Origin of the sequence: Acidovorax sp. K2F (assembly GCF_025246485.1) — a bacterium.
Lineage (GTDB): Bacteria > Pseudomonadota > Gammaproteobacteria > Burkholderiales > Burkholderiaceae_C > Acidovorax > Acidovorax delafieldii.
Genome location: NZ_JAOBSQ010000041.1, coordinates 1 through 54,240, shown reverse-complemented (window position 1 = coordinate 54,240; position 54,240 = coordinate 1). Strand labels below are relative to the sequence as shown.

56 protein-coding genes and 1 tRNA gene (1 of these 57 only partly in view) are annotated in these 54,240 nt (G+C 65.8%); 29 read left to right on the top strand and 28 right to left on the bottom strand.

Annotation, left to right across the window (positions count from 1 at the left end):
• Positions 1–854, bottom strand: partial view of a GGDEF domain-containing protein gene (locus N4G42_RS15855; protein ID WP_233584229.1) — the 5' portion only. The gene continues 280 nt to the left of window position 1, outside the view; the window shows 854 of its 1,134 coding nt (coding positions 1–854); it begins with the start codon at positions 852–854; the stop codon falls past the left edge of the window.
• Between the two features lie 249 nt (positions 855–1,103).
• On the opposite strand from N4G42_RS15855, the gene N4G42_RS15850 reads away from it, so the two are divergent.
• From N4G42_RS15850 to N4G42_RS15825, 6 genes are all read left to right on the top strand, one after another.
• Positions 1,104–2,198, top strand: coding sequence for an ABC transporter ATP-binding protein (locus N4G42_RS15850; protein WP_099730639.1), 1,095 nt, complete (start codon positions 1,104–1,106; stop codon positions 2,196–2,198).
• A 62-nt stretch (positions 2,199–2,260) separates the two neighbouring features.
• Positions 2,261–3,553 carry a PotD/PotF family extracellular solute-binding protein gene (locus N4G42_RS15845; RefSeq protein WP_260667865.1) on the top strand — a complete coding sequence of 431 codons (1,293 nt, stop codon included), beginning with the start codon at positions 2,261–2,263 and terminating at the stop codon, positions 3,551–3,553.
• 176 nt (positions 3,554–3,729) lie between these two features.
• The gene (locus N4G42_RS15840; protein WP_260667864.1) at positions 3,730–4,644 is read left to right on the top strand and encodes an ABC transporter permease; all 915 of its coding nucleotides are present in this window, start codon (positions 3,730–3,732) and stop codon (positions 4,642–4,644) included.
• A 1-nt stretch (position 4,645) separates the two neighbouring features.
• A complete protein-coding gene (locus N4G42_RS15835; protein ID WP_260667863.1) occupies positions 4,646–5,533 on the top strand; it encodes an ABC transporter permease in 888 nt (295 codons plus the stop codon).
• 13 nt (positions 5,534–5,546) lie between these two features.
• Positions 5,547–6,311 (top strand): GntR family transcriptional regulator, encoded by a 765-nt coding sequence (locus N4G42_RS15830; RefSeq protein ID WP_260667862.1) that lies wholly within the window; start codon positions 5,547–5,549, stop codon positions 6,309–6,311.
• A 22-nt stretch (positions 6,312–6,333) separates the two neighbouring features.
• Complete coding sequence (locus N4G42_RS15825; protein WP_260667861.1) at positions 6,334–7,080, top strand: aspartate/glutamate racemase family protein; 747 nt, start codon at positions 6,334–6,336, stop codon at positions 7,078–7,080.
• Positions 7,081–7,217: 137 nt separating this feature from the next.
• Here the strand turns inward: N4G42_RS15825 and nth are convergent, their stop codons facing one another.
• Both nth and N4G42_RS15815 read right to left on the bottom strand, forming a co-directional pair.
• The gene (gene nth / locus N4G42_RS15820; protein ID WP_056065129.1) at positions 7,218–7,856 is read right to left on the bottom strand and encodes an endonuclease III; all 639 of its coding nucleotides are present in this window, start codon (positions 7,854–7,856) and stop codon (positions 7,218–7,220) included.
• 2 nt (positions 7,857–7,858) lie between these two features.
• A complete protein-coding gene (locus N4G42_RS15815) occupies positions 7,859–8,824 on the bottom strand; it encodes a LysR family transcriptional regulator (protein ID WP_056747174.1) in 966 nt (321 codons plus the stop codon).
• A gap of 124 nt (positions 8,825–8,948) precedes the next feature.
• Between N4G42_RS15815 and N4G42_RS15810 the strand changes: the two genes are divergently transcribed.
• Both N4G42_RS15810 and N4G42_RS15805 read left to right on the top strand, forming a co-directional pair.
• Positions 8,949–10,421, top strand: coding sequence for an amidase (locus N4G42_RS15810; protein ID WP_260667860.1), 1,473 nt, complete (start codon positions 8,949–8,951; stop codon positions 10,419–10,421).
• 98 nt (positions 10,422–10,519) lie between these two features.
• Positions 10,520–11,497 (top strand): Bug family tripartite tricarboxylate transporter substrate binding protein, encoded by a 978-nt coding sequence (locus N4G42_RS15805; RefSeq protein WP_260667859.1) that lies wholly within the window; start codon positions 10,520–10,522, stop codon positions 11,495–11,497.
• A gap of 51 nt (positions 11,498–11,548) precedes the next feature.
• Here N4G42_RS15805 and N4G42_RS15800 read toward each other — a convergent pair whose 3' ends face one another.
• Positions 11,549–12,028 carry a GyrI-like domain-containing protein gene (locus tag N4G42_RS15800; RefSeq protein ID WP_260667858.1) on the bottom strand — a complete coding sequence of 160 codons (480 nt, stop codon included), beginning with the start codon at positions 12,026–12,028 and terminating at the stop codon, positions 11,549–11,551.
• Positions 12,029–12,153: 125 nt separating this feature from the next.
• Here N4G42_RS15800 and N4G42_RS15795 point away from each other — a divergent pair, with 125 nt between their 5' ends.
• Together N4G42_RS15795 and N4G42_RS15790 are read left to right on the top strand one after the other, a co-directional pair.
• Positions 12,154–13,344 carry a PLP-dependent aminotransferase family protein gene (locus N4G42_RS15795; RefSeq protein ID WP_056747178.1) on the top strand — a complete coding sequence of 397 codons (1,191 nt, stop codon included), beginning with the start codon at positions 12,154–12,156 and terminating at the stop codon, positions 13,342–13,344.
• A 7-nt stretch (positions 13,345–13,351) separates the two neighbouring features.
• Entirely contained in the window at positions 13,352–13,579 is a 228-nt protein-coding gene (locus N4G42_RS15790; protein WP_008906148.1) for a SlyX family protein, read from the top strand.
• Between the two features lie 24 nt (positions 13,580–13,603).
• Here N4G42_RS15790 and N4G42_RS15785 read toward each other — a convergent pair whose 3' ends face one another.
• Positions 13,604–14,236, bottom strand: a complete 633-nt coding sequence (locus tag N4G42_RS15785) for a TetR/AcrR family transcriptional regulator (protein WP_260667857.1) — start codon at positions 14,234–14,236, stop codon at positions 13,604–13,606.
• A gap of 109 nt (positions 14,237–14,345) precedes the next feature.
• On the opposite strand from N4G42_RS15785, the gene N4G42_RS15780 reads away from it, so the two are divergent.
• Positions 14,346–16,409 (top strand): NADPH-dependent 2,4-dienoyl-CoA reductase, encoded by a 2,064-nt coding sequence (locus N4G42_RS15780; RefSeq protein ID WP_260667931.1) that lies wholly within the window; start codon positions 14,346–14,348, stop codon positions 16,407–16,409.
• Between the two features lie 169 nt (positions 16,410–16,578).
• Here the strand turns inward: N4G42_RS15780 and N4G42_RS15775 are convergent, their stop codons facing one another.
• The 3 genes from N4G42_RS15775 to pstS form a co-directional block, all read right to left on the bottom strand.
• Positions 16,579–17,247: a 3'-5' exonuclease gene (locus N4G42_RS15775; protein ID WP_395453912.1), complete on the bottom strand. Its 669-nt coding sequence runs from the start codon at positions 17,245–17,247 to the stop codon at positions 16,579–16,581.
• Positions 17,248–17,267: 20 nt separating this feature from the next.
• Positions 17,268–18,839, bottom strand: a complete 1,572-nt coding sequence (locus N4G42_RS15770; protein ID WP_260667855.1) for a CYTH and CHAD domain-containing protein — start codon at positions 18,837–18,839, stop codon at positions 17,268–17,270.
• A 112-nt stretch (positions 18,840–18,951) separates the two neighbouring features.
• On the bottom strand, positions 18,952–20,019 hold the full coding sequence (gene pstS, locus N4G42_RS15765; RefSeq protein WP_260667854.1) for a phosphate ABC transporter substrate-binding protein PstS: 1,068 nt from the start codon (positions 20,017–20,019) through the stop codon (positions 18,952–18,954).
• Between the two features lie 326 nt (positions 20,020–20,345).
• On the opposite strand from pstS, the gene N4G42_RS15760 reads away from it, so the two are divergent.
• Positions 20,346–21,995 (top strand): methyl-accepting chemotaxis protein, encoded by a 1,650-nt coding sequence (locus N4G42_RS15760; RefSeq protein WP_260667853.1) that lies wholly within the window; start codon positions 20,346–20,348, stop codon positions 21,993–21,995.
• Between the two features lie 85 nt (positions 21,996–22,080).
• Positions 22,081–22,284 (top strand): hypothetical protein, encoded by a 204-nt coding sequence (locus tag N4G42_RS15755; protein WP_056747226.1) that lies wholly within the window; start codon positions 22,081–22,083, stop codon positions 22,282–22,284.
• Between the two features lie 60 nt (positions 22,285–22,344).
• Here N4G42_RS15755 and N4G42_RS15750 read toward each other — a convergent pair whose 3' ends face one another.
• Positions 22,345–23,607, bottom strand: coding sequence for a sensor domain-containing diguanylate cyclase (locus tag N4G42_RS15750; RefSeq protein WP_260667852.1), 1,263 nt, complete (start codon positions 23,605–23,607; stop codon positions 22,345–22,347).
• 89 nt (positions 23,608–23,696) lie between these two features.
• Between N4G42_RS15750 and N4G42_RS15745 the strand changes: the two genes are divergently transcribed.
• A complete protein-coding gene (locus N4G42_RS15745; protein ID WP_260667851.1) occupies positions 23,697–24,044 on the top strand; it encodes a DUF6172 family protein in 348 nt (115 codons plus the stop codon).
• 59 nt (positions 24,045–24,103) lie between these two features.
• On the opposite strand, the gene N4G42_RS15740 is transcribed toward N4G42_RS15745, so the two are convergent.
• Positions 24,104–25,381: a DEAD/DEAH box helicase gene (locus N4G42_RS15740; protein ID WP_260667850.1), complete on the bottom strand. Its 1,278-nt coding sequence runs from the start codon at positions 25,379–25,381 to the stop codon at positions 24,104–24,106.
• A gap of 239 nt (positions 25,382–25,620) precedes the next feature.
• Between N4G42_RS15740 and N4G42_RS15735 the strand changes: the two genes are divergently transcribed.
• The 3 genes from N4G42_RS15735 to N4G42_RS15725 are packed head-to-tail and all read left to right on the top strand — an operon-like array spanning position 25,621 to position 26,676.
• Positions 25,621–26,091, top strand: a complete 471-nt coding sequence (locus tag N4G42_RS15735; RefSeq protein WP_056064262.1) for a DUF2721 domain-containing protein — start codon at positions 25,621–25,623, stop codon at positions 26,089–26,091.
• A complete protein-coding gene (locus tag N4G42_RS15730; protein WP_260667849.1) occupies positions 26,088–26,450 on the top strand; it encodes a translation initiation factor Sui1 in 363 nt (120 codons plus the stop codon). The genes N4G42_RS15735 and N4G42_RS15730 overlap by 4 nt, the downstream gene beginning before the upstream one ends.
• Positions 26,451–26,463: 13 nt before the next feature.
• Positions 26,464–26,676 (top strand): DUF3820 family protein, encoded by a 213-nt coding sequence (locus tag N4G42_RS15725; protein ID WP_056064258.1) that lies wholly within the window; start codon positions 26,464–26,466, stop codon positions 26,674–26,676.
• Here the strand turns inward: N4G42_RS15725 and N4G42_RS15720 are convergent.
• Together N4G42_RS15720 and N4G42_RS15715 are read right to left on the bottom strand one after the other, a co-directional pair.
• Positions 26,631–27,755: a branched-chain amino acid ABC transporter permease gene (locus tag N4G42_RS15720; protein WP_260667848.1), complete on the bottom strand. Its 1,125-nt coding sequence runs from the start codon at positions 27,753–27,755 to the stop codon at positions 26,631–26,633. The genes N4G42_RS15725 and N4G42_RS15720 overlap by 46 nt on opposite strands.
• Positions 27,730–28,311: a GNAT family N-acetyltransferase gene (locus N4G42_RS15715; protein ID WP_260667847.1), complete on the bottom strand. Its 582-nt coding sequence runs from the start codon at positions 28,309–28,311 to the stop codon at positions 27,730–27,732. Before N4G42_RS15715 ends, N4G42_RS15720 begins: the two co-directional genes overlap by 26 nt.
• Positions 28,312–28,437: 126 nt before the next feature.
• Between N4G42_RS15715 and N4G42_RS15710 the strand changes: the two genes are divergently transcribed.
• Positions 28,438–29,331 (top strand): LysR family transcriptional regulator, encoded by an 894-nt coding sequence (locus tag N4G42_RS15710; protein ID WP_260667846.1) that lies wholly within the window; start codon positions 28,438–28,440, stop codon positions 29,329–29,331.
• A gap of 37 nt (positions 29,332–29,368) precedes the next feature.
• Positions 29,369–29,542 carry a LiaI-LiaF-like domain-containing protein gene (locus N4G42_RS15705; RefSeq protein ID WP_165836502.1) on the top strand — a complete coding sequence of 58 codons (174 nt, stop codon included), beginning with the start codon at positions 29,369–29,371 and terminating at the stop codon, positions 29,540–29,542.
• A gap of 43 nt (positions 29,543–29,585) precedes the next feature.
• Here N4G42_RS15705 and N4G42_RS15700 read toward each other — a convergent pair whose 3' ends face one another.
• Entirely contained in the window at positions 29,586–30,080 is a 495-nt protein-coding gene (locus tag N4G42_RS15700; protein ID WP_260667845.1) for a group III truncated hemoglobin, read from the bottom strand.
• A 17-nt stretch (positions 30,081–30,097) separates the two neighbouring features.
• Complete coding sequence (ytfE, locus tag N4G42_RS15695; protein ID WP_260667844.1) at positions 30,098–30,847, bottom strand: iron-sulfur cluster repair protein YtfE; 750 nt, start codon at positions 30,845–30,847, stop codon at positions 30,098–30,100.
• 90 nt (positions 30,848–30,937) lie between these two features.
• Here ytfE and N4G42_RS15690 point away from each other — a divergent pair, with 90 nt between their 5' ends.
• A complete protein-coding gene (locus N4G42_RS15690) occupies positions 30,938–31,456 on the top strand; it encodes an RrF2 family transcriptional regulator (RefSeq protein ID WP_056747228.1) in 519 nt (172 codons plus the stop codon).
• 92 nt (positions 31,457–31,548) lie between these two features.
• On the opposite strand, the gene serB is transcribed toward N4G42_RS15690, so the two are convergent.
• The 6 genes from serB to mfd all read right to left on the bottom strand — a co-directional run bounded on the left by serB (position 31,549) and on the right by mfd (position 38,055).
• Positions 31,549–32,262 (bottom strand): phosphoserine phosphatase SerB, encoded by a 714-nt coding sequence (serB, locus tag N4G42_RS15685; RefSeq protein WP_056747189.1) that lies wholly within the window; start codon positions 32,260–32,262, stop codon positions 31,549–31,551.
• A 159-nt stretch (positions 32,263–32,421) separates the two neighbouring features.
• The gene (locus N4G42_RS15680) at positions 32,422–32,610 is read right to left on the bottom strand and encodes a DUF3149 domain-containing protein (RefSeq protein ID WP_056747190.1); all 189 of its coding nucleotides are present in this window, start codon (positions 32,608–32,610) and stop codon (positions 32,422–32,424) included.
• A gap of 98 nt (positions 32,611–32,708) precedes the next feature.
• Positions 32,709–33,506 (bottom strand): type I methionyl aminopeptidase, encoded by a 798-nt coding sequence (gene map, locus N4G42_RS15675; RefSeq protein ID WP_260667843.1) that lies wholly within the window; start codon positions 33,504–33,506, stop codon positions 32,709–32,711.
• Positions 33,503–33,757, bottom strand: a complete 255-nt coding sequence (locus N4G42_RS15670; protein ID WP_015014749.1) for a ParD-like family protein — start codon at positions 33,755–33,757, stop codon at positions 33,503–33,505. Before N4G42_RS15670 ends, map begins: the two co-directional genes overlap by 4 nt.
• 97 nt (positions 33,758–33,854) lie before the next feature.
• Positions 33,855–34,517 (bottom strand): hypothetical protein, encoded by a 663-nt coding sequence (locus tag N4G42_RS15665; RefSeq protein ID WP_056064236.1) that lies wholly within the window; start codon positions 34,515–34,517, stop codon positions 33,855–33,857.
• A gap of 73 nt (positions 34,518–34,590) precedes the next feature.
• Complete coding sequence (gene mfd / locus N4G42_RS15660) at positions 34,591–38,055, bottom strand: transcription-repair coupling factor (protein WP_260667842.1); 3,465 nt, start codon at positions 38,053–38,055, stop codon at positions 34,591–34,593.
• Positions 38,056–38,152: 97 nt separating this feature from the next.
• Between mfd and N4G42_RS15655 the strand changes: the two genes are divergently transcribed.
• Both N4G42_RS15655 and ispF read left to right on the top strand, forming a co-directional pair.
• A complete protein-coding gene (locus tag N4G42_RS15655; protein ID WP_260667841.1) occupies positions 38,153–39,067 on the top strand; it encodes a 2-C-methyl-D-erythritol 4-phosphate cytidylyltransferase in 915 nt (304 codons plus the stop codon).
• Positions 39,068–39,181: 114 nt separating this feature from the next.
• Positions 39,182–39,661, top strand: a complete 480-nt coding sequence (gene ispF, locus N4G42_RS15650; protein WP_056064230.1) for a 2-C-methyl-D-erythritol 2,4-cyclodiphosphate synthase — start codon at positions 39,182–39,184, stop codon at positions 39,659–39,661.
• Positions 39,662–39,706: 45 nt separating this feature from the next.
• On the opposite strand, the gene N4G42_RS15645 is transcribed toward ispF, so the two are convergent.
• Positions 39,707–40,744: a LacI family DNA-binding transcriptional regulator gene (locus N4G42_RS15645; protein ID WP_260667840.1), complete on the bottom strand. Its 1,038-nt coding sequence runs from the start codon at positions 40,742–40,744 to the stop codon at positions 39,707–39,709.
• A 221-nt stretch (positions 40,745–40,965) separates the two neighbouring features.
• Between N4G42_RS15645 and kdgD the strand changes: the two genes are divergently transcribed.
• The 3 genes from kdgD (at position 40,966) to gudD (ending at position 44,354) form a co-directional block, all read left to right on the top strand.
• Positions 40,966–41,877: a 5-dehydro-4-deoxyglucarate dehydratase gene (kdgD, locus tag N4G42_RS15640; protein ID WP_056745084.1), complete on the top strand. Its 912-nt coding sequence runs from the start codon at positions 40,966–40,968 to the stop codon at positions 41,875–41,877.
• Positions 41,878–41,962: 85 nt separating this feature from the next.
• Positions 41,963–42,952, top strand: a complete 990-nt coding sequence (locus tag N4G42_RS15635; RefSeq protein WP_056746655.1) for a Bug family tripartite tricarboxylate transporter substrate binding protein — start codon at positions 41,963–41,965, stop codon at positions 42,950–42,952.
• 49 nt (positions 42,953–43,001) lie between these two features.
• Positions 43,002–44,354, top strand: coding sequence for a glucarate dehydratase (gene gudD, locus N4G42_RS15630; protein WP_260667839.1), 1,353 nt, complete (start codon positions 43,002–43,004; stop codon positions 44,352–44,354).
• Between the two features lie 60 nt (positions 44,355–44,414).
• Here gudD and N4G42_RS15625 read toward each other — a convergent pair whose 3' ends face one another.
• Both N4G42_RS15625 and ompR read right to left on the bottom strand, forming a co-directional pair.
• On the bottom strand, positions 44,415–45,944 hold the full coding sequence (locus tag N4G42_RS15625; protein WP_056064216.1) for a sensor histidine kinase: 1,530 nt from the start codon (positions 45,942–45,944) through the stop codon (positions 44,415–44,417).
• A gap of 6 nt (positions 45,945–45,950) precedes the next feature.
• Positions 45,951–46,682, bottom strand: coding sequence for a two-component system response regulator OmpR (gene ompR / locus N4G42_RS15620; protein ID WP_015014739.1), 732 nt, complete (start codon positions 46,680–46,682; stop codon positions 45,951–45,953).
• 217 nt (positions 46,683–46,899) lie between these two features.
• On the opposite strand from ompR, the gene N4G42_RS15615 reads away from it, so the two are divergent.
• Entirely contained in the window at positions 46,900–47,613 is a 714-nt protein-coding gene (locus N4G42_RS15615) for an SIMPL domain-containing protein (protein WP_260667838.1), read from the top strand.
• A 116-nt stretch (positions 47,614–47,729) separates the two neighbouring features.
• On the opposite strand, the gene N4G42_RS15610 is transcribed toward N4G42_RS15615, so the two are convergent.
• Complete coding sequence (locus N4G42_RS15610; protein ID WP_260667837.1) at positions 47,730–48,512, bottom strand: 3-hydroxybutyrate dehydrogenase; 783 nt, start codon at positions 48,510–48,512, stop codon at positions 47,730–47,732.
• A gap of 116 nt (positions 48,513–48,628) precedes the next feature.
• On the opposite strand from N4G42_RS15610, the gene N4G42_RS15605 reads away from it, so the two are divergent.
• The 3 genes from N4G42_RS15605 (at position 48,629) to N4G42_RS15595 (ending at position 52,000) form a co-directional block, all read left to right on the top strand.
• Positions 48,629–49,597: an alpha/beta fold hydrolase gene (locus N4G42_RS15605; protein ID WP_260667836.1), complete on the top strand. Its 969-nt coding sequence runs from the start codon at positions 48,629–48,631 to the stop codon at positions 49,595–49,597.
• Positions 49,594–51,807: a RelA/SpoT family protein gene (locus tag N4G42_RS15600; protein ID WP_056064207.1), complete on the top strand. Its 2,214-nt coding sequence runs from the start codon at positions 49,594–49,596 to the stop codon at positions 51,805–51,807. Before N4G42_RS15605 ends, N4G42_RS15600 begins: the two co-directional genes overlap by 4 nt.
• A 116-nt stretch (positions 51,808–51,923) precedes the next feature.
• A tRNA-Val gene (locus N4G42_RS15595) sits at positions 51,924–52,000 on the top strand.
• A 56-nt stretch (positions 52,001–52,056) separates the two neighbouring features.
• Here N4G42_RS15595 and N4G42_RS15590 read toward each other — a convergent pair.
• The 4 genes from N4G42_RS15590 to N4G42_RS15570 all read right to left on the bottom strand — a co-directional run bounded on the left by N4G42_RS15590 (position 52,057) and on the right by N4G42_RS15570 (position 54,110).
• The gene (locus tag N4G42_RS15590; RefSeq protein WP_260667835.1) at positions 52,057–53,232 is read right to left on the bottom strand and encodes a site-specific integrase; all 1,176 of its coding nucleotides are present in this window, start codon (positions 53,230–53,232) and stop codon (positions 52,057–52,059) included.
• A 175-nt stretch (positions 53,233–53,407) separates the two neighbouring features.
• Positions 53,408–53,635, bottom strand: coding sequence for a hypothetical protein (locus N4G42_RS15580; RefSeq protein WP_260667833.1), 228 nt, complete (start codon positions 53,633–53,635; stop codon positions 53,408–53,410).
• Complete coding sequence (locus tag N4G42_RS15575; protein WP_260667832.1) at positions 53,632–53,892, bottom strand: hypothetical protein; 261 nt, start codon at positions 53,890–53,892, stop codon at positions 53,632–53,634. The genes N4G42_RS15580 and N4G42_RS15575 overlap by 4 nt, the downstream gene beginning before the upstream one ends.
• Positions 53,889–54,110, bottom strand: coding sequence for a hypothetical protein (locus N4G42_RS15570; RefSeq protein ID WP_260667831.1), 222 nt, complete (start codon positions 54,108–54,110; stop codon positions 53,889–53,891). Before N4G42_RS15570 ends, N4G42_RS15575 begins: the two co-directional genes overlap by 4 nt.
• Between the last annotated feature and the right edge of the window lie 130 nt (positions 54,111–54,240).

The window sequence follows — 54,240 nt, the reverse complement described above, 5'->3', positions numbered from 1 at the left end:
TCGGCAAAGTGCACCAACACCGCATCGCCGTGCTGGTGGCCGCGTGTGTCGTTCACCGCCTTGAAGTTGTCCAGGTCCACCATCATGATGGACGGACCGCCGCCGTAGCGCTGTGCGCGCTCCAGCTCGTCCTCGCAGCGCTGCAGCAAGGCACGGCGGTTGAGGGTTTGGGTCAGCGAGTCATAGGTGGCCAGATGCTCCAGCTCGGTGCGCAAGCGGTCCGTAGCCATCAGCACTGCGCCAATGGACAACATCAGCACGGTGAGCGCATAGGCACCGATGTACAGGGTCTGGAACAGCGAGGGCTCCATCAGGTCGTTGCCCGCGTGCCCAGCCAGGATGGAACCCAGCCTGACCCCCAGTACCAGCATGTGCAGGCCCAGCATCACCTCCACCAGCCGCACCGGGAAGTTGCGCCCCCCGTGGCGCAGCATGAAACGCAGTTGCGCGGCGTACAGCGCCCCCATCACCACGGTGAAAAACCCCACCCGCACCGCATAGTTGGGCCACCCGTAGGTCAGCCAGGCAAACACCACCGTGGTGCCTGCCATCACCCAGTTCCAGGTGCGCCAGGTGGCGGGCTGGCCCATGAACTGGCGGGTGCCCATGTAATAAGTGACCGAGCCCAGCACCAGCAACTGGTTGGCCAGCACCAGGCCCAGCCAGTCGGGGATGGCGCCACGCGCGCCAAACAGCACGGTGGACAGCAGCCACAGCAATGGCGCCGCCGCCCATCCGCCCACGCCCCGGATGCTGGGCGGGTAGTGCCGCCGCATGAACAGCAGCACCAGGGCCATGACGGCAGACATGAAGCCCGCCAGGGCGATCATGGAGCGCGGGTCGAGGTTCGTCATGCGGCAGGCAAGAGGAGGGGGAGGGACGTGCTGACGTAATAAATTGTTTCAAAGGCGAAGCCAGTATAGCCACGCACCCGCACGGCTCAGCGCTGTTTCGGTGCATGGTTTGCCCGAGGTTGGACCAGGGGCAGCGCGGGTGTGGACCGGTATGGGGCGGCAATGTGCGCCGTGTTGGTGCATTTTGTATGCAAAGTTCATAGAACATTGTGTACAAAGTTGGCATGGGCCTTGCGTAGGGCATACGCCATGCAAAGCACCCACCCTGCGCCCACCTCCGCCGCCATTGAAATCGTGGCGCTGACCAAACGCTACGCCCAAGGCAAGCCCGCCGTGGATGCGATCAACCTGCGCATTGCCAGCGGCAGCTACTGCTGCCTGCTGGGGCCTTCGGGCTGCGGCAAGAGCACCACGTTGCGCATGATCGCTGGGCACGAATCGGTGACGAGCGGCGACATCCTGCTGGAAAACCGCAACATCACCGACCTGCCCGCCGCCGCACGCGGCACGGCCATGATGTTCCAGAGCTTTGCGCTGTTTCCGCACCTCTCGGCGCTCGATAACGTGGCCTTCAGCCTCAAGATGAAAGGCGTGGCCAAGGCCGAACGCCAGGCCAAGGCGCGCGACCTGCTGGAGCGCGTGGCCCTGGGCCACCTGGCCGAGCGCAAGCCCGCAGAACTCTCCGGCGGGCAGCAGCAGCGCGTGGCGCTGGCGCGGGCCCTCATCACCCAGCCGCGTGTGCTGCTGCTCGACGAGCCGCTGTCGGCGCTCGACCCCTTCCTGCGCATCCAGATGCGCGCCGAGCTGCGCCGCTGGCAAAAAGAGCTGGGACTGACCTTCATCCATGTGACCCACAGCCAGGAAGAGGCCATGGCCCTGGCCGACACCATGGTGGTGATGAACCACGGCGTGATCGAGCAGGTGGGTTCGCCCCACGAGGTCTACAACCGGCCCGCCAGCGAATTCGTGGCGCGCTTCATGGGCGGGCACAACGTGATCGACACACCCGAAGGCAAGGTGGGCGTACGCACCGACCACCTGCAGATTGCCCCCGCCAGTGCCGAGCTGCCCTGGGGCGCCCAGCGCATGCAGGCCGTGGTGACCGATGTGGAATACCAAGGCACCTATGTGCTGGTGGGCCTGCAAAAGCACGGCGCAGTTCTGTCGGCCAACGCCACGGCGGCGTATTCGGTGATGGTGTCCGAGGCCGCCTTTGCTGCGCAGCCCTACCAGGTGGGGCAGGGCGTGCAACTGCACTGGACGCCTGACCAGGCGCACCCGCTCTCCCAGCCTGCTGTCGCATCACTGGCGGTGGCCGCTCCCGCAGTGGCCGTCGCCGCCTGACCGCGTCGCCACGTCCGCTTTTTTTTCCACCCGTCCCCTTCCGCAACCCAAGGAGTTTTCCCATGTCCGATGCTTCCCGTGCTGATTCCCCTCTTGTTGTCTCCGATGCCACTGGTGTGGCTCGCCGCTCGCTGCTCAAGGGCACGGCGGGCATCCTGGCCGCTGGCATGTTCCCGGCCGTGCATTCGCAGGAAAAGATCGTGCTGCGCTACCTGGGCACGGCGGTGAACCAGGACAAAGCGATTGCCGAGAAGTTCAAGGCCGACACCGGCATCGAGATCCAGTACGTGGCCGTGACCACCGACGACGTGACCAAGCGCGCCGTCACCGCGCCCAACAGCTTTGACCTGATCGACACCGAGTACTTCTCGCTGAAAAAGATCGTCCCCACCGGCAACCTCAAGGGCATCGACACCAAGCGCATCAAGAACGCCGACAAGATCACCACGCTGTTCACTACCGGCCAGGTGGCTGGCAAAGCCGTGGGCGACCAGGGCACCGCACCCAAGAAGGTGATCTACCTGGAAGGTGAAAAGTCCAAGAAGTTCGCGACCGCGCCCACGCAGTTCATGAGCCTGATCCCCACCGTGTACAACGCCGACACGCTGGGCATCCGCCCCGACCTGATCAAGCGCCCGATCAACTCGTGGGCCGAGCTGCTCAACCCCGAGTTCAAGGGCAAGACCGCGATTTTGAACATCCCCTCCATCGGCATCATGGACGCCGCCATGGTGGTCGAGGCCATGGGCCTCTACAAGTACCCCGACAAGGGCAACATGACCAAGAAGGAGATTGATCTCACGATCAAGACCCTGATCGAGGCCAAGAAGCAGGGCCAGTTCCGCGCGCTGTGGAAGGACTTCAACGAGTCGGTGAACCTGATGGCATCGGGCGAAGTGGTGATCCAGTCGATGTGGAGCCCCGCCGTCACCGCCGTGCGCACCAAGGGCATCGCCTGCAACTTCCAGCCCCTGAAGGAAGGCTACCGCGCCTGGGCCGCCGGCTTTGGCCTGCCCGCCACGCTGAGCGGCCGCAAGCTCGATGGCGCGTACGAGTTCATCAACTGGTTCCTCGACGGCTGGGCCGGTGCCTACCTGAACCGCCAGGGCTACTACAGCGCCGTGCTGGAGACCGCCAAGTCCAAGATGGAAGCCTACGAGTGGGCCTACTGGATGGAAGGCAAGCCCGCTACGCAGGACATCAAGAGCCCCAATGGCGATGTGCTGGCCAAGGCTGGCGCAGTGCGCGACGGCGGCAGTTATGAGTCGCGCATGGGCGGCATTGCCTGCTGGAACGCGTTGATGGACGAGAACAACTACATGGTGCAGAAGTGGAATGAGTTTGTGGCTGCATGAGGTAGGCACCCCCTGAGGCGCTTTGCGCCTTCACCCCTCTCTCGAACCGCTGCGCGATTCGGGAGGGGGACGCCCCCGGTGCGGCGGGGCGGCCCTTGCACGGGGGCACTGGTCTTCGGCCGCGCCAGTTTCGACGACCGTCGTCCGATGCGATGGATATCTGATTTGCAAACACCATGAGCACTACCACCACACCGTCCTTACCTGCTGCAGCTGTCCCCGGCCGCAGCATTGCCGCCTGGTGGCAGGCAGCGCCGTTCACGCTGGTGTTTGCGCTGTTCTTCATCATCCCGCTGGCGTTGATCGTGATGGTCAGCTTTTGGGATTTCAACGACTACGAGCTGCTGCCCGGGTTCACGTTCAAGAACTACGTGTCCATCTTTGAGGGCTGCGGCAACGTGTCAGATGGCTTGTGCGTCACGCTCAAGACGTATTACTCCACGCTCAAGTTCAGCGTGCTGGTGTGGCTCATCACGCTGGTGATCGGCTTCACCGTGGCCTACTTTCTGGCCTTCCATGTGCGCTCCTCGGGCATGCAGACGCTGCTGTTCGTGCTGTGCACCATCCCGTTCTGGACCTCGAACGTGATCCGCATGATCTCGTGGGTGCCGCTGCTGGGGCGCAATGGGCTGGTCAACCAGACGCTGATGGGCATGAACCTGATCGAGACGCCCGTGGAGTGGCTGCTGTTCTCGGACTTCTCGGTGGTGTTGGCCTTTGTGCACCTGTACACCATGTTCATGATCGTGCCCATCTTCAACAGCATGATGCGCATCGACCGCAGCCTCATCGAGGCGGCCAGCGACAGCGGCGCGAGTGGCTGGCAGACGCTGTGGAACGTGATCGTGCCGCTCTCTCGCACCGGCATCATCATCGGCTCGATCTTTGTGATCACCATCGTCATGGGCGATTTCGTGACCATCGGCGTGATGGGCGGGCAGCAGATTGCATCGATTGGCAAGATCATCCAGGTGCAGACGTCCTACCTGCAGTTCCCGCTGGCGGCGGCCAATGCCGTGATCCTGCTGGCCGTGGTGCTGATGATCATCTGGGGCCTCACCCGCCTCGTCGACATTCGCAAGGAGCTGTGAGATGAAAGTCCGTGAATCTCGTCCCGCCAGCTTCTGGCCCCTGGCCATCTTTTTTGCGCTGTTCGTGCTGTTCATGTACGGGCCCATGTTCGTCATCTTCATCCTGAGCTTCCAGGGCCCCGAGGGTGGACTGACCTTCCCCATGCGCGGCGTGTCGCTGCACTGGTTCGCCAAGCTGGCCGAAGGGCTGGGCGTGGTGGACATTGGCGCGGCGCTGTGGCGCTCGCTGGGCCTGGGCGTGGCGGTGATGCTGTGCACGGTGGTGTTGTCGGTGCTGGCGGGCCTGGCCTTTCGCAAGCGGCTGGCGGGCGGCAACACGCTGTTCTTCATCGTCGTGGCCAGCCTCATCATGCCGTCCATCATCGTCTCGCTGGGCATCGGGCTGGAGTTCCGGCTCATCGACAACGGCATCAAGGCGGCGCTGGAATGGCTGGGCATGGAGAGTGCGCTGGAGGGCTATGGCACGTCGCTCGGCCTTTTCACCTCGGCCCTGGGCGCGCACCTGACGTGGACGCTGCCGTTTGGCCTGCTGATCATGTTCGCGGTGTTCAACCGCTTCAACCCTGCGTACGAAGAAGCCGCACGCGACCTGGGGGCCACGCACTGGCAGGGCTTTGCGCATGTGGTGCTGCCGCTGATCGCTCCCTCGGTCGTGGGCATTGGCATGTTCGGTTTCACGCTCAGCTGGGACGAGATCGCCCGCACCTCGCAGGCCATTGGCGACGTGAACACGCTGCCGCTGGAGCTGCAGGGCCTGACCAGCACGGTGACCACGCCGTCCATCTACGCGCTGGGCACGCTCACCACCGTGGTGTCGTTCGTCGTCATGGGCATCACGCTGGCCCTGGTGTGGGCATTGGGCCGCAGGCGCAAGGGCCGTTCGGGGTAAAAACGGCACCCTTATGACGACCACCCTCCCCAAGCCCCGGCGCGCGCGCGCTGCGGTCACCGAACCGCCCGTGCAGCCCGACACGACCGGCCAGCTCAGCGACAACGACATGTACGACCGCATGGTGTCGGCCATCCTCGACCACCGGCTGCCGCCCGGCACCAAGCTGGTGGAGGACAAGCTGGCGGCGGCCTTTGGCGTGTCGCGCACACGGGTGCGGCCTGTGCTGGTGCGGCTGGCCAACGAGCAGGTCGTCACGCTCACGCCCAACCGGGGCGCATCCATTGCCCAGCCCACGCCGCAGGAGGCGCTGGAAGTGTTCGAGGCCCGCCGCCTGCTGGAGCCGCGCCTGGTGGAGCTGTTCATCGCCAACGCCACCGACGCCGACATTGCCGCGCTGCGCACCTGCATCGATGACGAAGAGGCTGCCCGCGCCAGCGGCGACATGCGCCGCGCCATCCGCCTGTCGGGCGACTTTCACCTGCACATCGCGCAGGCAGCAGGGCACCAGACGCTCGGGCGCATCCTGCGCGAGCTGGTGTCGCGCACCTCGCTCATCCTGATGACGTACAGCCCCAGCCACGCCCAAACCCGCGAAGAGGCCACGGCCTGCGGCTGCCGCGAGCACCGTGCGCTGATCGACGCCATCCGCCTGCGTGACGCGCGCGAGGCGCCCCGGCTGATGCTGGCCCACCTGGCGCGGATCGAGTCGCAGCTGGAGTTCACGCCGCCTGCGGCAGAGGCGCCTGATCTGGCGCGGTTGCTGGGCGGGCTCTGACGGTTTTTTCACACGCTTGCCCATGCGTCAACTGCTCGTCATCAACCCCAACATGTCGGCCCATGTCAGTGCCTTGCTGCAGCGGCATGTGCAGGGGGCTGCAGGTTCGCATGTGGCGGTGCGCACGGCCACGGCCCGCTTTGGCGCACCGTACATCGCGTGCGAGGCGAGCTACGCCGTGGCGGCCCACGCCGCGCTCGATGTGTGGGCGCATGAGATCGCACAGCCGCAGACCGCGCCCGACGCGGTGCTGATCGGCTGCTTTGGCGACCCCGGCCTGATGGCGCTGCGCGAGAGCAGTCCGGTGCCTGTCACTGGCCTGGCCGAAGCGTCATTCATCGAGGCTGCGCGCCATGGCCGCTTTGCCATCGTCACCGGTGGCGAGCGCTGGGGCCCCATGCTGCAGCGCCTGGCCCAGGCGCTGGGCCACGCCCACGCACTGGCAGGCATTCACACCGTGGCGCCCACTGGTGCCCAACTGGCCGCAGACCCCGAAGCTGCGCGCGCATTGCTGGCCCAGGCCTGCCGGGATGTGGTGCGGCAGATGGGGGTGCAGGCCGTCATCCTGGGTGGGGCGGGGCTTGCAGGCATGGCTGCTGCCGTGCAGCCGCAGGTGACTGTGCCCGTGATCGACAGCGTGGTGGCCGGTGCCACCTGGGCGCTGCGCGCGCACCCCGTGCCACCGGAGCGCAAGGTGGCGGGGTTTGATGTGGCCTGGGTGGGGGTGTCGCAGGAAATGGCTGCGCTGGGCACCCGCTGCGTTGCCTGACCTGGCCTTGCAGGCTGGCGGTTGCGCAAGGGATCGAAATCTCTGCCAGAGCGCAGGTTCTGAGTGTTTTTGGCTGGAGGCGCTAGAAGAATATGCGCTAGTTGCTATGAAATTTGAAGCGCTGTGCTTTCTGCGCGTTAGGGCGCCAGCGTCTTCGGCCGGTAGTCGCAATACTCGCTCACCACACATTCCCAGCAGCGCGGCTTGCGCGCCTGGCACACATAGCGGCCCAGCAGGATGAGCCAGTGGTGCGAGTCCACTGCATAGGCCGCAGGCACGCGCTTCATCAGCTGCAGCTCCACCGCCAGCGGGTTTTTGCCGGGCGCGAGGCCTGTGCGGTTGCTCACGCGAAAGATGTGCGTGTCCACCGCCATCGTTGGCTGGCCAAAGGCCACGTTCAGCACCACGTTGGCCGTCTTGCGGCCCACGCCGGGCAGGGCCTCCAGCGCCTCGCGCGTGCGAGGCACCACGCTGCCGTGCTGCTCCACCAGGATGCGGCAGGTCTCCATCAGGTTCTTGGCCTTGGTGCGGTACAGGCCGATGGTCTTGATGTAGCCCTCCAGCCCCTCCAGTCCCAAATCCAGGATGGCCTGGGGCGTGCCTGCCACAGGGAACAGCTTGCGCGTGGCCTTGTTCACGCCCACGTCAGTGGCCTGTGCCGACAGCAGCACGGCGGCTAGCAGCTCGAACGGGGTGGTGTATTCCAGCTCCGTGTTGGGCATCGGGTTGGCCGCCTTGAGGGTGGCGAAGAAGGGCTCGATCTGGGCGGTTTTCATCATCATCGTTGGCGGGGTGGTGCAGGGGGCTGGCTTCTTTTGGCGGGCGTGGCCGGTGGCGCATTGTCCCGCAGCTGCGCCTGCAGGAACTCCAGGAACATGCGCACGGCAGCGGGCAGGGTGCGGCCGCTCAGGGTTTGCAGCTCGGCGGCGCGGGCGCTCATGCCGGGCTCGCGGATCTGGGCGGCATGCATTTCGCCGCGCTGCACCCGATCGCGCACCGTCACCTCGCCCGAGATGGACAGGCCGCCGCCATGCAGCACAAAGTGCATCAGCGTCTCGAAGTGGTTGCACACCAGCGCGGGCTCAAAGACCAGGCCACGCTGGCTGCAGCCGATGTCGAACAGCTGGCGCACGGTGTTGTCGCGCTCGGGCAGGGCGATGGGGTAGGCGTGCATCTGCGCCAGCGTGACGGAGTGGGCGCGTGCCAGCGCGTGGTCAGGCCGCATGATGGCGATGACGGGCGCGGCCTGGCGGTGCTGCACGGTGATGTCCCGCTCGGCCGAGCGGCTGTAGGTCAGGCCAATGTCCGCATCGCCGTTGAGCACCGCCACGGTCACAGCTGCGGGGCTGGCCACGCGCAGGTGGAACTGGATGCCGGGGTACTGCAGGCGGAACTGCGCCATCACGCGGGGCAGGAACTCGATGGCAAAACCCGCAGAGCTGCAGATGCGCACCAGCCCCGTGCGCAGGCCCTGCAGTGCCTGGATGTCGGAGACCACGCGGTCGGCCTCCAGCGCGCCGCGCCGGGCATGGGCGGCCAGTAGCTCGCCCGCCGCGCTGGGCGCCATGCCGCGTGGGCGCCGGTCAAACAGCGGCACGCCCAGCAGGTCTTCGAGGGCAGCCACCTGGCGGCTCACGGCCGAGGGCGACACATTGAGGCGCGCGGCGGCCTCGCTGACCGAGCCGCTGCGCACCACCTCCAGAAAGTAGCGCAGCGCCGTGTCCTGCAAGCGGCTGGAAAGCATCGGGGGCCTTTCGGGGTGTGGATTGCGTAAAACGCAAAGATAACCCCAGAAATCGTTGATTGTCGAAACGCAGCAGGCTGCTTATGCTGACTCACCAATGACACATTCACCGGCCCCAGCCCCCATGCCTTCTGCAAACAGCGTCACCCCGGGTGGCACCCCCAGCCACATCGTGGACTACACGGCCACCGAACTGTCGCGCGCCATCCATGCACGGGAGGTCTCCTGCACCGAGGTGCTGGACGCCTACCTGGCCCAGGTAGACCGGCTGAACCCCGTGGTGAATGCATTGGTGGCGATGGTGGACCGCAACGCCCTGCGCACGAAGGCGTCAGAGCGCGATGCGCAACTGGCGCGCGGCGAGAGCCTGGGCCCGCTGCATGGGTTTCCGCAGGCGCCCAAGGACATCATGCCCGCTGCGGGCATGGTCACCACGCGGGGCTCGCCCATCTTTGCCGGGCAGGTGTCTGCCACCGACGCCGTGGTGTTCGAGCGCATGCGCGCAGGCGGCGCACTGTTCATCGGCCGCAGCAACTCGCCCGAGTTTGGCCTGGGCGGGCACACCTACAACCCGGTGTATGGCACCACGCGCAACGCCCACAACCCAGCTGTGTCGGCGGGGGGCAGCAGTGGCGGCGCAGCCGTGGCAGTGGCCCTGCACATGCTGCCTGTGGCCGATGGCTCGGACATGATGGGCTCGCTGCGCACGCCAGCGGCGTTCAACAACGTATACGGCCTGCGCACCTCGTTCGGCCTGGTGCCGCACGGGCCGACGGAGGAAGTGTTCTTCCAGCAGTTCAGCGTGGCCGGGCCCATGGCGCGCAACATCCCGGACCTGGCGCTGCTGCTGTCGGTGCAGGCGGGTTTTGATGCGCGCCTGCCGCTCACGCGCCGGCACGAGGATGTGGCCCTGCTGGGCCAGCCGCTGGAGCGCGACTGGCGCGGTGCACGCATCGGCTGGCTGGGTGACCTGGGTGGCCATTTGCCCACCGAGCCTGGCGTGCTGGCCACCTGCGAGCTCGCGCTGGAGCACTTTCGCACCGTGGGCTGCACAGTGGAGGCCGTGGTGCCCGCGTTCGACCTGAAGCAGCTATGGAACGCCTGGATCGATCTGCGCAGCTTCAGCGTGGCAGGGGCCAATGCGGCCCTGTATCGCAACCCGGCCACGCATGCACTGCTGAAGTCCGAGGCGGTGTGGGAGATTGAGCGTGGCATGCGCCTCACGGCCCTGCAGGTGTACGACGCGGCCCGCGTGCGCAGCGCGTGGTACCAGGTGCTGCGCGGCCTGTTCGAGCAATTCGATTTTCTGGTGTTGCCCGCTGCCCAGGTCTTCCCGTTCGATGCCGGGCTGGACTGGCCCCACGAGGTCGGCGGCCGCACCATGGACACCTACCACCGCTGGATGGAGACCGTGGTGCCCGCCACCATGGCCGGCCTGCCCGCGCTGGCAGCCCCCGCAGGTTTTGGCCCCGGCGGCCTGCCTGCGGGGCTGCAGATCATCGGCCCGGCACAGTCTGACGCCGCCGTGCTGCAGATCGGCCATGCCTACGACCAGGCCAGTGGGTACGCGCGCCAGCGCAGCCCCTTGCTGGGGTGACCTGGGCCTCGCTGCTCGCCATTCCGTCACCACCGTGAACCCCCGCTACCCCCCGCTACCCCCCGCTTTTGTCAACGTGCTTTCAGGAGAGCTTCACCATGCTGCGTTCCCGCTTCGTATCGAGTCTTCTGCTCAGCGCACTGGTGCTGGGCGCGCCCGGCCTGGCGCAGGCACAGACTTACCCCGACCGGCCCATCAAGCTGGTCGTGCCTTTTGCCCCAGGCGGAGCCACCGACATCCTGGGACGTTTGCTGGCCACGGCCCTGGGGGAGCGTCTGGGGCAGCCCATGGTGGTCGAGAACCGGCCCGGCGCGGGCACCGTGGTGGCGGCGTCCATGGTGGCCAAGGCGCCCGCTGACGGGTACACGCTGCTGCTCGGGTCCAACACCACGCTCACCATGAACCCGGCCATCCGCACCAACCTGCCGTACGACCCCATCAAAAGCTTCACGCCCCTGGCCCTGGTGGCCGACATGGGGCTGCTGCTGGTGGCCCACAACGACACCCCGGGGCAGTCGCTCAAGGACATCGTGGCCCAGGCCAAGGCCGCGCCGGACAAGTTCTCGTACGGCTCCTATGGCACGGGCTCGTCGGTGCACTTTGGCGCCGAGATGCTCAAGACCACCGCAGGTTTTCCGATGATGCATGTGCCTTTCAACGGCAGCTCGCCCAGTCTCACGGCGCTGATGGGCGGGCAGGTGCAACTGGCGGTGGACACCGTGGTGGCATCCACCCCGCTCATCAAGTCCGGCAAGATCAAGGCGATTGCGGCGCTCAGCCCGCAGCGCCTGGCCCTGCTGCCCAATGTGCCCACGGTGGCCGAAAGCGGCTACCCCGGCTTTGACATGGGTTCCTGGTTTGCCTTTGTGGGGCCCGCAGGGCTGCCCGCACCCGTGCAGAAAAAGCTGGAAAAGGCCCTGGCCGAGACCATGGCCTCGGCGGAGTTCAAGAAGAAGATGGTGGACATCGGCCTGACGCCGCTGGGTGACAATGGCGACGCGCTGCGCGCGCGCATTGAACGCGAGCTGCCACTGATGCGCGCGGTGGCGGCACGGGCGGATATCCGGGTGGATTGACGGTCCGCGCTGAAAAGGGCTACCCGGCCCGTCAGCGCAACCCTATGGGATTCAGCGCGTCCGCTTGACCGGAATACACAGCCAGCACGGAAAGCGCCCCGTGGCCGGGTCCACCGCAAAGTCCTCGTCGTAGATCTCCAGCGCAGCGCGGGGCTCCCATTCCCAGCCATCGGGGATCTGGCCCGGCGTGCCCATCTGCGCCCAGGCGGCGGCAATCTCGGGCCCCGTGCCCACAAAGTGCATGCAGGCGTAGTCGCCGCCTTCGTAGTCCATCACCTGCACATCGGGCCCGGTGCGCAGGCCCACGCCAATCTGCACCGCTGCGTCATAGCGGCACTGCTCGGGCGGCGTGCAGGCCGGGTCGTCGTGGCTGAAGCCATAGAACTTGGGGCGCGGATCATTCAGCCGATGGGCGGCACACCAGCTGCCAAAACGCTCCCACAACTCGGTCAGGCCCGGGTGGCCGTAGGCGCCGGTGTGGCGCATGGTGGCAAGGCGCATGCGGGGCAGGGTGCGGAGGGTCAGGGTCATGGCGGGCAGGGCAGTGGCGATGGATGGAAAACCCAGTTTAGAGCCTCTTGGAAAGACACCGCATGAATCCTGCGTCGCAATTGGCGACAATGCACAGTTTGTTGCCAACCACTTCTGTCCACGCCATGCAATTTGCCGACCGCCTGAACAACGTAGAAACCTCCGCCATCCGCGAGCTTTTCAAGCTGCTGGGCAAGCCCGGCATCATCAGCTTTGCGGGTGGCTTTCCGGACAGCGCGATGTTTGACGTGGAAGGCATCCGCGCAGCCAGCAACGCCGCCCTGGCCGAAGAGCCCGGCGCCGCATTGCAATATGGCGCCACCGAGGGCTACAACCCGCTGCGCGAGCAACTGGCCGCCTTCATGACCAGCAAGGGCGCCAAGGATGTCGCGGCCGACAACCTCATCGTCACCACCGGCAGCCAGCAGGCGCTGGATCTGCTGGGCAAGACCCTCATCAGCCCCGGCGACAAGGTGATTGTGGAAGGCCCGACCTTCCTCGCCACCATCCAGTGCTTTCGCCTGTACGGCGCCGAACTCATCAGCGCGCCCATCGATGGCAACGGCGTGAAGACCGACGAGCTGGAAAAGCTGATCGCCGAGCACAAGCCGAAATTCGTTTACCTGATCCCCACCTTCGGCAACCCCAGCGGCGCCATGCTGAGTCTGGAGCGCCGCAAGGCCGTGCTGGAGATGGCCGTCAAGCACAACACCCTGATCGTCGAGGACGACCCCTACGGCGACCTGTACTTTGGCGATGCGCCACCGCCCAGCCTGCTCAACCTGTCGGCCACCGTGCCCGGCAGCCGCGAGCTGCTGGTGCACTGCGGCAGCTTGAGCAAGGTGCTGTCGCCCGGCCTGCGCGTGGGCTGGATGATTGCCCCGGCCGAGTTGCTGGGCAAGGCCACCATGTGCAAGCAGTTCAGCGACGCGCACACCAGCACCTTTGCCCAGGCCACGGCCGCGCAGTACCTCAAGGCCGGCCGCATGCCTGGCACCCTGGCCCATGTGCGCAAGGTGTACGCCGAGCGCGCCCAGGCCATGGGCGATGCGCTGCGCAAGGAGCTGGGCGACGCCATCGAATTTGTGCAGCCCCAGGGCGGCCTGTTCGTGTGGGCGCGCCTCACGGGTGCAGGCGGCAAGGTGGCCGATGGCAACGTGCTGGCCAAGCGCGCGATTGAAAAGGGTGTGGCCTTTGTGCCCGGCACGCCGTTCTTCTGCGCCAACCCCGACCACGCCACCTTCCGCCTGTCGTTTGCCACGGCCGATGTGGACAAGATCCGCGAAGGCGTAGCGCGCCTGGGCCAGGCGATCTGACGCCTCCATGTCCGACACCAACGATCTCGCCAACGTTCTCCAGCGCCTCGAAAGCCTGGAGATCAAGGCCAGCTTTACCGAAGACCTGCTGGACCAGCTGAACATGACCATCTACCAGCAGCAGCAACTGATCGATCGGTTGACGCACGAGGTCATCCAGCTGCGCCAGCAGGCGCCCGAAGGCGGCTCGAATGGCCCGCGCAACCTGCGCGACGAGCTGCCGCCGCATTACTGATCGGACCTGATCCGATCGCTCGGTCTACGCCCTGACGGACCGCCAGGCAGCCTCGGCCAGCTCGGTGCGGTAGGTAGTCGGCGATGGCAAACCGCCCTGTGCCGCATTGCCCGGCAGCCAGGCCCTGCAATAGCTCTGCACCGGCCCCATCACCAGTGATGGCATCAGCTCGCACGGCAGGTCGCGCAGCGCGCCGGACCGGCGGTGGGGCTCAAACCAGGCCACCAGCGCCTGGTTGCGGCGCCGTGCGGCCTCGGCCAGGTCGGGCGTGCGCGGGCCCGCTGCCACTGCGCTGCGCGCCTGGAACATGAACCGCGCCCGCTCGGGCTGCGCCACCACCCAATCCAGGTAGCCCGTGACCAGGGCCAACACGCCCGCCTCCACGCCCTGGGCGGCATCGAGGTGCGCCTGCACGCTGCGCGACTGGTCGTGAAAGATCTCGAAGAACAGCGCTGCCACGATGCCGTCGCGGTTGCCAAAGTGGTGATAGATGCTGCCCACGCTGGCCCCGCAGCGCGCGCGCACGCCGTCGATGGTGACTGCATCCACGCCGCCTTCGGCCGCGCAGGCCAGGGCGGCGTTCAGGATGTCCTGTCGGCGGTCGGTGGTTGCGTCGGCAGGGGATGAGGTGGGGGTCGGGGAATTGCGGCTTGCCATGGAACGGGATTCTAGAATAAAGTTCTAGAAACTACTTCTAGTTCACGATCCTTCCATGCATTCCTCTCCTCCCATGGCCGCTCCTGCCGCCGCTGCAGCCGCTGCCTCCATGCCTGGTGCCGCGTTGTACCCGCACCTGCTTGCCCCGCTCGATCTGGGCTTCACCACCCTCAAGAACCGTGTGCTCATGGGCTCCATGCACACCGGGCTGGAGGACGGGCGCGACCTGTCTCGCATGGCGGCGTACTTCCGCGAGCGGGCCGAGGGGGATGTAGGCCTGATCGTGACGGGCGGGTTCGCACCCAACATCGCGGGCTGGGCCAAACCGTTTGCGGGCACGCTGGCGACCTCGGGCGCGGCCAAGCGCCACCGCGTGGTGACCGAGGCTGTGCACGAGGCGGGCGGCAAGATCGCACTGCAGATCCTGCACACGGGCCGCTATGCCTACCACCCGCTGGCGGTGGCGCCGTCGCGGCTGCAGTCGCCGATTTCGCCGTTCACGCCGTTCGCGCTGTCGGCGAGCGGGGTGGAGCGCCAGATCCGCGCCTTCGTGCGCTGTGCAGTGAAGGCGCGCGAGGCGGGCTACGACGGCGTGGAGGTGATGGGCTCGGAGGGCTATTTCATCAACCAGTTTCTATCGCAAGCCACCAACCTGCGGCGCGATGCCTGGGGCGGCGACTACAGCCACCGCATGCGGCTGCCGGTGGAGATTCTGGCCCGCATGCGCGAGGCCGTGGGGCCGGACTTCATCATCATCTACCGCCTGTCGATGATCGACCTGGTGCCCGGCGGCAGCGCGTGGGACGAGATCGTCACCCTGGGCAAGGCCGTGGCCACGGGCGGCGCCAACATCGTCAACACCGGCATTGGCTGGCATGAGGCGCGGGTGCCCACCATTGCCACCAGCGTGCCGCGCGCAGCGTTTGCCTGGGTCACGCAAAAGATGAAGGCCGAGTTTGCGGCGGCAGGCATCACCACGCCGCTGGTCACGTCCAACCGCATCAACACGCCCGAGGTGGCCGAGCAGGTGCTGGCCGATGGCTGTGCCGACATGGTGTCCATGGCGCGGCCCCTGCTGGCCGATGCGGCGTTTGTGAAGAAGGCCGCGCAAGGCCGGGCTGACCGCATCAACACCTGCATCGCCTGCAACCAGGCCTGCCTGGACCATGTGTTCCAGAACAAGACCAGCAGCTGCCTCGTCAACCCGCGTGCTTGCCATGAGACGGAGCTGGTCTATCGCCCGATTGCCACGCCCGCATCGCGCAAGCGCATCGCGGTGGTGGGCGCGGGGCCTGCAGGCCTCACCGCTGCCACGGTGGCTGCCGAGCGTGGTCACGAGGTCCATCTGTTCGATGCGGCGCCCGCCATCGGCGGCCAGCTCAACATGGCCAAGGTGATTCCGGGCAAGGAAGAGTTCCACGAAATGCTGCGCTACCTGGCCACACGCGTGGAGGACACGGGCGTTCAGCTCCACCTGAACCGCAAGGTCGCAGCCGCCGACTTGGCGGGCTTTGACGATGTCATCGTCGCCACCGGCGTGGAGCCACGTGACCCGAAGATCCCCGGCCAGGACCACCCCAAGGTGCTGAGCTACATCGACGTGCTGCGCCACGGCAAGCCGGTGGGCGAGCGCGTGGCCATCATCGGCGCGGGCGGCATCGGCTTTGATGTGGCCGAGTTCCTCACGCATGGTGAGCACCCCTCCACCACGCTCGATTTGCCCGCCTGGAAGGCCGAATGGGGCATCACCGACCCGGCCGAGGCGCGCGGTGGCCTGGCCGCCAGCGGCCCGCGTGTGACGCCCCCTGCACGGCAGGTGACGCTGCTGCAGCGCAAGAAGGGCAAGCTGGGCGGCGGCCTGGGCAAGACCACGGGCTGGATCCACCGCACCGTGCTGAAGATGAAAGCGGTGGAGATGGTGGGTGGCGTGAACTACGAGCGCATTGCCGACGAAGGGCTGCTGGTCTCGTACGGCGAGAAGCGCGAAGACCCGACCTGGATCCCTTGCGACACCGTGGTCCTGTGCGCGGGCCAGGTGCCGTTGCGCAGCCTGGCGCAGGACCTGGAGGCCCAGGGCCGCAAGCCCCACCTCATCGGTGGTGCGCTGGAGGCCGGCGAGCTGGACGCCAAGCGCGCCATCGACCAGGCGGCGCGGCTGGCAGCCCGGCTGTAGGTCGGTGCGTACATCGCCTGCAGGGGCTCACAGGGCCTGTCAGGCGTGTTATTGAGGCCTTTTAGGCTGGTAGCGCTAGTGGAATATGCCTGAGCAGCTATATTTTTGATAGTGAATATAGGATGGCGACTGCCGTGATGGGTCACGGCGGCTGTGCTCTCCTTATCCCTCAGGCGGACAGATTCAGGGCGTTGAACACCCGCAGCGCTGCCCACGCGTCGTTGGCCGCATAGACCAGCTGGGCCTCGCTCAGCCGGGCGTTGGCCCAGTTGGAGGTGGCGGCTTTTTTGGACTTGATGAAGCGCCGGTTGAACAGCACCGCCACGGCCCCTTTCACGCCCATGTCCTTGCGGTAGCCGCGTTGGCGGAACACGGTGTTCAGCTCCAGCACATCGGCGGGTTGCACGCCCAGCTTGTGCTGGATGCGCTTGGTGTCGTCACCCAGCCCAAAGCCCGCCTTGGTCACACCCTGCAGGGCCAGCAGCTCGGCCACGCGCGCTCGGCAGCCGGGGTCGTGCAGCTGGAACACCCAGGCCCGCTCCAGCGTAGCCAGTTGCACGATGTGCGGCCCGTCCGACGGCTCATCGCGCACAAAGGTGGGCTTGGATTCGGTGTCAAAACCCCAGGCACTGGCGCTGGCCAGCGCCTTGCAAGCCTGGTCGGCCTGTGCAGGCGTGGCGACCAGCGCAATGCGGTCCATGCCCAGGCGTTCAAAGGGTTCCAGCAGCGCGATCTGGTCTTTGTCTGGCGTGGGGCGCTGGGTGGTGCGCGCCGAGGGGTGGCGGGGCGCGGAGGGCGGCTGGCGCCGCGAAGGAGGAGAGGCCGTCATGCAGTCCATTGTGCCGTGTGGGTGTCCCTTCAGCGTTTGCCGGTTTTGCGCAATCGGGGGGCTTCCTCCATCTGACCCAGGGCTTGCTCACAAGCCGCCACCGACTGGGCCTGCCGCCCCGCCAGCCAGCCTGCGCCAAACCAGGCCTTCAGGTCGCCGGACTCTGCAAGCTCGCGGTACAGCGCCGCCGCCACACGCTCGTCATTGAGGCGGCCCAATGCCGACAGCGCTGGCTGCAGGCTGTCCAGAAACCGGGCGCTGTGTGCATCCAGCGCGGGCGCCACGAACTCTGTGAGATAGCGCAGGCGTTTGAGGCGTTTGCGCAGCCGGTGCTGTGCCTGGGGCGTGCGCGTGGCAAAACCCCGTGCGCCTTTTTGCACCTGGGCGTGCAGTGCGCGCAGGCGCTGCTGCAGCAGGCGGCGCGTGGCACGGGCGTCGAGGCCCGCGGGGGCGCTGCCCGTGGCATACAGCCCTGGGGTGGTAAAGGCCATCAGATACACCAGCGCTTCCTGGAAGGCCGCATCGCGCACGGTCTGTTGTGCGGCCTGGGCCACCAGCCCGGCGGTGTCGTTCGGGTGGGTGTACAGGGGCGGCGCTCCGGCGGCCTGCAGTTCGGCACCGATGCGTTGCATCACCTGGTTGCGGTCCCGCAGGTGGCCGAGCTGCTGGAACACCTGGACCAGGGGCGGCTCCCAGGCGGGGTCAAAGTTGCCTGGGGCCAGCGGCGCCAGCTCGCGCAGGGCGGTGCGCAGGCGGCGGATGCCGATGCGCAGCTGGTGCAGCTGCTCCTCATCACTCGCACCTTCGGCAATGTCGCTGGCGGGGCCGAGGATCTGCTGCAGGCACTGCGCCACCACGGCGCGCTGCAGGGCCTGCCCGGCGGGCAGTTGCTGGTACAGGGGGGAGCGGGGTCGGGCCTTGCGGGGCGAACCACTGCTGGCTGGGCTGTCAGATGGAATGGGAATGCCCGATGGACTGCCAGCTGGTGCCAGCAGGCGCTCGCCCCGTTCGGCCTTGGACACGGTGCTCAGATACAGCCCGTGCCGCGTGGCCCACTGCGCGGCGAGCGCTGCAAGACCCGCCACCGGCCCGGCCTTGAGTTCCAGCTCCAGCTCGCAAATGGGGGCCTGTGCCTGCTGGGGCGTGCCCCGGTGGGCCACCACCCGGCCGGTGTCCAGCGCCAGCTCGACCACCGCTCCCTGGCGGGTGATATCGCGTGTCAGCCGGTCCATCTCGGTGCCATAGGTTTCGACGAGGGGGCCACAAGCGGCTTGCAGGGCCTGCTGCAGCCGGGCGCCTGCCACGGTGCCACTGTGCAACTGGGGCAGGGGTTCGGGCGCGATGCCTTCTATGGCGGGGCCGCGTGCGACGTTGTGCTCCTGCCGGTCCAGCGGGCCATCGCCCAGCGCCTTGACGGTTTGCACCCACTGGTCGCCCTCGCGCCGCAGGCGAAACGCTATGCCGCGTGACGCCAGTGCACCGTCGGGCGTGTCGAAGTAGCGGGCCTCCATGCGGATGGCGACACACCGGCCCCGGCGTACTGCCGCTTGCACGGCAGCCAGACGGTCGGGCGGGATGCAGAACTTGAATTCGATTTCCATGGTGGCTGCATTATCCCGTGGTATCCCCATCGCAGGGCCGCGCCGGATGAAGGGCGCGCAGAGGTTATCCGCAAATAATGGAAAATCAATGATTCAAGTGAGGGTGTATTGATTATGAAGGGCGATTGAAGGAGGATATCAAGCTCATGCCCAGCGGTTTTCCTTGATTATCCCGGATGGACGTGATGATTTTGAATGCCGACGCCTGAACCCGGTCTGGCAGGCGGACAAAATTATTTTCTTGCACCAGGGTGTCGCCATTGAAAAACGACCAGAGGATGAACCGGAGCGCCTGGGCTGTCTGGTCGGGGTTCTGCGTGACCTTGGGGAACACCACAAACGTGCCCATGGTGATGGGCCAGGCCGATTTACCGGGCCGCTGCGTCAAGGTGGTGTGGAAAACTCCGGTGGCCGACCAATCGCTGTTGGTCAGTGCAGCCTTGAAGGCGTCGATGGAGGGTTTGACATAACTGCCGTCGGCATTTTTCATCTGCACAGTGGTCAGACCGTATTCCGCCACATAGCCGTGGTCCACGTACCCGATGGCGCCCACCGTGTCGCGCACGCCCTTGGCCACGCCGTCGCTGCCCTTGAAGGCCAGCACACCCGCAGGCCAGGCAATGCTGGTTTTGGCGCCGTAAGTTTTTTTCCATTGCGGGCTCACCTTGCCCAGGTAGTCCGCAAAGTTGTAGGTGGTGCCCGAGCCATCGGCGCGCACCACCACCTTGATCGGCAGGTCGGGCAGGGAGACATCGGGGTTCAGTGCGGCGATCTCGGCCGCGTGCCAGCGGGTAATCTCGCCCATGAAGATGCGGCTGAGCACCTCGCCCGTCAGGCGCAGCTGGGTGCTTTGCACCTTGGGCAGGTTGACGATGGGGCTGATGCCGGTGATGGCCACTGGCAGCGCCAGCAGGCCGTGCTCCAGCAAGTCCTTTTCTGCGGGGTACACGTCTGTCGCGCCAAAACCGACGGCCTGTTGCTGGATTTTTTTCATGCCCGCGCTGGAACCCACCGGGTCGTAGTCCACCGCGCTGCCAGTGGCCTTGGCATAGGCCTTGGCCCAGCTGCGGTAGATGGGCGCCGCCGCCGACGAACCAGCGCCCGTCACGGTCTGCGCGCTGGCCAGCCCCGCCTGCACAAGGGCCAGGGTTGCCAGCAGAAGAAAGTAAATATATTTCATGTGTTTTATGTAATGGTTTTTATGAATAACGATATGCCATGCACGATTTCGGGTGCAGTGAAATCCACGCGTGTTCATTGAGCGGACAGGCAGATTTCGGTGCCGATCCTAGCAAAATGACAGCGATTTGAAGCATTGGCCTGAACGGCGAAGGTTTCTTGCTGAGTCACTAATCTGTCATTTGAAACAATTAGTATCTTTCGCATCCCATCGGGGGCTTGTTGCACGGCGGGTGGTTGGCTTACCCCCCGCAGCAACACGCGTTCGCTCCCACAAGGCGGCGGCGCCCTGGTGGACCTTCACGAAAGATTCAGATGCTTCAAAAAATGAAAATTGGTACCCGCCTGGCCCTGGCCTTTGCCGTGCTGCTGTTGCTGATATCGGCCCTGGCGGCCGGTGGCATCAGCGGGGCCAAGCGGTTGACCGAGCGCAGCGCTGCCCTGTATGGCGATCGCACCGTGCCCATGGGCGTGTTGGCCGAGATCAGCCACCTGACGCAGCGCAACCGCGTGCTGGTGATGGACATGCTGATGGACCCCGGCACCAGCAACCTGGAGGCCAGCCACGCTGCCCTGACCGCCAATGTCGAGCGCATCCAGGCCCTGTGGAAGGAGTACGCCGCCAAGCCCCTGGGGGCCGAGGAGCAGGCCCTGGCGCAGGCCTTTGCCGATGCCAATGCCACCTATCTGGACCAGGGCCTGATCCCGGCGTCGGCCGCGCTGGTAGCCGGCAAGTACGACGACGGCTCGGAGCTGTACATCACCCAGATCCGCCCCAACGCGCTCAAGGTGCAGGACGCCATCGAGCGCCTAGTGGCGCTGCAGATCAACGTGGCTGCGGCAGAGTTTGCCGGGGCGCGCGCCATGAGCGACACCATCCACTGGTGGATGCTGGCCGCCACCGCCCTGGCATTGCTGGCAGGTGCTGCGATGGCCTGGGTCATCACCCGTTCGATCTCGCGGCCGCTGCGTCAGGCCGTGGTGCTGGCACGCACCGTGGCGGGGGGCGACCTGACGGCGCAGATCGATGTGCGTGGCAACGACGAGACCGCCGAGCTGCTGGGGGCCCTGCGTGAGATGAACCACCAGCTGGTGCGCGTGATCACCGAGGTGCGCGCCAGCACCGAGACGGTCGCCCACGAGGCCGTGGTGATGGCGGGCGGCACCGAAGACCTGGCACGCCGCACCGAGGTGCAGGCATCCAATCTGCAGGAGACGGCCGCGTCGATGGAGCAGCTGACCATCACGGTGCAGCACAACACCGACAACGCCCAACGTGCCACCGCCCTGGCGCAGGAGGCCAGCAGCGTGGCCAACGAAGGCGGCAGCGTGATGCGCGATGTGATCGCCACCATGCAGGAGATCAAGACCCAGTCGCAGAAGATCACGGACATCATCAAGGTGATCGACGACATCGCCTTCCAGACCAATCTGCTGGCGCTGAATGCGGCGGTGGAGGCCGCGCGTGCGGGTGAACAGGGCCGGGGCTTTGCCGTGGTGGCTGGCGAGGTGCGGGGCCTGTCGCAGCGCAGCAGCATGGCGGCCCGGGAGATTCGCGGCCTGATCTCGGCCAGCGTGCAGGGTGTGGAGCGCGGGTCCACCCTGGTGGGGCAGGCGGGCGAGCGCGTGGCCAACACCGTGCACCATGTGAACCAAGTGGTGTCGCTCATCACCGCCATCAAGGATGCCGGGCAGGAGCAGGCCCGGGGCATTGCCCAGATCGGAGAGGCCGTGCGCCAGCTGGACGCGGCCACGCAGCAGAACGCTGCGCTGGTGGATGACAGTTCGTCTGCCTCGACCGGCATGAAGAATCAGGTGAGGCGCCTGCTGGAGGTGATTCACCAGTTCCGCCTGACGCCGGATATGCGCCTGCCTGGTGCAGGCGCACCCTTGCTGGAAACGGCAGGGTTGCCCCCTGCTGTGGCTCTGGAGGGCGGGGCTGGCAGTCGCGCGCAACTGGCCATCCCGGCCCGCTAGCCCGGCGGCGGCGTGGTCTCTGCATCGCGTGGCCTATGCAGCCAATGACTGAGACATTGCCACCCACCACGCCAAGACCTGCGCCATGAACCGCACCGACGTATTGATCGCGATTGCCGAGGTGGCGCGCAGTGGTGGCGCTGCCGCACCCGAAGACGCCATCTCCCAGCTGGCGATGCTCATTGATGATCTGGAGCTGTCCTGCAGCGGCTCGGAGCAGGTGATGGAGATGCTGCTGCGCATCGCCGCCTGCCTGTGGAACCTGCAACAGGAACGCATGCGCCTTTGAACAGGTGCCTTGGCATGCTGCATGGCCCTGATCTCTCACCGATCAGGGCGACTGAAATGATCACTCGTCCAGCGTCTCGAGCGAAGCCACCTGGTTGCGTCCCCGGTGCTTGGCCAGGTACAGCGCCTGGTCGGCGCGGTCGAGCATGTCGCGCAGGCTGCGATCGCTCTGGCGGAAGGTGCTCACCCCCAGGCTGGTGGTCACGCAGTAGCAGTGGCCTGCTTCGTCCGTCAGTTCCAGCGCGCTAACACTACGCAGCATGCGCGTGGCCACCTCCAGGCCCTCGGCCAGTGTGGTCAGCGGCAGCAGCACGCCAAACTCTTCGCCGCCCAGGCGGCCCACAGCATCGCTGGCACGCAACTGGCCCTTGATGGCCTGTGCAAACGCCAGCAGCGCCCGGTCGCCCTCCAGGTGGCCAAAACGGTCGTTGATGGCCTTGAAGTGGTCCAGGTCCAACATCAGCAACGTCAGCGGCTCGCCGTTGCTGCGTGAATGGGCATAGGCCGACTCGGCGCATTCCAGAAACGCGCGGCGGTTGGCAATGCCCGTCAGCATGTCGGTGGTGGCCAGACGCTGCAGCTCGCGCTCCAGGTTCTTGCGCTGCGTGACGTCGCGGTAGATGCCTTCGACCCCCGCAAAATTGCCTGCATGGTCGTACAGCGCATGGCTGCTGATAGAGATGTCGATCACCGTGCCATCGCGCCGCACCATCTGGCCCGGAAAGTCCGACACCTCGCCGTGTTCCATGATCGCGGCCTTGAACGCGTCGCGGTCTTTGCTTTGGGGGTAGTACGACTCGGCCGTGCGGCCTTCGATTTCGTGGGGCTCGTAGCCCAGCACCCGGCGCACGCCCGGACCCACATGCTGCACGATGCCCTGCGCATCGGTGCGGTAGTACACGTCCTGCATGTTCTCGAACAGGCGCCGGAAGTTCTGCTCGCTCTCGCGCAGCTGGGCCTCGATCTCGCTCTGGTGTGTCATGTCCATGCCGCACATGAGCACGGCGGGGGCACCGTCCCATTCAATGGCCACACTGCTGATCAGCACCATGCGCAAGTTCCCGCGCTCGGTGCGGATACGGAACTCGGAGGATTTGTTGGGCCGCCCGGCCTGCTCGGGCACGGCTACTTGCTGGATGCGGTTGGTGGAGCGCACCTGGTCCAGGGGGTGCACAAAGTCGCCAGACAGCCGCCCGATCAGGCTGTCGATACTGGGCGCCTCCAGCAACTCCATGCTGGCGGCGTTGGCAAAGCGGATGGCGCCCTGTTGTGTGACAAGCACAGCCGCTGGCAACAGGTGCAGCAGGCGCAGGTCGTGGTTCATGGGCTGGTGGTAACCAAAAGTAATGCACCATTGTGGCACCTGGATGCGCCGGTGTGAAACGGCACCTGTCGCAGGCGGTACTATCGCCCATGAGAAAAACTTTCCAACTCCACGTTGAAGGCAAGAACCGCGATCGCGTTCTAGATGCCGTCAAGCACGAAATCCGCAAGTACATCAAGCGCGAACGGCGCCGCGACCTGCCCGAAGGCGCCGATTTCTGGGACTTTGACTGCCAGTTTGGCCGCACCAAAGAAGACGCCGCCGTGGCGCACCTGGCCGCCTTGACCGGGCTGATCAACGGCGTGGCCGCCGAGGGCGGCGCCCAGTTCTATGTGGAAATTCTGGCCAAGCCCGGCAAGCGCACACCCCGTCTGGCTGGTGAGGCTTCACACAGCGGGCCAGATGGCTTGGACGCGGACGACGAAGAAGGCGCGTAAGCCCTGGCGCTGGGTGGATGCCACCCCGCTCACCCTCAGTCAAGCACTGCAGGCCCCTTTCAGGGGCCTTTTTTGTGGGCAGCGGGGGCATCGGCTGCCTGCGCCGCTGCTGCGCGCAGCTTGTCCTTTTTGCTGGGGCGTTTGCCCTTGATGCCGCCGGTGCCCCCGGGGTCGGTGGATGGTGCGGGCGCGGGAGCCTCGGTGGGTTCAAAGCCCGCAATCTGCTCGCGTGGGATGGTGAGGTGCTGGCGTTTTTCGATCAGCCGGAAATGCGCCTCGGCATCGGCGGTCACAAAGCTCACGGCCATGCCGCTCTCGCCCGCCCGGCCGGTGCGGCCGATGCGGTGCACATAGTCCACGGCCGATCGGGGCAGGTCGTAGTTCACCACGGCAGGCAGCTGCGCAATGTCGATGCCGCGTGCTGCGAGGTCGGTGGTCACGACCACCTGCCAGCGCTCGTCCTTGAACTCCTGCAGCACCTGGTTGCGCGCGCCCTGGCTCAGGCCGCCGTGGAAGGGCGATGCAAAGATGCCCGCCTTGTACAGCTTCTCGGCCACATGCTCGGCCGCGTATTGCGTGGCCACAAACACCAGCACGCGCGACCAGTTGTGCTCCTTGACCAGGTGGCGCAGCAACTGGGTGCGGCGGCTGGCGTCCACCGCAATGGCGCGTTGTTCGATGGCGGGCTCGTTACCCGGTGTGTGGGGCACCTCCACGCGCACCGGCTGCTTCAGCAGGCCATCGGCCAGCGCCTGCACCGCGGTTGGGAATGTGGCCGAGAAAAACAGGTTCTGCCGCCGGGCTGGCAACAGCGCCAGCACGCGCTGCAGTTCCTCGGCAAAGCCCAGGTCCAGCAGCCGGTCTGCTTCGTCCAGCACGAGGTGTGCCACGGCCGACAGGCGCAGCGCGTTGTGGTCCACCAGGTCCAGCAGGCGGCCCGGCGTGGCCACCACAATGTCGGCGCCGCCGCGCAGGCCCAGCATCTGCGGATTGATCGACACGCCGCCGAACACGATGGCGATCTTGAGCGGTTGCTGCAGGTGCTGCGCCAGGCTGCGCAGCACTTCTCCCACCTGCGCTGCCAGTTCACGGGTGGGCACCAGCACCAGGGCGCGCACCCGGCGCGGGCCGCCAGTGGCGCTGAGCTGCAGCTGCTGCAGCAAGGGCAGGGCAAATGCCGCCGTCTTGCCCGAGCCCGTCTGTGCGGCACCCAGCAGATCTACCCCCTGCAGGATGGCCGGAATGGCGCCCGCCTGAATGGGCGTGGGCGCCACAAAGCCCGCCTTGGCGGCGGCATGGACAAGGGCGGGGGACAGACCGAGGGAGGCAAAAGGCATGGAAAGGCGCTGGGAATGCGTTGAGGAGGGCACGCAAGGCAGCGCGGACAAAGCAGTAATGGCCCGCATTGTCGCCGCGTTTGCCCGATGCCCTCTTGCCCGGTGCCTTCTCACAGGCCAGCAATGCGCGCCTTGCACCTGCAAGATTGCAGGGAATGCGAGTGCTCGGCCCCTGCGTTGGGCAACCGATAATCGGGCCGCCCCGTTTTTCGTTGACAGTTTTCCCGGACCCGAACCCCATGGCTTTGCCCCTAGATACCTCCGCCATCACCCACGGCATCCAGCTGGCGGTGGCACCCGTGTTTTTGCTCACTGCGGTGTCCGGCATGATCGGCGCGGTGGCCGGCCGCCTGGCCCGGATCATTGACCGGGCGCGTGTGGTGGAAGACCGCGCGCGCGTCAATGCCGAACCCGAATTTCTGGCCCGTGCTTACAAGGAGCTGGCGGACTTGCGTTTGCGTGGACGGCTGGCCAACGGTTGTATTGCGCTGCTGACGTTTTGTGCCTTCCTCATTGGCACGACCATCATCCTGCTGTTCCTGGGCGAAACCACCGACTTTCAGTCCAGCCGCCTTGCGGTGGGCGGGTTTCTGGCGGGCGTTGCGTGCTTTTTGCTGGCGCTGGTGTGTTTTCTGACCGAGACGCTGCTGGCCACGCGCCTGCTCGACTTTCACATGCTGCAGCAAGAGGTGGAAGGGAAGAAACCATGAAGTCTCTGGCAGACCTGGGCGGCCTGGTGTATTCCACCGAGTCGGGCCGCATGTGCCCCACCTGCCGCCAGCCGGTGGCGCAGTGCACCTGCAAGCAGAACAAGCCCCAGCCCACGGGTGATGGCATCGTGTGCGTATCGCGCGAGACCAAAGGGCGCGGCGGCAAGGCGGTCACCCTGGTCAAAGGCGTGCTGGTGGACGAGACTGCGCTGGAGCAGCTGGGCAAGCAGCTCAAGGCCGCCTGTGGCAGCGGCGGCACGGTGAAGGACGGCGTGATCGAGGTGCAGGGCGACCACGTGGAACGCGTGATGACCGCGCTGCAGAAGCTGGGCCACAAGGTCAAGCGCGCAGGCGGTTGAGGAGCCCAGGGCAATGGACGCAGACAAACTGCAACGCCTGGTCACCACCGAGATGCCGTACGGCAAGCACAAAGGCACGCTGCTGGCGGACCTGCCGGGCAACTACCTCAACTGGTTTGCGCGCGAGGGGTTTCCCAAGGGCGAGTTGGGCCAGTTGCTGGCGCTGATGCACGAGATTGATCACAACGGGCTGTCGGACCTGCTGCGGCCCTTGCGGGGGCGGTGATTCTTCCCCAGTGCCTGCGCTGCGTCGGGCGCTGGCCACAGGCCGCTGGAGCGCCACAACATGGTGACGATCATGGCCAAGGCAATCAGCAGCGGGCGCATCACGCCCGCATCCAGTAGCCCGTGCGTTGCTGCCTGCAGGGGGCCGACCACATAGCGCAGCACCTCTGGCAACGCTGCGAGTAGCACGGCTCCCAGGACCACCCCGGGGATATGCCCCATGCCGCCAAACACCACCATGGCAACGATAAGCACAGACTCCTGTAGGCTGAAGGCCTCGGGGGAAACAAAGCCCTGAAAAGCCGCAAACATGGCGCCTGTCACTCCGCCGAAGCTGGCGCCCACGCCGAAGGCCAGCAGCTTGAGGTTGCGGGTGTTGATGCCCATGGAACGGGCTGCGGTCTCATCGTCGCGGATAGCCATCCATGCGCGGCCGATGCGGGAGTGTTGCAGGCGCAGACAGACAACGATGGTGAGCGTCACCAGCGCCAGAAACAGGTAGTAGTACAGCGTGACCGACGCCACCTCATGGCCCGCCACCACCAGGGGGCGGCCCAGGTCCGCCCCCAGGATGTGCACCGGGTCGATCAAGCCCAGACCCTGGGCGCCCTGCGTGATGTTGACGGGGTGGCTCATGTTGATGACTAGCAGGCGCACGATTTCGCCAAAGCCCAGGGTGACCACGGCCAGGTAGTCCCCCCGCAGCTTGAGGGTGGGGGCTCCCAGCAGTATGCCGAGCAGGGCCGCGCATGCCGCGCCCAGCGGGATGGTCACCCACCAGGGGGCGTGCAGCCCCTGCGGGAACAGCGCAGCGATCCACGCAAAGTGGTCGGTCAGGTGGGGTGAGGTCAGCAGGGCAAACAGGTAGGCACCCAGTGCGTAGAAGGCCACATACCCCAGGTCCAGCAGGCCTGCATAACCCACCACCACGTTCAGGCCCAGTGCCAGCATGACGTACAGCAGGCTGACGTCAGCAACGCGCACCCAGTGGTGGCCGAAGGGTTGCAGTACCAGGGGCAGCAGGAGCACTGCGAGGACCAGGCCTGCTTGCGTGCTACGCCGTTCGAAGATCGTGCTCATGGGTGATGCCGTGGCTGGGGCGGTGGATGGGACGCTGCATGAAGCGCCAGTGGCTGTGCAGTGCCAGCGGCACCTCGGTGCCTTCGTAGGCCGCGCAGTCGGCGTAGCCGTGGGCTTCGTACAGGCGGTGTGCTGCCTGCATGAAAAGGGCGGTGTCCAGGCAAATGCGGGTGTAGCCCGCCTGAAAGGCATCTGCGTACAGCTTGCGCAGTGCCGACGAACCGAGATGCAGGCCCCGGTAGGCGGGGCGGACGTACAGGCGCTTGACTTCGACGGTGCCTGCGCCCAAGGGCCGCAGGCCACACATGCCTGCGGCTTCGCCATTCACGGCGATCAGGTAGTACGCGCTGTTTGGCCGGTTTTCGGTGTGGGAGACCTTCAATCTGGGCAGGTCCTCCGGTGGCAGCGGCAAGCCGGCACGCGGGGAGAGGGCCGGAAAGCACCGGGCTATTTCGCCATGCACCCAGCGCAGATATTCAGCCTGCAAACCCATCAGCGACGTTCGGGTTTCGCAGGTGCTGGCAGAGTCGGCGCGAAGGAATGACGGGTTCGGCATGGCGTGAATGTGTGGAAGTGCAAGAAGGTTAGACTGGATCGAATCAGCCAAAAAGTGGCTTTCATTCCTTTTATTGCGGAATGAAAAGACTGAATTGGCTGTGCTCAACCGGAGTGAAAAACGCAGATGGACAAGCTCAGTGGCATGTTGGCCTTTGTGAAAACAGCAGAGCTGGGCAGCTTTGTGGCCGCCGGACGGGCGCTGGAGATATCGGCGTCTGCGGTGGGCAAGGGCGTGGCGCGGCTGGAGCAGGAGGTGGGCGTGCGCCTATTGCAGCGCAGCACCCGGCGCATCCAGCTGACGGCAGAGGGGCGCCTGTTCCATGAGCGCTGCCGGCGCGTGCTGGACGACCTGGACGACGCGCAGGCCATGCTGTCGCTCTCGCGGGAGACACCACGGGGAAAGCTGCGGGTGAGTGCGCCCATCGTGGGCTACCACTTCCTGATGCCCCTGGTGCCGGAGTTTCTGGCGCGCTACCCCGAGGTGGAGCTGGACATCACGTTCAGCGACCGAGCGATCGACCTGATCGACGAAGGCATCGACGTGGCGATTCGCAGTGGCGACCTGCGCGATTCACGCCTGGTGTCGCGGCCCTTGCAGACCTTTCGGCTGCTGCTGTGCGCTGCGCCCAGCTACTTGGAGCGCCACGGCACGCCCGCTGCACTGCGCGACCTGGAGCGGCATGCCTGCGTGCGCTTTCGCCACCCGGATTCCGGCAAGCTGCTCGACTGGCCGTGGCGCGAGGACCTGGGCAGCGACGAGCCACGCCTTCGCACGGTGCTGGCCTGCAACAACATCGAAGCCGTTCTGGGTGCCACCCTGCGGGGGATCGGTATTGCCTGTATGCCCGACTTTCTGGTGCGCGATGCCCTGGCCGAAGGGCGGCTGGTGAGCCTGCTGGAGCCGCACCTGGGCCCGGCCCGCCAGTTCCGGGCACTGTGGCCTTCCAGCCGCCATCTGTCGCCCAAGGTGCGCGTGTGGGTGGATTACCTGGGCGCGCAGTTGTCCAGCCCGCCATAATCGCGGCCATACCAACAACCACACCGAGGGAATGCACATGAAGGGCAATATCGCTGCGATCGTTCTGGTCGTGCTGGGCGTGTTTTTTCTGCTGACCAACCTGGGACTGATCAGCATCAGCCTGCGCGAGCTGCTGCGGGTGTGGTGGCCTGTGGCGCTGATAGCAGTGGGTCTGGCGCTGTTCTTCACGCCAGGCAACAAGGGCAAATAAGCCAGAAGCGGGCGCTGGCGACCGCGTTGCCAGTCGGCAGTCTTCAACCTCGCTGGGTTTCTTCGCTGCCCTGGTGGCGGGCGCCGTGCTCATCGCGCCTATGGCGCCCATGGCCCTCGTCGCGGGGCTGCACAAAACCGGGGTCGTTCGCAAAGTAGCCCCGGAACAGGTTGCGTGCAATGCCATGGGCCGCCACCTGCAGGTCGTGCGCGACCTCCGGCGCAAACAAGCGATTGGTGTGCTGTTGCCACAGCGCCACCCAGGCCGCAAAGTGGGCGGGCGTGACGCCCTCCAGCGCCATGTGTTTGCCGAAGACATCGCCTTTGAAGCTGCGGGCGCCCAGCGCGACGGTGCTCCAGAAGTCCACCAGGCGCTGCAGGTGGGCGTCCCAGTGGCCGTGCAGGGCCTTTTCAAACACCGGACCCAGCAGCGGGTCGCGCCGCACATCCCCGTAAAAGCCGTGCACCAGTTGCGTGATGCTCTCCGCGCTGGGGGCGAGCTTGCCGGCGGTCTGTGTAGGGTGGGCTTCTTCGGTCATGGCGGCAGTGTGCTGGCTCACTGGCAGCCGCAGGTTGACGTAGCACAAGCTTGCGCGGGTGCAGCGCTGGCTTCGAACCGCGGAAACAGCACGTTGTTTTCCAGGTGGATGTGGTTGATGAGGTCGTCGCCCAGCTGGGCAATGCCCGCGTAGAGCGCGCGCCAGGTGTTGCATGCGCCTTGGGGAGGCGTGGCGTCATTCGTCAGCGCGTTGAGCTTGTCCAGCGCCTCGCCATGGTCCACATGTTCGGCGCGCATCATGCCGATGGGCTGGCCCACAAACGGGTTGCCGCCGTTCTTGAGCATGGGGAACAGCACCTGCTCTTCCTTGAGCATGTGCGACAGCAGCTCTTCGTGCATGGCCTCCAGGTGGTCGGCCAGGCCAACCGGCACCTGCGGGTGGTCGCGGTGCACGGCCTCCACGCGGCGGGCCATGCGGATCAGCTCGGGCAGCTGCTGGCGGTGCACCTCGTGGTAGCGCGCCAGGATGTGGTCGATGAGCGCGCTGGGCGACGCTGCCTCGGGCACGGCGTCGCTGCGCTGCAGGGCCGCCAGCTCGGCCAGCACGGCGTCGGCGTCCAGCCCCTTGTCGGCAGCCGCCTTGGCCAGGCTCACCTGGCCACCGCAGCAGAAGTCCAGCTTGAGGCGCCGAAACACCGCCGTGGCGCCCGGCAACTGCACGGCGATCTGGCCGATCTGCTGCTCGGCGCTCAGCGGCAGTGGGGTGGTGGGGGCTGTGGCGTGCAGGGTGTCGATGCGGGCGTTCATGGTGGTCCTTTAAAGATTCATATCGTGTGAATATTTTAGCGAATAAAATTCAGGATGTATGCATCTTTTTGATTGATCTGCGGCAAACCCATGCGACTGACCCAATGGACCGACTACACGCTGCGCGTGCTGATGTATTGCGCCGCCACCGAGGGGCGGGCGCAGCCCGTCACCATCACGGAGGTGGCCGAGGGCTATGGCATCTCGCGCAGCCACCTGATGAAGATCGTGCAGCAGTTGTCGGCGCAGGGCCTGCTGGAGACCACGCGCGGGCGGGGCGGTGGCATGCGGCTGATGGTGCCGGCGTCGTCCATCCACATTGGCGCGGTGGTGCGTGCCACCGAGACGGACTTCAACCTGGTGGAATGTTTTGACCCTGCCTCCAACCAGTGCCGCCTGAGCAGCCACTGCCGGCTCAAAGGGGTGCTGGGCCAGGCCATGCAGGCCTATCTGGAGGTGCTGGATGGCGTGACGCTGGCGGACCTGGTGGCGCCCACGTCACCCCAGGGTGTGGCGCTGCTGGCCACGGTGGCCGCCCCGCGCGCCGGCAGTGCCCGCCGCAGGGCCTCGTTGGTGCCCGGATTGCCCGATGCACCTGGGTTTGAATAAAAACGGCGTGATGCGCTAGTGCTACATACCTGGATAGCTATCAAATTAATAGTATCCAGTGGCGCCCTCTACGTACTGAGGCGCCACGCCGCTCAGCGCAGCACTTCCAGCAAGCGGTCGAGCCCGCCCTGGTTGATGGCCACCTTGGCCTGTGCACGCACGGCGGGCTTGGCGTGGTAGGCCACAGACAGGCCGGCGGCACCCATCATCGGCAGGTCGTTGGCGCCGTCGCCAACGGCAATCGCCTGCTGCGGCGAAATGCCCATGAGCGAGGCCACTTCCAGCAGCGTACGGCGCTTTTCTGCGCCGTCGCAGATGTCGCCCCAGGCCTGGTCCACCATGCGGCCCGTCAGTTGACCGTCTTGCACTTCCAGCATGTTGGAGCGCGCAAAGTCGATGCCCAGGCCCGCCTTCACGCGGTCGGCAAAGAAGGTGAAGCCGCCCGAGACCAGCAGCGTGGTGAGGCCCGCAGCCTTGGCGGCGGTGATCAGCTCCTTGGCGCCGGGGTTGAAACGCAGACGCTCGGTGAACACCTGCTCCATGTGCTGCACCGTCACGCCCTTGAGCAGGGCCACACGCTGGCGCAGGCTCTCCTTGTAGTCGGTGATCACGCCCTGCATGGCTGCCTCGGTGATGGCGGCCACCTCGGCCTTGCGGCCGGCGGCATCGGCGATTTCGTCCACGCACTCGATGTTGATGAGGGTGGAGTCCATGTCAAAAGCGATGAGCTTGTAGGCGGACAGGGACAGCGGAGGCTCGATGCCCTGGATGACGAGGCCAGGGGCGAATTCGGTTGCGTGGGTCATGGCAGAAAAAGGGGGAACAAATGCGGGGTAAGAACCCGCAATGGTATCCCCGGCAGGCTTTTGTTCCCGCCGTGCCCGCCACGCTCGCTCCAGGCGCTACCCCGGAGACTGGGCGGCAGAGGCCGCGCCCCGTGCGCGGCTCTCGCCAGATCCTGTGCCTCAGCGGGGATGCGGCAGGTTCTGGCCGCCGCCTTTGAGGGCCTTGGCGGCTGGGTTGGGCTGGGGCGGCTCGTTCATCTTGACCAGGAACATGCGTACAAAAAATGCGGCCATGCAGATCATGAACCCGATGCCGATGATGCTCATCAGGCCGTAGTCGGTGGAAAACAGATCGTTCAGCAGCTTCATGGAGACCCTCCTTGTGATGGTGTTCCCCACTATCGGACGGTCCCTGCGGCGGCTGCTTGTGCTGTGTCAAAGACTGCGGCGTGCGGGCAAGATGCAGGTCAAACCATGGCGGGATAGCGGCCAGTGCCTTCGGGCCAGGGCGTGAGCACCTCGAACCCCTCGGCCGTCACGGCCACCATGTGTTCCCACTGGGCGGACAGCGAGCGGTCGCGGGTGACCACGGTCCAGCCGTCGGCCAGCTCCTGCGTATCGCGCTTGCCGGCGTTGATCATGGGCTCGATGGTGAAGACCATGCCTTCCTCCAGCCGCAGGCCCTGGCCGCGCTGCCCGTAGTGCAGCACCTGGGGCTCGTCGTGGTAGATCTGCCCGATGCCATGGCCGCAGTATTCGCGCACCACACTGAACCGCTCGCGGTGGGCCACGGTCTGTATGGCATGGCCCACATCGCCCAGCGTGGCGCCGGGGCGTACCTGGGCAATGCCCGCGCACATGGCCTCGTAGGTGGTGTCCACCAGGCGGCGCGCCAGCGGGCTGGGCTCGCCCACAAAGTACATGCGGCTGGTGTCACCAAACCAGCCATCCTTGATGATGGCCACATCGATGTTGATGATGTCGCCCGCCTTGAGCACCTGCCCGGGCGACGGAATGCCGTGGCAGATCACATGGTTGACTGAGGTGCACACCGTTTTGGGATACCCCAGATAGCCCACGTTGGCGGGGGTGACCTGCAGTTCGTTCACGATGTAGTCGTGGCAGAGCCGGTCCAGTGCCTCGGTGCTGACGCCGGGCTGCACGTGCGGCGTGATCATGTGTAGCACGCGGGCGGCCAGGCGGCCGGCCTCACGCGCCTGGGCGATTTCGGCGGGGGAGCGCAGGGTGACGCGGGACGACTTCATTGAACACGCCGCCCGCTGTGGCCCGGCTTGGCGGCCACGGAGGCCGCCACCGTGTCCAGATCAAAGCCCCCGGCCTGTTCGGCGCGGATCAGCAGCTGGCAGATGTCGCTGTGGTCGAGGTTGGGATGCAGCTCGGCCAGCATGCCGATGCGCATCCAGTGTTCTGCCTGTGCGTTGATGGAGCGAGACAGGGCGTTGCTGGCAACGCGCAGGTTCTCGTGCATTTGGTCTGAAATTTTGACAATACCCATGCAGCGAATTGTATGCGAAACATATATGTTTCGTATCGCTGCGTGTCTGCAGTCCCTGTGGTGCGCGTTGGCAACACTGCGCTGATGCCCGGCAGCGCTACTGCGGAGGGCGCTTCAGATAGAGCTGGTCGGACCACGTGGCCAGCCACTCGGGCTTGAAGGCCACAAAAATCGCGGTGAGCATGCCCGTCACAAACCCGTCGCCCCAGGCCATGAGCCAGCGGGCCACCAGAGACAGTTCGTTGCCCACACCCGGCAACAGGTGCCCGGTCCATTGCGACAGCACACCAGCAGCAAACACGCAGGCCACGGTGCCCAGAAACGCGCGGCCCAGCACGTACACAAATGGCTGCGTACCGACAAAGCGCCGCACCAGCGCGCCCAGCGCCAGGGCCAGCGTGGCGGGCACCACGCCCAGCCAGATGGCGGCGCCCAGCGCATCGGCCCAGTCCAGGGCGGGTGAGAGCAGGCCCGCAATGGTGCCCACCGCCAGCAGCACGGGGATGGCCAGCGGCCAGCCCAGCATCAGCACCACGAGGCACGCGCCCGACCATTGCAATTGCAGCGGCATGGCGTGCAGTGTGGGCAGCGCCCACAGCCAGGGCAGAAACACCAGCGTGGCGAGCAATGGCGTCCACAGCGGGGACGCCGCGCCATGGGACTCGTGCTCCAGCGGCGTGCGGCTGGCCAGCAAGCGCCAGGGCCGCGTGACCAAGGCGGTAGTCAGGGCCACCAGCGCGACAAGAGACTCCAGCCACATTGTTTTGCTTCTCTTTTGATAGCTATCAGCGCATGATTCACTAGCGCTTGTGGCCTCTCTGGCTTGTAAAGTGCTATGCAGCCACCACGGGTTGCCCCAGGCTGCGCAGAATGTCCCGCACCATCTGTGCGCGGTCCTTGGGCTCCTTCAGCTCGCGCTCGATGCGCAGCTTCTCGTTGCCCGCCAGCTTGATGTGCTTGTTCTTCTGAATCAGTTCAATGATGCGCATCGGGTCGATGGGCGGCTGGGGCTTGAAGGTGATGTTGATGACGCCCGGGGCGGCATCCACCTTGACCACGCCGTAGGGCTGGCTCAGCACGCGCAGGCGGTGGACGTCGATGAGGGTCTGCGCCTGCGGCGGCAGCTTGCCGAAGCGGTCCACGATCTCTTCGAGCAGGCCGTCGATCTGGTCGGGCGTCTTGGCCGTGGCCAGCTTCTTGTAGAACGACAGGCGCAGGTGCACGTCGCCGCAGTAGTCGTCGGGCAGCAGGGCGGGGGCGTGCAGGTTGATGTCGGTGGTGACCGACAGGGGCGAGAGCAGGTCGGGTTCTTTGCCTGCCTTGAGCGCCTTGACGGCTTCGTTGAGCATCTCGTTGTAGAGCTGGAAGCCCACCTCCAGCATGTTGCCGCTCTGGTTCTCGCCCAGCACCTCGCCGGCGCCGCGGATCTCCAGGTCGTGCATGGCCAGGTAGAAGCCGCTGCCCAGTTCTTCCATCTGCTGGATCGCATCGAGCCGCTGCGCGGCCTGCTTGGTCAGGCCCTCGGTGTCGGGCACCATGAGGTAGGCGTACGCCTGGTGGTGGCTGCGGCCCACGCGGCCGCGCAGCTGGTGCAGCTGCGCCAGGCCGAACTTGTCGGCGCGGCTCATGATGATGGTGTTGGCCGTAGGCACGTCGATGCCGGTCTCGATGATGGTCGAGCACAGCAGGATGTTGTAGCGCTGGGCGACGAAGTCGCGCATCACGCGCTCCAGTTCGCGCTCAGGCATCTGGCCGTGGGCCACGGCGATGCGGGCCTCGGGCAATATTTCTTCGAGCTTCTGGCGGCGGTTCTCGATGGTCTCCACCTCGTTGTGCAGGAAGTACACCTGCCCGCCGCGCTTCAGTTCGCGCAGCACCGCTTCGCGGATCACGCCCGTGCCCTCGTTGCGCACGAAGGTCTTGATCGCCAGGCGCCGCTGCGGCGCGGTGGCGATGACCGACAGGTCGCGCAGGCCTTCCAGTGCCATGCCCAGCGTGCGCGGGATGGGCGTGGCCGTCAGCGTCAGCACGTCCACCTCGGCGCGCAGGGCCTTCATCTGCTCCTTGTGGCGCACGCCGAAACGGTGTTCCTCGTCGATGATGAGCAGGCCCAGGTTGTGGAACTTGGTGGATTCGGAGAGCAGCTTGTGCGTGCCCACCACGATGTCCACCGTGCCGTCGCCGATGCCCTTGATGGCGGCGGTGATCTCTTTGCCCGAGCGAAAGCGCGACACCTCGGCCACCTTCACCGGCCATTTGCTGAAGCGGTCCACCAGCGTCTGGTAGTGCTGCTCGGCCAGCAGGGTCGTGGGCGCGAGGAAGGCCACCTGCTTGCCGCCCGTGACGGCCACGAAGGCCGCGCGCAGCGCCACCTCGGTCTTGCCAAAGCCCACGTCGCCGCAGACCAGGCGGTCCATGGGGCGGGGGCTGATCATGTCCTGGATCACTGCGTGGATGGCGGCGTTCTGGTCGGCGGTTTCTTCAAAACCGAAGTCGTTGGCAAAGGTCTCGTAGTCCTGCGGGCTGTAGCGGAAGGCGTGGCCTTCGCGCGCCGCGCGGCGGGCGTAGATGTTGAGCAGCTCGGCTGCGCTGTCGCGCACCTGTTCGGCGGCCTTGCGCTTGGCCTTTTCCCACTGGCCGCTGCCCAGCTTGTGCAGCGGCGCTTCGTCGGCGCTGACGCCGGTGTAGCGGCTGATCAGCTGCAGCTGGCTTACGGGCACGTAGAGCACGGCCTTGTCGGCGTATTCCAGGTGCAAAAACTCCTGCATGGCGGGCGTGCCGTCGGGGTTCTTGTTGCCCACGTCCATGTTGACCAGGCCGCGGTAGCGGCCGATGCCGTGCGCGCTGTGGACCACGGGGTCGCCCACGTTGAGCTCGGCCAGGTCCTTGATCAGCGCCTCGACGTCGCTCACCTGCTCCTGCTTTTTGCGGCGGCGCGTGGTGGGGCCGGCGGCGAAGAGCTCGGTCTCGGTGACGAAGTCGATACCGTCCTCGATCCAGCTGAAGCCCACGGTGAGGCCGGCGGTGGCGATGCCCACCTTCTCGTCGTCCGCGCCCTGGAACTCGGCCAGCGAGTCAAAGGCCGGCGGGTTTACCCCGCTGGCGCGCAGAAAGTCGAGCAGGCTCTCGCGCCGGCCATCGCTCTCAGCCAGCAGCAGCACGCGGTGTTGCGTGTTGCGGAGGTGGGCGTGCAGACGGGCCAGCGGGTCCTCGGCACCACGCACCACCGACAGGTCGCCGAGCTTCTGGAAGTGCGGGTTGTCGGCAATGTCCTCCACGCCGGGGCGGATGGACAGCTGGGCATGCTCCTTGGCGCGCGTGTAGAACTGGTCGGCCGACAGGAACAGCGCCTCGGGTGGCAGCACCGGGCGCTCGGGGTCGCCCTGCACCAGGCGAAAGCGGTCTTTCGTGTCCTGCCAGAAGCGCTGGAAGGCGGGCTCCAGGTCGCCGTGCAGCACCACGGTGGCTTCGCCGCCCAGGTAGTCGAACACGGTGGCGGTCTCGTCGAAGAACAGCGGCAGGTAGTACTCGATGCCGGCCGTGGCCACGCCCGCGCCCATGTCCTTGTAGATGCGGCTTTTGGTCGGGTCGCCCTCGAGCATCTCGCGCCAGCGGCTGCGGAATTTGGCGCGCGCCTCGTCGTCCATGGGGAACTCGCGCCCGGGCAGCAGGCGCACCTCGGGCACGGGGTACAGGCTGCGCTGGCTGTCGGGGTCGAAGGTGCGGATGCTGTCGATCTCGTCGTCGAACAGGTCCACGCGGAAGGGTACGAGCGAGCCCATGGGGAACAGGTCGATCAGCCCGCCGCGCACCGCGTATTCGCCCGGGCTCACCACCTGGGAGACATGGCTGTAGCCCGCCAGCGTGAGCTGGGCCTTGAACTTGGCCTCGTCGAGCTTTTGCTTGACCTTGAAGTGGAAGGTGTAGCCCGCGAGGAAGGAGGGCGGCGCGAGCCGGTACAGCGCGGTGGTGGCGGGCACCAGCACGACATCGGCTTCGCCTTGCGAAATGCGCCACAGCGTGGCCAGTCGCTCGCTGATCAGGTCTTGGTGCGGGGAGAAGGTGTCGTAAGGCAGCGTCTCCCAGTCGGGGAACAGTGCGCAGCGCAGGCCCGGCGCAAAAAAGGCCATTTCGTCGATGAGCCGCTGTGCATCGGTGGCGTCGGACGTGACGATGGCGGTGGTGTGGCCAGCTGCCTTGTCGCGCTCGGCCAGGCGTGCCAGCAGCAGGGAGTCGGCGCTGCCCACGGGGCGGGGCAGGGCAAAGCGTTTTCCGGGGGAGAGTTTGGGGAGTTCCATGCGGACGGTGTCGTCAGTGGGCCCACCGCATCCCCAGGGGCGCGAAACACGCACGGGCTGGATCGGGGGCAACGGGAGATTTTAGAATGAGCGCTCCATGACTGCTCCTCTGTTGCACCCTTCGCTCACCCCCTTGTCGGCCCAAGGGCGTTTTTGGGCCTTGGTGCCCTGTGCAGGGGTCGGGTCGCGGGCCGTGCCGGCAGGCCCAGGCATGGCCCCTTCAGCACAGCCTGTGCAGGCATCGACCGTGGCGGCTTTTTCGCCCACCTCAGCGCTGTCTGCCAATGCACCCGTGGCGGTTGCCCCGTTGCCCAAGCAATACCACCTGGTGGCAGGCCATCCGATGGTGCTGCACACACTGGCTGCGTTTGCCGGGGTCGGGCGCTTGCTGGGTACGCTGGTGGCCGTGGCGCCGGGGGATCACTTTCTGGATGCCCATGCCCATCCCGCATTTTTTGTGGTGGAGTGTGGTGGCCCCACGCGTGCCGACACGGTGCTGGGTGGCCTCAAGGCGCTGCTGGATCGTGGTGCCCAGCCTGGCGACTGGGTGCTGGTGCATGACGCAGCGCGCTGCCTCGTGACCTCAGAGCAGATCGATGCGCTCATCGACCAATGCGCGGGCGACAGTGTGGGTGGCCTGTTGGCGCACAAGCTGGCCGACACGCTCAAGACTTCCATCGACGGCCCGGGCGGCGTGCGCGTGGCCTCCACCGTGGACCGCAGCGACAAGTGGCTGGCGCAGACGCCGCAGATGTTCCGCATCGGCCCGCTGATGGAGGCCATCGACAAGGTGGGCTCCAACGTGACTGATGAAGCCAGTGCGATGGAGGCCCTGGGTTTTCACCCCCGGCTGGTGCCCGGCGGGGCGCAGAATTTCAAGGTCACTTACCCGGACGATTTCGCGCTGGCGGCTGCGGTGCTGGCCCAGCGTGCGCACAGCACCACGCTGGAGCGCTTTGGCGGGGAGCGGGGGCAGGTGAGTACGGCCCCTGGCAAGAAGAATCTTTTTTAGTCCGCTGCGCATGGCGCTGCCGGCATCACTGGCGCGCTGACTGCGTTGCTCATCGGGGGAAACCGTCCGACGTTCCCCGCGACTCCTCACACAAACCTTCACAAAGGCAGACAAATGAATTTCAGGATTGGAGAAGGTTGGGACGTACATGCGCTGGTGCCCGGCCGCCGCCTGGTGATTGGTGGGGTGGAGATCCCTCACCCGACAGGCCTGCTGGGCCACTCGGACGCCGACGTATTGCTGCACGCCATCACCGACGCGCTGCTCGGCGCGGCGGCACTGGGAGACATTGGCCGCCATTTCCCCGACACCGATGCCGCGTTCCGGGGCGCAGACTCGGGCGTGCTGCTGGCCGAGGCGGCGCGGCGGGTGCGCGCAGCGGGCTTTGAGATCGGCAACATCGACAGTACGGTTGTCGCCCAGGCCCCACGCCTGGCGGCGCACATCCCTGGCATGCGGGCCGCCATCGCCCGCGCGGTGGGTGTGGCAGAGGACCAGGTCAATGTGAAAGCCAAGACGGCCGAGCGCCTGGGCCCGGTAGGGCAGGGGCTGGCCATGGAGGCACGAGCCATAGCGCTGGTCTACCGGGCGTAAGTCGCAGGGGATTGGCCCGGCCTTTGGCGCAGGGTCTTGCAGCGCTCAGCTGCTACTGCGCTCCACGATGGAAAAGCCGATGTCCACCACGGGCTGGGCGCCTGCCTTGCCCTCGGCCCGGTCGGCAATCCACTGAGCCGCTGTCCGGCCCATGCGTGTGCCGTCGATGCGCACGGTGGAAAGAGACGGGCTGACGGTCTCGGCAAAGTCGATGTCGCCAAACCCCATCACAGCGAGTTGCTGAGGCACTGCGATTGCTCGGGCCCTGGCTTCGGTGAGCACGCCCAGGGCGAGCATGTCGGAGCTGCAGAACACTGCGTCGATATCGGGCACGTCGGCCAGCAGGGCTGCGAGCCCTGCACGGCCATCTGCGTGGGTGGTGGGTGATTTACCCAGTCGCACGGCGGGCGGGCGCAGACCCAGGCGCGCGGCGGCGTCAGCAAAGCCCTGAGCGCGCCGCGCCGCGCGCTCGTCTCCGCCACTGAGCAGCGCCAGCCGTCGCCGTCCCCTGGCGAACAGGTGCTCGCACACGGCGGCGCCCAGCGCTTCGTGGCGCAGGCCGACCAGCATGTCGATGGGGGTGTCCGTGAAGTCCCAGGTTTCCACCACCGGAATGCCCGAGGCCATCAGCAACCGCCGCCCCTCGGGTGAGTGCATGACCCCCGTGAGCACGATCCCATCGGGCCGCCGGCCCACGATGGCGCGCAGCAACTCGTCTTCGCGTGAACGGGCGTAGCCCACCTGGCCCACCATGACCTGAAAGCCGCGCAGTTCCAGCGCATCGGTGAGGGCCTGCACCATTTCACCAAACAGTGGCCCCGTGAGCGTGGGGACCAGTGCCGTCACCACGTGGCTGCGCGCCGAACGCAACCCGCCTGCCACCAGGTTGGGCACATAGCCCAACGCGGAAACGGCTTCCTGAACCCGTTGCCGTGTGCGCTCAGACACCTGCTGCGGCGTGTTGATGGCGCGCGACACGGTAATCATCGACACGCCAGCCCGTTCGGCTACCTCGCGCAGCGTGACCGCCGAGCGGTCGCGGCCGGAGGGTGGGGCAGTGCGGGCCGGATCAGGAGCTTGCATGGTGGTGGAGTCTAAAGGGCGCGTGACTTCGGGCTGGCACCGTGCACGCCCCTGTGCGACGGCACTCCAGTGAAATTTGTCAACATAAGGGTTTTCACTATGTTGTCTGATGATGTTAACGTTAACATTTGCATAAATCGCAGAAATTTCCCAATTTAGAGCAGAGATTCTGTGACTTGTACGACCTTCGAGGACCTCTTACCCACCGCCCGCTTTTCACCATGACCCCGCAAGAACTCAAAACCATCATGGGCTCCGGCCTGCTCTCGTTCCCCATCACCGACTTCGACGAGCAGGGCAACTTCCGCCCCAAGACCTACATCGAGCGCCTGGAGTGGCTCGCCCCCTACGGCGCCAGCGCCCTGTTTGCCGCCGGTGGCACGGGTGAGTATTTCTCGCTCTCGGGCCCGGAGTACAGCGAGGTCATCAAGACGGCCGTGGATACCTGCCGGGGCAAGGTGCCGATCATTGCCGGGGCCGGTGGCCCCACCCGCACGGCCATTGCCCATGCCCAGGAGGCCGAGCGCCTGGGCGCCCATGGCATCCTGCTGTTGCCGCATTACCTGACCGAAGCTGGCCAGGAAGGCCTGATCGCCCATGTGGAGCAGGTCTGCAAGAGCGTGAAGTTCGGTGTGATCGTCTACAACCGCGACCGCACCAAGCTGACGGCCGAGTCCCTGGCCATCCTGGCCGAGCGTTGTCCGAACCTGGTGGGGTTCAAGGACGGTGTGGGCAACATCGAGACCATGTCTTCCATCTACATGAAGATGGGTGACCGCTTCTCGTACCTGGGCGGTCTGCCCACGGCGGAGGTGTATGCCGCTGCCTACAAGGCGCTGGGCACGCCGGTGTATTCGTCGGCGGTGTTCAACTTCATCCCCAAGACGGCGATGGAGTTCTACAAGGCAGTGGCCAGCGATGACACGGCCACGCAACACCGGCTGCTCAAGTCGTTCTTCATGCCGTACCTGGCCATTCGCAACCGGGTGGAGGGCTATGGCGTGTCGATCATCAAGGCGGGGGCACGCATCGTGGGCCATGACGGCGGGCCGGTGCGGGCGCCGCTGACGGACCTCAAGCCCCATGAGATGCAAGAGCTCAAGGCGCTGATTGACAAGCTCGGGCCGCAGTGAACCCGGCCGGCTGATTCCTTCCTTTTCTCATCCACCCCCGAGGCCCCGCAGAGGGCCTGCCATCACTACTTTCGGAGACACCCTCATGTTCGTTGCCAAGAAACTGTTGCTTGTTGCTGCCGCCTGTGGCCTTGCCTTTGCCGCATCTGCGCAGACCGCCGCGCCAGCTGCTGCCACCTGGCCCGATAAACCCGTGACCATCGTCGTGCCGTTCCCGGCCGGCGGTTCCACCGACATGGTGGCCCGCGCCATGGCCCTGCACATGGGCGACAAGTTGGGCCAGAACTTCGTGGTGGACAACCGCCCGGGTGCCACGGGCACACTGGGCGCGGGCATGGTCAAGCGCGCGCCAGCCGATGGCTACACGCTGCTGGTGTCGTCGCTGGGTGCCTTTGTCGTGGCGCCGCACTTGCTCAAGAGCGTGCCGTACGACGCCCTCAAGGACTTTGACTACATCACCGTGCCGGTACAGGCGCCCAACGTGCTGGTCGCAGCCCCCGGACAGAAGGCGCGCACCGTGAAGGAGGTGATCGCCCAGCTCAAGGCCAACCCTGGCAAGGTGAGTTTTGCCAGCTCGGGCAACGGCTCGTCAGACCACCTTTCTGCCGAAGTGTTCTGGCAGCAGAGTGGCACCGAAGGCCTGCACATTCCCTACAAGGGTGGCGCACCGGCCATCAACGACCTGCTGGGCGGGCAGGTGGAGTTCTCGTTCCAGAACGTGAACGCCGTGTTGCAGCACATCCGTGCGGGCAAGCTGCATGCCATCGCTGTGACGGGCGACAAGCGCAGCCCTGTGTTGCCGGATGTACCCACGCTGGCCGAAGCGGGCGTGGCCGGTGCTGAGGTGTACTCCTGGCAGGGCATGGCCGCACCCAAGGGCCTGCCGCCTGCACTCAAGAAGAAGCTCGCTGACGCCGCCATCGCAGCCATCAACGACCCGGCCGTGAAAAAGCGCATGCTGGACCAGGGCCTGGAGATTGTCGGCAGCACGCCCGAAGCCTTCACCGCCTACCAAGCGCGCGAATTCGCCCGTTGGAAGACCGTGATCGAGACCCGAAAAATCACCGCTGATTGAGCCCTGCCACGAGGCGCCGGGCGCGCCTCATCCTCGTTTTCTGACCACCATGACCAACTCTTCCAATCCATCTGCCACCAGCACCCCCGTTATCACCGAGCTGCGCGTGGTGCCTGTAGCGGGCCACGACAGCATGCTCATGAACCTGAGCGGCGCGCACGGTCCGTTCTTCACGCGCAACCTGCTCATCCTGCGTGACAGCGCGGGCAACACAGGCGTGGGCGAAGTACCCGGCGGCGAGAAGATCCGCCAGACCATCGAAGATGCGCGACCGCTCATCGTGGGCCAGCCCGTGGGTCACCACAACGCCGTGCTCAATGCCATGCGCGCCCAGTTTGCCGACCGCGATGCGGGCGGGCGTGGCCTGCAGACCTTTGACCTGCGCATCACCATCCATGCCGTGACGGCGGTGGAGTCGGCCTTTCTCGATCTGCTGGGCCAGCACCTGGGCGTGCCCGTGGCTGCGCTGCTGGGCGACGGCGTGCAGCGCACATCGGTGCAAATGCTGGGCTACCTGTTCTATGTGGGCGACCGTGCAAAGACCGATCTGGCCTACCGCACCGAGCCCGGCGCCGACAACGACTGGTTCCGCCTGCGCAACGAAAAGGCCATGACGGCTGAGGGCATCGTGCACCTGGCCGAGGCCGCTTACCAGCGCTATGGCTTTGCTGACTTCAAGCTCAAGGGCGGTGTGCTGCGTGGCGAGGAAGAGGTCGAGGCCATCCGCGCGCTGCACGAGCGCTTCCCCGAAGCGCGCGTGACGCTGGACCCCAATGGCGGCTGGCTGTTGAAAGACGCCATCCGCCTCACGCGCGACCTGCATGGCGTGATGGCCTATGCCGAAGACCCCTGCGGCGCAGAAGGCGTGTTCTCGGGCCGCGAGGTGATGGCCGAGTTCCGCCGCGCCACCGGCCTGCTCACCGCTACCAACATGGTGGCCACCGACTGGCGCGAAATGGCGCACAGCCTGGCGCTGCAGTCGGTGGACATTCCGCTGGCAGACCCGCATTTCTGGACCATGGCCGGATCAGTGCGTGTGGCGCAGATGTGCCAGGCCTTCGGCCTGACCTGGGGCTCGCACTCCAACAACCATTTCGATGTTTCGCTGGCCATGTTCACCCACGTGGGCGCCGCTGCCCCGGGCCGCGTGACCGCGATCGACACGCACTGGATCTGGCAGGACGGCGAGCGCCTGACGAAGCAGCCGTTCCAGATCAGGAATGGTTTCATTGACCTGCCCAAGAAGCCCGGTCTGGGGGTAGAGCTGGACATGGACGAGGTTGAGCGCGCCCACCGCCTGTACCTGCAGCACGGCCTGGGGGCACGCGACGACGCGATTGCGATGCAGTACCTGATCCCCGGCTGGAAGTTCAACAACAAGTCACCTTGCATGGTGCGCTGAGGCGGTTCCAAAACACGAAGCCCTCCAGTGGAGGGCTTTGTGTTGGGGCAGGGCAGGGGATCAGGCCATACGGTCTTCCGCCCGTCGCCGGGGCAGCTGGCGCTTGACGGATGGGCGCTGCAGGCGCTGCTTGGGGTCCACGCCTTCGGGCAGGCTGGTGGCACGCTGCAGTTGCAGGTGGGCCACCAGGCCTCCGGTGCTGGAGTTGGCCAGCGCAAAAATGCCGCCCATGCGCTGCACCGTCTTGTCCACAATCGACAGCCCCAGGCCTGCACCCGCCGCTGCCGTGCGCGCCGAGTCGCCCCGGAAGAACGGCTTGGTGAGGTTGGACAGCTGCTCAGGCGGCACGCCAGCGCCGTGGTCGCGCAACTTGATCAGCACCCAGTTTTCGCGGCTCTTGGCGGCGATGTCCACGTTGGTGATGCCCGTGTCCTCGTTCTTGCCGTAGCGCCGGGCGTTCTCCAGCAGGTTGGAGATCACACGGGCCAATTCCACCTCGTCTGCCAGCACGTTCAGGTCCTCAGGCACCGCCATGGTGATCTGCAGCTCGCGGTGGTCCTGCACCGCGTACACACATGACGACACCACCGCATGCAGGTTCACCGGCGTGAGCGTCACGTGGTCGGGCCGTGCGTAGTCCAGAAACTTGTCGATGGTGGCGTCTAGCTGCACGATGTCGGCCACCATGTGCTCGCGGGCCACTTCGTCGGTCACGCTCATCTCGGTTTCCAGCCGCAGGCGCGCCAGCGGCGTGCGCAGGTCGTGCGAAATGCCTGCCAGCATCACGGCGCGGTCCTGTTCCAGCTTGGCCAGCTTTTGGGCCATGCGGTTGAAGCCGATGTTCACCTCGCGGATTTCGCTGGTCACCACTTCTTCGTCGAGGTGGCTGGCGGCAAAGTCACCGTCTTTGACGCGGTTGGCCGCATAGGACAGCTGCTTGAGCGGGCGGTTGATCAGCCGGGCAATGGCCGCGGCACCGGCCAGCGACAGCGCGGCGGCCGTGATCAGCCAGATCAGCCAGGTGCGTCCCCCTGCCGGGCTGAAGCGCGAGCGGTCCATCAGCAGCCAGTTGGGGTCGCCGTTGATGTTGAAGCCGACCCACAGGCCGTTTTCTCCGTTCACGCTTTGCGCCACGATGGTGTCCGGGCCCAGGCGCATGGTCAGCTCGTCGGTCAGGCGGTTGCCCAGGGCCGTCGGGTCGAGCAGCGCGTACTTGTCCTTGGGCTCGCGCGGCAGGATGCGCACCCCCTCCTGGTCGGCCATGGTCTTGATGAGCGACACGCGCGCGATGGCGTCGGAGTGCACTAGCGCGGCGCGGCTCAGGTTGACCAGCGATGCAATCTGCTGCGCGGTCTGCAGCGTGCGCGGTTCAAACTCCAGCGCGCGCAGGGTTTGCAGCCACGCCAGGATGCTGCCCACCAGCAGCAGGGCCAGCAGAAAAAACGTGCGCCAGAAAAGGTTCAGACCGACGCGCGCACGCTGTTCCCGCGCCCGCCGAATGGCCTCCAGCGGGGCAGGGCTGGTGGCGTCGGAGGGGGCGGTGACAGACTTGCGGGACGAAGATCTCGGCTTGCCCTCAGTGTTGGCCATGAACTATCAGCTCGTTCCGTCCGGCACAAACACGTAGCCCACGCCCCAGACGGTCTGGATGTAGCGGGGCGCAGCGGCGTCCACTTCCACCAGCTTGCGCAGGCGAGAGACCTGCACGTCCAGGCTGCGGTCGAAGGGCTCGAACTCGCGGCCGCGGGCCAGCAGAGCCAGCTTTTCGCGCGACAGGGGCTGGCGCGGGTGGCGCACCAGGGCCTTGAGCATGGCGAATTCGCCGGTGGTCAAAGGCAGTTCTTCGCCGTTGCGCTGCAGTGCGCGCGTGCCCAGATCGAAGGTGAAGGGGCCAAAGGTGACGACTTCGTTGTCGCCCGAGGGGGCGCCTGGGGCTTCCTGGGCGGGGCGGCGGCGCAGCACGGCGTGGATGCGGGCGAGCAGCTCGCGCGGGTTGAAGGGCTTGCCCAGGTAATCGTCGGCGCCCACTTCCAGGCCCACGATGCGGTCCACGTCCTCGCCTTTGGCAGTGAGCATGATGATGGGGGTGCGGTCGTTGGCGGCGCGCAGGCGGCGGCAGATCGACAAACCGTCTTCGCCGGGCATCATCAGGTCCAGCACGATGATGTCCACCGTCTCGCGCAGCAGCAGGCGGTTGAGGGCCTTGCCGTCTTCGGCAACCATGACTTCAAAACCCTCTTGGGTGAGGTAGCGGCGCAGCAGGTCGCGGATGCGGGCGTCGTCGTCCACTACCAGAACTTTGTCGGTGCGATTGGGTGTTGTGGCCATGTTGATCTCAAGTCCAATTTGTAACAGAGCCAATTCTGACCAGTTGGAACGCCGAAGTTCGGGTTTGGAGGCCGGGTTTGACCAACTGTTACAAGTTTTGCCCAGCTTCGCACCTCGTGCGACATGGCTTTGTCAAGGGCGTAGCGCACTGCGGTTAAGGTGGGGCCCCGCACCCCTGGCAACCGGGGCGTGCACCAATGACAAGGACCGAGTGATGATGAAAAACACTACTAAATTGATAGCTGCCAGTGCATTGATTGCCTGCGCAAGCGCCGCTTTTGCCCAAAATGTACCGGCCCCAGAGCTGCGCAATGTGGTGCAGCTGTCGGCCACGGGCACGGTGGAGGTGCAGCAAGACCTGCTGGTGCTCAACCTTGCCACCAGTAAAGAGGCCGCCGATGCCGCTACCGTGCAAACCCAACTCAAGCAGGCGCTGGATGCTGCACTGACCGAGGCCAAGCGCAATGCGCAGCCAGGCCAGCTGGACGTGCGCACCGGTCCGTTCGGGCTGTACCCCCGCTATGGCAAGGACGGCAAGATCAACGGCTGGCAGGGCCGGGCAGAGTTGGTGCTGGAGGGCCGTGACTTCGCGCGCATCACGGCCACCGCCGGCAAGATTCAGACCTTGGCGATCAGCCAGGTGGCGTTTGGCCTGTCGCGCGAGGCCCGCGCCAAGGTGGAGTCCGAGGCCCAGACCCAGGCCATCGAGCAGTTCAAGGCCCGTGCGGCCGAACTGGCCAAGGGCTTTGGATTTGCGAACTACAGCTTGCGCGAAGTGGCGGTGAACAGCAATGAAATGTCGCCCGGCCCCCGGCCCCGCATGATGGCCGCCGAGGCCAAGGCGGCGTCGTTCTCGGACTCAGCCGTGCCGGTGGAAGCGGGCAAGGCCCAGGTCACGGTGAACGTGTCGGGCTCGGTGCAGATGCGCTGAGGCCTCTGAGCCCCCTGAGTCGCTGGGTGTGCCCTGTTTGAAATAAAAACGGCTGCAAGCGCTAGTGCAATAAGCGCTGGCAGCTATCAAAAGCAGAGCGATTGCTCAGCACCGGCTTACTGAGCAGCCCAGCCGCCGTCCATGTTCCACGCCACGCCACGCACGTTGTTGGCGGCGGGGGAGCAGAAGAACACGGCCAGTTCGCCCAACTCCTCGGGCGTAGTGAACTGCATCGAAGGCTCCTTCTCGCCCAGCAGCAGCTTCTTGGCTTCTTCATTGGATATGCCGTGTTCGGCGGCCTTGGCGTCCACCTGCTTTTGCACCAGTGGCGTCAGCACCCAGCCTGGGCAGATGGCGTTGCAGGTCACGCCGGTGGTGGCGTTCTCCAGCGCGGTGACCTTGGTCAGGCCCACGATGCCGTGCTTGGCGGCTACATAGGCGGACTTCTGGGCCGATCCCACCAGGCCGTGCACCGACGCCACGTTGATGATGCGGCCCCAGTTGGCGCTCTTCATCGCGGGCAGGGCCAGGCGCGAGGTGTGGAAGGCACTGGTCAGGTTGATGGCGATGATGGAGTCCCAGCGTTCGACGGGAAAGTTCTCCACATTGGCCACGTGCTGGATGCCTGCGTTGTTGATCAGGATGTCCACGCGGCCAAACTGGCTGGCGCTGTACTTCATCATGTCTTCGATGTCGGCCACACGGCTCATATCGGCGCCGTGGTAAGCCACCTGGGCGCCCGCAGCCACGCCAGCTGCCAGCACCTCGGCGCGGGGGCCATCCACATCGCCAAAGCCGTTGAGCACGATGTTGGCGCCCTGGCGCGCCAGGGCCTTGGCGATGCCAAGACCAATGCCGCTGGTGGAGCCGGTGACGAGGGCAGTTTTGCCTTTCAGCATGGGAGTCTCTCCGAATGAATTACGATGCGACGACAAGAAAAAGTCGGCACTCAGGGGCAAGCGATGGGTGCCAACGACCACAGCATTATCGAGCGCTGCCCCCGGATTTCGCACCCATGATTGAACCTACGCTGAACTACGTACTGTGCCCAGGCCCCGCGGCCTCGCCGGAGACTTCAGACCGCGCACCCGCTCCCGCACAGCAGCACCGCATGGCGTATTGGGAGTGGAACGCCACCGGCAACCCGGCGCACCCGCACGTCATCGTCTGCGTGCATGGCCTGTCGCGCCAGGGGCGGGATTTTGATACCTTGGCCCGCGTGCTGAGCCAGCATGCACGGGTGATCTGCCCCGACGTAGTGGGCCGGGGACGCAGTGACTGGCTGGCCGACCCCATGGGCTACCAGATTCCCCAATACGCGGCGGACATGCTGGCATTGCTGGCGCAGTTGCACCAGCAAGCCCCCATCACCACGCTGGACTGGGTGGGCACGAGCATGGGCGGACTCATCGGCATGGGCATCACCGGCCAGCCGGGCCTGCCCTTGCCGATGCCTGTGCGCCGGCTAGTGTTGAACGATGTGGGGCCTGTCATCCAGTGGCAGGCGCTGCAGCGCATCGGACAGTATCTGGGGCAGCCCGCGCGATTTGCATCGCTGCAGCAGGCGGCCGATGCAATGTGGGCCATCTCCACCAGCTTTGGCCCCCACACGCCCGCCCAGTGGCTGGACCTGTCGCGCGCCATGGTGCGCGAGCTGCCGCAGTCCGCCGGAGGCGGTCTTGCGCTGCACTATGACCCGGCGATTGCCGTGCCGTTCAAGACGTTGACGCAGGAGGCTGCGGCGGCGGGCGAGGCGGCACTGTGGCAGCTGTATGACCACATCACGGCCCAGACGTTGCTGTTGCGCGGTGCGCAGTCCGACCTGCTCTCGCGCGATACGGCGCAGGCCATGGCGCAGCGCGGGCCCCGGGCCCGCGTGGTGGAGTTCGACGGTGTGGGCCACGCGCCCACGCTGGTGGCGGAAGACCAGGTCGCCGCAGTCGCGAGTTTCCTGCTGGCGGCAGAGGGTGCTGTGGCCGGATGAAAACCAACCCTCCTGCACCAGCGTCTCTCACCCCCCAGGCCGACGCTGTCCCCCAGCTCATCGCCGCCACGGCACACACCCTGCCGGAGCAGGTGAACGCACTGGCCCGCGCGCGCGCTTTTGCCGAACCCCTGATGGCGGGCGAGACGCTCGATTCCGGCGAGAACACGCTGGCCCACGCCGATGCGGTAGCCGCCATCCTCAAGGGCATTGGCGGTTCCGAAGCCATGCAGGCGGCCAGCTATCTGGTACACGCCTGCATCCATCTGAACAAACCCGAGGAGGTGATTGCCAAGGCCTTTGGCGCCAACTTCGCGGCGCTGGCGGTGGAGACCACCAAGCTGATGCGCGTGCAGCAGCAGGCCCGCGCGGCTGCACCGCTGGACGACCCGGCCGTGCAGACGGAGAACGTGCGCAAGATGCTGCTGGCGTTCTCGCGCGACCTGCGCGTGGTGATGCTGCGGCTGGCCTCGCGCTTGCAGACGCTCCGTTTTCATGCGGCCAGCAAGCGCCCCGTGTCGCCCAGCCTGGCGCGCGAGTCGCTGCAGGTGTTTGCGCCGCTGGCGAACCGCCTGGGTATCTGGCAGGTGAAGTGGGAGCTGGAGGACCTGTCCTTCCGCTTCCTGGAGCCCGACACCTACAAGGAAGTGGCCCGCCTGCTTGACGAAAAGCGTGGCGAGCGCGAGGTCTACATGGAGCAGCTGCGCGCGCGGCTCGAATCCGACCTGCGTGCGCGCAGCATCAGCGCCACCGTGGCGGGCCGCCCCAAGCACATCTACAGCATCGTCAAGAAGATGCGTGGCAAGTCGCTCAACTTCGATCAGGTGTTCGACATCCGCGCGCTGCGTGTGGTGGTGCCCACGGTGAAGGACTGCTACGCCGCCCTGAGCTGGGTGCACGAGCAGTTCAAGCCCATCGTGGAGGAGTTTGACGACTACATCGCCAAGCCCAAACCCAACGGCTACCAGTCGCTGCACACCATCGTGCGGGACGACAACGGCAAGCCCATCGAGATCCAGATCCGCACCCAGGCCATGCACGAACACGCCGAGCATGGCGTGGCCGCGCACTGGGCCTATAAGGAGGCCGGGGCCAAAGGTTATGCGGGTGTGTCTGCAACGGGCGAGTACGACGCCAAGATTGCCGTGCTGCGCCAGCTGCTGGCATGGGAGCGGGACCTTGCGGGCGCGTTGCCCAACCGGGGCTTGTTCGAGGACCGCATCTACGTGCTGACCCCCGATGCCGCTGTGGTGGAGCTGCCCCAGGGCGCCACCCCGGTGGACTTTGCCTACTCGGTCCACACCAGCCTGGGCCACCGCTGCCGGGGCGCCAAGGTCGATGGTGTGATGGTGCCGCTCAATACCCCGTTGCAAAACGGGCAGACGGTTGAAATCTCCACCGTCAAGGAAGGGCGCCCCTCGCGCGACTGGCTCAATGCCGAGCTGGGCTATCTCACCAGCAATCGCGCCAAGGCCAAGGTGCGTGCCTGGTTCAACGCACAGGCCACCCACGAGACAGTGGCCCGGGGCCGCGAGGCGGTCGAAAAGCTGTTGCAGCGCGAAGGCAAGACCGCCATCAAACTCGACGATCTGGCGGTGCAACTGGGCTTCAAGTCGGCCGACGCGCTGTTTGAGGTGGTGGGCAAGGATGAGTTTTCGCTGCGCAACATCGAAACGGTGCTGCGCCCGCCCGAGCCCGTGCTGCAGCCCGACGACTATCTGCTGCTCAAGAAAACACGCACCAACGACGCGGCCCCCAAGGGCGGTGTGCTGGTGGTGGGCATCGACTCTCTGATGACGCAGCTGGCCAAGTGCTGCAAGCCCGCACCGCCGGACACCATCCGTGGCTTTGTCACGCGCGGCAAAGGGGTGAGCGTGCACCGTGCCGACTGCAGCAACTTCCGCGAGATGGCGGCACGCAACGCCGAGCGTGTGATCGAGGTGGAGTGGGGCGTGCCCAAGCCATCGGCATCCACGGCGGTGTACCCTGTGGACGTCGCGGTGGAGGCCGCCGACCGCCAGGGCCTGCTGCGCGACATCTCGGAAGTGTTTGCCCGCGAAAAAACCAATGTGATCGGTGTGCAGACCCAGTCCGTCAAAGGCACGGCGTGGATGACGTTCACGGTAGAAGTGTCTGACTCAGGCCGCCTGAACAAGGTGCTCGGCATCGTGGCTGGGGTGCAGGGCGTTCGTTCTGCCCGCCGTCGTTGAGGCGAGACGCGCGCGGGCCTTGCCTGTGAGCCCGCTTCGCGCGCGTTGTGTGATTTGTAGCCTGCCGTGCCCGAGGGGGCGATTTTTATGGCTATAATCGTGGTCTTGATAACGACAGGCGCGTAGCTCAGCTGGTTAGAGCACCACCTTGACATGGTGGGGGTCGTTGGTTCGAGTCCAATCGCGCCTACCATCTTTCTCCCTCTCGACGAGACCAGCGTCGGGAACTCACGGGAGATTTATGGGAGATTACCCGGCTACATGCCGGGTTTTGTCTTTCTGCCCCAGCATCGCCTCGATCTTGGCTTTCTCCCTTCCCCTGTCCGCTCCATCGATCCACTTCGCGTAGACGCTGAACAGCATCTTGGCGTTCTTGTGCCCCATCTGCCTAGCGATGTAGGCCGGGTTGGCGCCCGCTGCCAGGGCGTTGGTAGCGTATGTGTGGCGGGTTTGGTAGGCCCTGCGCCACCGGATGCCGCAGGCACGCAGGGTAGGGCGCCAGAACGTGTCGCGCTGGCTGCGCTCATCGTGCCACGCCTTCCCCGTGATCGGGTTCTCGAAAATCCGGCGCCCCAGATCCTGGTCGGTCTTGTCCGTGCTGCCCACCATGGTCCAGGGCTTCATCGCCTCCAGCGCTGCGACCGCACGGGCCAGCAGGTCGACATCCCGCACGTTGTACGTCTTGAGGGGCTTCACCTCGCCTGCCGTGCGAGCGCGCTGCACGCGGATGGTGCCTGCGGACCAATCCACATCCCCCCATCGCAACTCGATCAGTTCCTCCGGCCGCATCCCGGTCGTGAAAGCCATCTCGAAGTAGGCCCAAGCCCGCACGTCGTAGCGCTCTCGCATGTGGGCCAGCACTTGCTCCATTTCCTGGGGGCTCAGTGGGTCAGGTGGCTGTGCCTGATGCTTGCTGTTTTCGATGCCCTCCATCGGGTCGCCCAGGTCCAGCTCGCGGCCGGCCAGCGCGAAGACACCCCGCAGCGGAATAAGGTAGTTGTTCAGCAGCTTCGCCGACTTCCACGGCGTCTTTCCTACCTTGGCCGCCACGACTGCATGGCTCAGGCTTTCCATGGCCGACTCCGGCCCCAGCAGGCCCTGCCACACCTCAAGCGCGTTCCGATACTGGCTCAAGGTGTTCTTGGCCAAGCGGCCCTTGGTTTCCAGCCACAGATCGCACCACTGCTTGAACGTGTGAGCGGGCTTCGCCTTTTTCGCCTGGGGCGCGTCTGGGAAGAACTCCGCCCAGTCGAAAGTGCCGCGCGCGACTGCTTTGCGCACCCTGTCCACCAGCTTCTCCGCATACCGCAGATTCACCGGGGTGGGGGGTAGAGCCAAGCGCACGCGCTGCCATCGTCCATCCAGGGTGAAATTCACCCGGATTGATTTCTCGCGGGCTTCTACGCCGCTGCCGTCTCGACCCATCGCTCAGTCTCTTTCGTGTCTATGTAAATGACGCCATCGGCCCGGCGCCAGTGCTTTCCCTCAAGCCACACCCCGCGCTCCATCTTTCGGCGAATGGCTTTTTCCGTGTGCCCTGAGATCGCCGCGTACAGGCGGATCGTGACGAATCGGGTGGGGGCTACCATCACAGCGTCTGTCATGGTTCGGCACCTCCTGCGCACCGGTCCGCCAGCGCACCCTGTTTGAATAGCCTGTGAACCTTGGCCATGGCCCGGCGGGCAACATGAAGGTTCTGGCGATCCTGCTCGGGCATCTGCTGAGAGAACATGCTGCAGTGCCTGCGCCGCTTTTTCCCCCAGTCCTCAACCACAGCATGCAGGGCGTTGAGCTCTTCCCTGGTCACGGTGTTGTCCATCTGGCTCATGGCGCTCCACCTCCTGCAGCGTTGTGTTCGACCCGCAGCACCTGCATGTCCTGCTGCTTTCGGATGGCGTTCACTTTGCGCAGCGCGCGCTTCGAGTGCAGGAGCCGCAGGCGTTCGCCCTCGATCTGCTCAGCAGTGAACTGGCCATCCTTACGGTGAAGATCCCGGGTTGCCCGGAACAGGTCGCTCTGGGCCTGCACTGCGTGCCACAGGGCCACTGTGTCGGCCTTGGTCAGGGTTGTGCAGATAGGCTTCATGCTCCACCTCCAGGCGCGGGCAGCGCTTCGAAGAAGGTTCCGCGCCTTTGCTGTGTGGCCTTGAGGTACTGCACCTCCACTTTCGCCGAATTCACCAGCACGGCAGCCACCTCGGCAACAGCCTTCGCGCGGTCAATAGGCATGGGCTTTTCGTGGTTGCGGGACAGGAAGCCCAGCACCAGGCCTGCCAAGCTGTCGGGGTTTGGGCGGTAGGTCATGTACGACCTTCCTGCGTTTTGAAGGGCTTGGCGCCACCGTAGTAGGTGGTGTGTGTCTCTCCAATAGTGATCTCTGCGTCGTTTCCAAGGTAACTCATGATGATGGCGTTGAGCGATCCAATGCGAACTG

Coding starts and splice junctions, on each gene's coding strand:
- serB (WP_056747189.1), bottom strand. CDS start 32,262: ATGACCCACGCAACCGAATTCGCCCCTGGCCTCGTCATCCAGGGCATC.
- N4G42_RS15805 (WP_260667859.1), top strand. CDS start 10,520: ATGCTGCGTTCCCGCTTCGTATCGAGTCTTCTGCTCAGCGCACTGGTG.
- N4G42_RS15580 (WP_260667833.1), bottom strand. CDS start 53,635: ATGAGCCAGATGGACAACACCGTGACCAGGGAAGAGCTCAACGCCCTG.
- kdgD (WP_056745084.1), top strand. CDS start 40,966: ATGACCCCGCAAGAACTCAAAACCATCATGGGCTCCGGCCTGCTCTCG.
- N4G42_RS15715 (WP_260667847.1), bottom strand. CDS start 28,311: ATGCCGAACCCGTCATTCCTTCGCGCCGACTCTGCCAGCACCTGCGAA.
- N4G42_RS15645 (WP_260667840.1), bottom strand. CDS start 40,744: ATGCAAGCTCCTGATCCGGCCCGCACTGCCCCACCCTCCGGCCGCGAC.
- N4G42_RS15825 (WP_260667861.1), top strand. CDS start 6,334: ATGCGTCAACTGCTCGTCATCAACCCCAACATGTCGGCCCATGTCAGT.
- N4G42_RS15750 (WP_260667852.1), bottom strand. CDS start 23,607: ATGAACCACGACCTGCGCCTGCTGCACCTGTTGCCAGCGGCTGTGCTT.
- N4G42_RS15755 (WP_056747226.1), top strand. CDS start 22,081: ATGAACCGCACCGACGTATTGATCGCGATTGCCGAGGTGGCGCGCAGT.
- N4G42_RS15680 (WP_056747190.1), bottom strand. CDS start 32,610: ATGAAGCTGCTGAACGATCTGTTTTCCACCGACTACGGCCTGATGAGC.
- N4G42_RS15745 (WP_260667851.1), top strand. CDS start 23,697: ATGAGAAAAACTTTCCAACTCCACGTTGAAGGCAAGAACCGCGATCGC.
- gudD (WP_260667839.1), top strand. CDS start 43,002: ATGACCAACTCTTCCAATCCATCTGCCACCAGCACCCCCGTTATCACC.
- ispF (WP_056064230.1), top strand. CDS start 39,182: ATGAATTTCAGGATTGGAGAAGGTTGGGACGTACATGCGCTGGTGCCC.
- N4G42_RS15610 (WP_260667837.1), bottom strand. CDS start 48,512: ATGCTGAAAGGCAAAACTGCCCTCGTCACCGGCTCCACCAGCGGCATT.
- N4G42_RS15635 (WP_056746655.1), top strand. CDS start 41,963: ATGTTCGTTGCCAAGAAACTGTTGCTTGTTGCTGCCGCCTGTGGCCTT.
- N4G42_RS15780 (WP_260667931.1), top strand. CDS start 14,346: ATGCCTGGTGCCGCGTTGTACCCGCACCTGCTTGCCCCGCTCGATCTG.
- N4G42_RS15810 (WP_260667860.1), top strand. CDS start 8,949: ATGCCTTCTGCAAACAGCGTCACCCCGGGTGGCACCCCCAGCCACATC.
- N4G42_RS15835 (WP_260667863.1), top strand. CDS start 4,646: ATGAAAGTCCGTGAATCTCGTCCCGCCAGCTTCTGGCCCCTGGCCATC.
- N4G42_RS15800 (WP_260667858.1), bottom strand. CDS start 12,028: ATGACCCTGACCCTCCGCACCCTGCCCCGCATGCGCCTTGCCACCATG.
- N4G42_RS15840 (WP_260667864.1), top strand. CDS start 3,730: ATGAGCACTACCACCACACCGTCCTTACCTGCTGCAGCTGTCCCCGGC.
- N4G42_RS15735 (WP_056064262.1), top strand. CDS start 25,621: ATGGCTTTGCCCCTAGATACCTCCGCCATCACCCACGGCATCCAGCTG.
- pstS (WP_260667854.1), bottom strand. CDS start 20,019: ATGAAATATATTTACTTTCTTCTGCTGGCAACCCTGGCCCTTGTGCAG.
- N4G42_RS15590 (WP_260667835.1), bottom strand. CDS start 53,232: ATGGGTCGAGACGGCAGCGGCGTAGAAGCCCGCGAGAAATCAATCCGG.
- N4G42_RS15570 (WP_260667831.1), bottom strand. CDS start 54,110: ATGACCTACCGCCCAAACCCCGACAGCTTGGCAGGCCTGGTGCTGGGC.
- N4G42_RS15730 (WP_260667849.1), top strand. CDS start 26,088: ATGAAGTCTCTGGCAGACCTGGGCGGCCTGGTGTATTCCACCGAGTCG.
- N4G42_RS15700 (WP_260667845.1), bottom strand. CDS start 30,080: ATGACCGAAGAAGCCCACCCTACACAGACCGCCGGCAAGCTCGCCCCC.
- nth (WP_056065129.1), bottom strand. CDS start 7,856: ATGAAAACCGCCCAGATCGAGCCCTTCTTCGCCACCCTCAAGGCGGCC.
- N4G42_RS15690 (WP_056747228.1), top strand. CDS start 30,938: ATGCGACTGACCCAATGGACCGACTACACGCTGCGCGTGCTGATGTAT.
- N4G42_RS15740 (WP_260667850.1), bottom strand. CDS start 25,381: ATGCCTTTTGCCTCCCTCGGTCTGTCCCCCGCCCTTGTCCATGCCGCC.
- N4G42_RS15845 (WP_260667865.1), top strand. CDS start 2,261: ATGTCCGATGCTTCCCGTGCTGATTCCCCTCTTGTTGTCTCCGATGCC.
- N4G42_RS15665 (WP_056064236.1), bottom strand. CDS start 34,517: ATGTGGCTGGAGTCTCTTGTCGCGCTGGTGGCCCTGACTACCGCCTTG.
- N4G42_RS15725 (WP_056064258.1), top strand. CDS start 26,464: ATGGACGCAGACAAACTGCAACGCCTGGTCACCACCGAGATGCCGTAC.
- N4G42_RS15790 (WP_008906148.1), top strand. CDS start 13,352: ATGTCCGACACCAACGATCTCGCCAACGTTCTCCAGCGCCTCGAAAGC.
- N4G42_RS15615 (WP_260667838.1), top strand. CDS start 46,900: ATGAAAAACACTACTAAATTGATAGCTGCCAGTGCATTGATTGCCTGC.
- N4G42_RS15760 (WP_260667853.1), top strand. CDS start 20,346: ATGAAAATTGGTACCCGCCTGGCCCTGGCCTTTGCCGTGCTGCTGTTG.
- map (WP_260667843.1), bottom strand. CDS start 33,506: ATGAAGTCGTCCCGCGTCACCCTGCGCTCCCCCGCCGAAATCGCCCAG.
- N4G42_RS15775 (WP_395453912.1), bottom strand. CDS start 17,247: ATGGACTGCATGACGGCCTCTCCTCCTTCGCGGCGCCAGCCGCCCTCC.
- N4G42_RS15605 (WP_260667836.1), top strand. CDS start 48,629: ATGATTGAACCTACGCTGAACTACGTACTGTGCCCAGGCCCCGCGGCC.
- N4G42_RS15720 (WP_260667848.1), bottom strand. CDS start 27,755: ATGAGCACGATCTTCGAACGGCGTAGCACGCAAGCAGGCCTGGTCCTC.
- N4G42_RS15815 (WP_056747174.1), bottom strand. CDS start 8,824: ATGCTTTCCAGCCGCTTGCAGGACACGGCGCTGCGCTACTTTCTGGAG.
- N4G42_RS15850 (WP_099730639.1), top strand. CDS start 1,104: ATGCAAAGCACCCACCCTGCGCCCACCTCCGCCGCCATTGAAATCGTG.
- N4G42_RS15625 (WP_056064216.1), bottom strand. CDS start 45,944: ATGGCCAACACTGAGGGCAAGCCGAGATCTTCGTCCCGCAAGTCTGTC.
- N4G42_RS15575 (WP_260667832.1), bottom strand. CDS start 53,892: ATGAAGCCTATCTGCACAACCCTGACCAAGGCCGACACAGTGGCCCTG.
- ompR (WP_015014739.1), bottom strand. CDS start 46,682: ATGGCCACAACACCCAATCGCACCGACAAAGTTCTGGTAGTGGACGAC.
- mfd (WP_260667842.1), bottom strand. CDS start 38,055: ATGGAACTCCCCAAACTCTCCCCCGGAAAACGCTTTGCCCTGCCCCGC.
- N4G42_RS15600 (WP_056064207.1), top strand. CDS start 49,594: ATGAAAACCAACCCTCCTGCACCAGCGTCTCTCACCCCCCAGGCCGAC.
- N4G42_RS15785 (WP_260667857.1), bottom strand. CDS start 14,236: ATGGCAAGCCGCAATTCCCCGACCCCCACCTCATCCCCTGCCGACGCA.
- N4G42_RS15830 (WP_260667862.1), top strand. CDS start 5,547: ATGACGACCACCCTCCCCAAGCCCCGGCGCGCGCGCGCTGCGGTCACC.
- N4G42_RS15705 (WP_165836502.1), top strand. CDS start 29,369: ATGAAGGGCAATATCGCTGCGATCGTTCTGGTCGTGCTGGGCGTGTTT.
- N4G42_RS15655 (WP_260667841.1), top strand. CDS start 38,153: ATGACTGCTCCTCTGTTGCACCCTTCGCTCACCCCCTTGTCGGCCCAA.
- N4G42_RS15770 (WP_260667855.1), bottom strand. CDS start 18,839: ATGGAAATCGAATTCAAGTTCTGCATCCCGCCCGACCGTCTGGCTGCC.
- N4G42_RS15670 (WP_015014749.1), bottom strand. CDS start 33,757: ATGGGTATTGTCAAAATTTCAGACCAAATGCACGAGAACCTGCGCGTT.
- ytfE (WP_260667844.1), bottom strand. CDS start 30,847: ATGAACGCCCGCATCGACACCCTGCACGCCACAGCCCCCACCACCCCA.
- N4G42_RS15795 (WP_056747178.1), top strand. CDS start 12,154: ATGCAATTTGCCGACCGCCTGAACAACGTAGAAACCTCCGCCATCCGC.
- N4G42_RS15710 (WP_260667846.1), top strand. CDS start 28,438: ATGGACAAGCTCAGTGGCATGTTGGCCTTTGTGAAAACAGCAGAGCTG.